The organism is Siccibacter colletis (assembly GCF_025914095.1).
Lineage (GTDB): Bacteria > Pseudomonadota > Gammaproteobacteria > Enterobacterales > Enterobacteriaceae > Siccibacter > Siccibacter colletis.
Genome location: NZ_CP074352.1, coordinates 3,604,565 through 3,662,235, shown reverse-complemented (window position 1 = coordinate 3,662,235; position 57,671 = coordinate 3,604,565). Strand labels below are relative to the sequence as shown.

The window sequence follows — 57,671 nt, the reverse complement described above, 5'->3', positions numbered from 1 at the left end:
TAAAACCCCGAATTTATTCGGGTCAATTAGCCTGAAAATGATATTTGTCCGGTGCCAGGTAAAGTCATGCAAAATAATGTGAAGTTGATCACTTTTTGAAACGCTGGTAGGGTAGTGACCGTCAAATGACCGCGCGGCCGGCCAGAAAGGCACCTTATTACCCCCAGAATTCCCCCGCCCTCTGCGCCATTGCGCGTTATATGACCAGCCAGAGATTGCAAACCTGCTACGCTTGAAGTTAAGCGACATGGCCGCGACTCAGGCCTAAAAAAATAAAATTTCTTCAGTGCGCCAGATCCTTTTGCGCATCGTTATTTCTGGCTTTCCGGCAAGCATGAAGCGACTGATAGAGGATAATAAATGAAATTAAGAAGGAAGAAGGTTCAGCCGATTACGCTCGGCGACGTAACCATCATTGATGATAGCAAACTCCGCAAAGCCATCACCGCCGCCTCGCTGGGTAACGCGATGGAGTGGTTTGACTTCGGCGTATACGGATTCGTAGCCTATGCCCTCGGGAAAGTGTTCTTCCCGGATGCTGACCCCAGCGTGCAGATGATCGCCGCCCTCGGTACGTTCTCCGTTCCATTCCTTATCCGCCCGCTGGGTGGCCTGTTCTTCGGTATGCTCGGCGATAAGTACGGTCGTCAGAAAATACTGTCCATCACCATTATTATCATGTCGGTCAGTACCTTCTGTATCGGCCTGATACCGTCCTACGCCTCTATCGGCATCTGGGCACCCATCCTGCTGCTGCTGTGTAAGATGGCGCAGGGCTTCTCGGTCGGCGGTGAATATACCGGTGCCTCCATCTTTGTGGCGGAGTACTCCCCGGACCGTAAGCGCGGCTTTATGGGTAGCTGGCTCGACTTCGGCTCTATTGCCGGCTTCGTACTGGGTGCGGGCGTGGTGGTGCTGCTTTCCGCAGTCGTCGGCGAGAACAACTTCCTCGACTGGGGCTGGCGTATCCCGTTCTTCCTGGCGCTGCCGCTGGGTATCATCGGGCTTTACCTGCGTCACGCGCTGGAAGAGACTCCGGCGTTCCAGCAGCACGTGGATAAGCTGGAGCAGGGCGATCGCGAAGGCCTGCAGCACGGCCCGAAAGTGTCGTTCAAAGAGATTGCTACTAAGCACTGGCGCAGCCTGCTGACCTGTATCGGTCTGGTGATTGCCACCAACGTCACCTACTACATGCTGCTCACCTACATGCCGAGCTACCTGTCGCATAACCTGCACTACTCGGAAGATCATGGGGTGCTGATTATCATCGCCATCATGATCGGTATGCTGTTTGTACAGCCGATTATGGGTCTGCTGAGCGACCGTTTTGGCCGCCGTCCGTTTGTGATCATCGGCAGTATCGCGCTGCTTATCTTCGCCATCCCGGCGTTCATCATGATCAACAGTGACGTGCTGGGGCTGATTTTCGCCGGTCTGCTGCTGCTGGCGGTGATCCTGAACTCCTTTACCGGGGTGATGGCTTCCACGCTGCCGGCGATGTTCCCGACGCACATCCGCTACAGCGCGCTGGCAAGCGCCTTTAACATCTCGGTACTGATTGCCGGTCTGACCCCGACGCTGGCCGCCTGGCTGGTGGAGAGCAGCGGTAACCTGATGATGCCGGCCTACTATCTGATGGTGATTGCGGTTATCGGTCTCATCACCGGCGTGACCATGAAAGAGACGGCTAACCTGCCGCTGAAAGGCGCGACGCCTGCCGCCTCTGACCTGGCGGAAGCGCGTGAGATCCTGCAGGAGCATCACGACAACATCGAGAACAAAATTGAAGATCTCGACCGCGAAATCGCCGAGCTTCAGGAGAAGCGTACGCGCCTGGTGCAGCAGCACCCGGACATTAAAGAGTAATGTGTCGCGCAACCTACCAGAGCAGCCTGCGGGCTGCTCTTTTTTTTTGCCGTTTTCCGCCACTGAGTGCGCTGCGCACTCGCCACCTCGCCGTCCCACAGGCATAAAAAAAGGGGAGGCGTTAGCCTCCCCTGTTCAACCCGGTGCGCTTACTTGTTGAGATCGATGCGCACGATGTTGTCCGGGCCGTTTGTGGAGTGGTCCTTGTTGAAGGACTGCTTCACGGTGACAAACAGCGTCTGGCCGTCGTCAGAGAGCAGCAGGCTGTTCGGATGCGGCGGCAGGCTCCAGCTGTTTTTCACCGCGTAGGTGGTGGCATCAAGGCTCAGCACTTTCCCGGCATCACGCTGGGTGATGTAGATCTCGTGGCGCTTCGCGTTGAATTTCACCGCCAGCGAGTCGCCGACCGGCAGCTTTTTGATCACGTCCCCGGTGCGAATATCCAGCACCAGCGTGGTTTTCGCTTTCGAGCTGTCGGTAACGAACAGGCGACCGGTAGCCGTATCTTCGGCGAAGTTCAGCAGCAGAGCTTCTTTCTCGCCCAGCGGCTTCCAGCGTTTCTCGATGCGGTTGGTACGCGGGTTAACCACCAGCACTTCACCGCCGCCGTTCGCCACGTACAGGCGCTGGGTTTGCTCAGAGTAGAGCAGACCGGTCACCCACTTGCCGGCGTTCTGAATGGTTTTCGTCAGCTTCATGGTCTTCGCATCTACCACCCAGATGACGCCCGGATCGGCCACGCCGCCGATGTAGAGCTTGCCATCAAGCAGCAGCACCTGACGCGCGCCGTACGGGAAGCCCTCTTTGTTGCGCTCTTTAAACATCACGCGCGCTTTGACTTTACCGTCGGCGGTATTGATGGCGCTCACGCCGCCGTCCAGCGAGTTAGTCACGTACAGCGTGTCACCCGCCGGGCTGATGGCCATGCCGAAGTTTTTCAGGTCGGTGTGGGTCGCGCCGATGGTTTTCAGGGTTTTCGGATCGAGCTTGTAGACCATCCCGCCCTGTACATCCTTGAAGCCTTCTGCGCTGGCAACGTAAAGCGCGTCACCTTTCGGGGCCAGCGCCATTTCGTACAGGCCGTCAGCCAGATCACGCTGCTGGAGATTCGTCGCCTGCGTGGCCGGGGCTTTCTCTGGCGCCGTTGCAGGTTTGGTTTCGGCGCTGTGTGACACACAACCGCTGAGCGTTACCGCAACCAGCAACGCCAGAGCAGATGTTTTTACCTTCATTCCAGAACTCCTTGCCAACCATAGTAAAAGGCGACGATCCGAATTCGACCCGTCGCTGCGGGGTCATGTCAACTGCGCATGCTCTAAGAAAGAGAATGAGAATTGTACGCATTAACTTTTTCATGGCAAGGATTAGCGAAGGAAATCAATGGCCGGGACGGAGGGCCTTAGCATCCCGCCGCGATATAGTCGCCGTTGGCGCTGACGGGAATGACCGTCAGGAACAGGATGAGGGCAAACAGCATCAGCGCCAGACCGCCCGCTACGCGGAGGGCGAGCAGCAGCCACTGTAGCTGGCGCGGTGGCCGGTTATCGGCATAGCGCAGGGCCGCCTGACGCGCATAGCGCACCGCCAGCGACATGCCCATGATCGACAGTCCGGTGCCCAGCGACATGGTCATCACTGCGGCAATCCCCCAGGTGACAATCCCCAGCGCGTTGGAGAACAGCAGGATCATGATTGCCCCGCTGCACGGGCGCGCGCCGATGGCGAGAATAATCCCGAGCCGCGTTTTCCAGTCGCCCGCCTGAGCCTGAGCGTGACCCACGCCGTGATGCCCACAGCCGCAGCTGGCATCATGCTGATGCGGGCGAAAGGCGGTAAAGCGCGGCGCGGGTCGCAGGGCGGGCAGGCTCTCTTTCACCGCGCGCAGCACCAGCCACAGCCCGAAACCGCCGATCAGCACGGCGCTGATCTTCTCTACGTACCAGCGGCTCTGGCTGAGATCGCCTGCCGCCAGGTTGAACCCCACGGCGAGAATAAATACGAACAGGATGGCGCTCACGCCCTGCATCAGGCTGCCGAAGAAGGGGATCAGCCGCGTCGCTTTCAGGGTTTCGCGGTTGGTGGAGAGGTAAGTGGTGGCGATAAATTTGCCGTGGCCGGGGCCAATGGCGTGCAGCACGCCGTAGATAAACGCCCCGGTGAGCAGCCACAGCCCGCCGGTGTACTGATGGTTATTTAGCTGGAGCAGGTAGAGCACCAGATAGCGATGCAGGGCGATCTGCAATGACAGGCACCACTGTAAAAACGCGCCCCAGTGCGCATGCAGCGTAAATGCGCCGACGATGGCCAGCACGGCTATCATCAGCGGGGCGGCAAAGGTAAGGGGAGCGGGGCGGGTACGTGTTGTCATGGGATCACCGGATCGGGGCTGGTGGCTGGAGTATAGATGTTCAGCCCCGGCAAGCAACAGCGTGGGGCGGATCTTTACGTTGTGGCCAGGGGCAGGCGGACCGCGGCGCGACAGCCCGTCGCGCCTTCACGATTCTGCAAAATAAACTGGCCGTGATGCAGCTGGGTAATGCGCGTCACGATGCTTAGCCCGAGGCCAATACCGCCGTAGCGGCTGTCCATGCGCACAAAGGCTTTGCTCAGCTCGCCGCGCTTCGCCTCGTCAATGCCCGGCCCCTGGTCATCGACGATAAGCTCGACGGCACCGTCATGCGGGTGGATAGCCAGCGCAATCACCGCCTGCTCCGGGCTGTAGCGGTGAGCATTCTCCACCAGGTTGCGCAGCAGAACGCGCAGCAGCGTGGCATCGCCCGGCACGGTATCCGCTATGCCTGACGTCGGCAGCGTCAGGGTTTGCCGGCGCGTGCTGAGCATGGTGGTCAGCTCATCGTGCAGCGGCAGGATCACGTCCTCGCGCAGCGACACGTGCTGATAGATACCCGCCGAAAATGACTGGCTGACCCGCGCCATCTGCAACAGCTGCGACACGCTCTGCGTCATCTGATCGATACGCGTCAGCAGCGGCGCAACGTCAATGCCCTGCGCCTTCGACAACAGCTCCAGATGCAGGCGTATGCCCGCCAGCGGCGTGCGCAGCTCGTGCGCCACGTCAGCCGTAAATAAGCGCTCACTTTCCAATGTGGTGTTAAGCCGGGTGACCAGCTGGTTAATAGCGTCAGCCACCGCATCCACCTCGGTAACGTTGCTGGTCAGGGTCACCGGCGTCAGGTTGTCCGCAGTGCGCGTTTCCAGCTCGCGCTGCAAATCCAGCAGCGGGCGGGTGATCCACTTTACCGCCTGGAAACAGATGCACAGCGTCAGGGTGATCATCACCAGGCTTGGCACCAGCAGGCTGGCCACCGCCTCGCGGATCTCATGTTCGATATGGCGATGGTTATTGCGGTTGTGCAGCGCGCCCTGCACCAGCAGCTGGATCTGCTCTTTGCTCTCGTGCCACAGCCAGAAGGCGCTGATGAACTGGCACACCAGCAGGATGCCACCGATAGTGAGCATTAACTTCTGGCGCAGCGTCATGGAACGGGGTAGCAGACGTGTAAACATGGCTCAGCGCGTCTCCGGAGTGGGCACCAGCATATAGCCGAACCCGCGATGGGTGCGGATGCGCGACTTGCCGATCTTCTCGCGCAGGTTGTGGATATGCACCTCCAGCGTGTTGGTCGACGGCTCGTTATCCCAGTTATAGATGTCGTTGAACAGGATCTCGCGGTGCACCGGATTGCCCGCCTTCAGCATCAGGCGCGACAGCAGGGCGTACTCTTTGGGCGTCAGTTCCAGCAGCGCCTCGCCGAGCCAGATCTGACGGCTGGAGATATTCAGCCGCAAATCGCCCACCGTCAGCGCGTTGTCACTCTGATTATGATGCCGACGCAGCAGCGCCCGGATGCGGGCGTGCAGCTCCTCCAGCGCGAAAGGCTTCATCAGGTAGTCGTCCGCCCCGGCATCCAGCCCGGCGACGCGGTCGTGTAGCGTGTCGCGCGTGGTGAGGATCAGCACCGGCTGGCTGTGCTTGCGCTGGCGCAGACGGCGCAGCAGGTGCAAGCCGTCCTCATCGGGCAGCCCGAGATCGAGGATCACCAGGCTGTAAATCCCGCTCTCCAGGCTGGCCTGGGCTTCGCGCGCGCTGGTGACACCATCGCAGGTGTAACCTTCGGTCTGCATCGCCAGCATCAGCCCCTGCAGCAGCAAGGTATCGTCTTCAACAATCAGGATCTTCATTTAGCTCGCTCTCCGGCAGGGTGCCAGCACATCGTCCGCCGCATGGTATTCCCGGGTTTGCACCCCGGTCAGCGCCAGCATGGTAGAGAATAAGTTATCCTGGGAGTACGCGTCGCGGGCAGCGCGCGTCTGCATACAGGCTTCATCAATGGCGTATCGGGTCTGGTAATCCTGCGACAGCCAGATCAGCATCGGCACGTGCTTCTGCGCTTCCGGCGCGATGTGGTAAGGCAGGCCATGCAGATAGACACCGTCTTCGCCCAGCGATTCCCCGTGATCTGAAAGATAAACCAGGCTGGTGGTAAAGCGGTCCTGATGCGCCTTCAGCAGCGCAATGGCCTTATCCACCACGTAATCGACGTACAGCACGCTGTTATCGTAAGTATTGATCAACTGTTGCCGGGTGCAGGTCTGGATCTCGTTGGTGTCGCAGGTCGGCGTAAAGGTGCGGAACTGCGGCGGGTAACGATTGTAATAGGTTGGGCCGTGGCTGCCGATGGTGTGGATCACAATCACGCCGTTCTGCTTCAGGTTGCGAATATAGTCGTCCAGCCCGTGAAACAGCACCTCGTCGTAGCATTCGCCATCGATGCACTGGCCCGGCAGGTTCAGCTGAGTCACGTTCTGGTGCGGCACCCGGTTACACACCCCTTTGCAGCCGCCGTCGTTTTCATTCCACAGCACGCTCAGCCCGGCGCGCTGCAGGATGTCCAGCAGCCCTTCCCGATGACTGGCGAGCTGCTCGTTGTATGCTTTGCGCGGCATCCCGGAGAACATGCACGGCACCGAGATCGCCGTCGCCGTGCCGCAGGAGGTGGTGTGCGGGAAGTAGATCACCGCGTCCTGCGCCAGACGCGGATTGGTCACACGCCCGTACCCACCGAGCGAGAAGTTATCCGCGCGCGATGTTTCGCCCACGATGAGAATGGTGAGGTTCTTCTTCTCGCCAGCCTGAGCCTGCGGGCTCAGGTGCGCATCTTCACCCAACCGCACCAGCGGCAGGTTGTCCATTTGATGATGGCGATACCAGGACCACACCGCCACGATGCTGTTCGACGGATTGATGGCCTTCACCAGCTGTGTGTCGTTGCGAAACAGCGAGGCGTAATCCTTATAAAAGAAGAACGCGATCAGCAGGATAGCCAGCAACGTGACCGCCAGCGCTGCCAGCCGCGGCACCACAGCCTTCGCCAGCGAGGCCGCCGGTTTATATTTCACCCAGCAGACCAGCAAAGCCATCGCCACGCCGGACAGCAGCAGCGTGATGACCAGGCGCGGCGACATCAGCGCAAAGCTCTCCGCCGGGGTGGTATCCACGATGTTGGTGATCATCGAACGATCGATGATGACCCCATAGGTGAGGATAAAGTACTGCGCCGCAGCGGCGAGCAGAATAAACAGCACCGCCAGCGGTCGCTCCAGCCAGACAAACGACGCGAGCAGCAGCAGCACGCTGATAATGCTGAACAGCGCCACCGGCATTGAGGCGACGATCAACCCGTTATGCAGGCTGTTGAGCGGTACCAGCGCCAGCACCTGGCGGTAAAACGGGATATTCAGCAGCAGCGCAATATACGCAGCACAGGCCAGAATCACGCCCAGGCGGGGCCTTTTGATGGTCAACATAGCAACGGCATCCGGAATAATGATGCCGCTATGGTTCCAGAAGTTAATTAAGGGAAGCTTAAGAAGTTAAGGTACGGGTATCGATGGTGGTTTGTCAGAGCCAAAAGAGAAAATCAGCTGCTGGATACAGGCGTGATGAAATTCCTGGCAGGTAAACCGCGCTTTTGTTTGAAGGCGCAGGTTAATTATGCTCGGCAAACAGCGCTTCCATTGCGGTTACCGGATAAAACAGCGCCTGGTGATTATCGCCAGTAAGCGGAATAAACCCGAGGCTCAGATAAAAACGGCGGGCTTTTTCATTCAGCGCATCAACAAACATGCCGTGGATACCCACCGTCAGCGACGCCTGGTAAACGACCTTCATCGCATGGCTGACCAGTGTGGATCCCCAGCCTTCGCCCTGCAGCTTTTGATCTATTGCCAGACGGCCGAGCGTAACGGCGGGCACGTTGCGGTACGGCATTTTCTTTTGCTGCGTTCTGGAGGGCAGCTGCGCTTTCTCGAAACAGCTGCCGGACAGGGTGTAAAACCCACGCACTCTGGCAGCCTCATCGGTTGTTCGCAGAATATAAGCTCGCAAGACCCGGCGGCTGTGCTGCCGTTGCAGATGTTCGGTCAGAAACGTGTTTAACGTCGCATCACCGCAGTCAAATGCGGTGGTGTCGTAGCAGCAGCCCTCCGCCAGAATCTCAATTTTCAGGCCGGGCATCGCTTACTCCAGATCCTTCAGGCGTCTGGCGGCGCGTTTCAGTTTTGCAACGGGCACCGGAGGAGTGCTGATGGCATCCATCACCTGGTCCCACGAGGCGTCATTAAGCACGATACGCCGATGCTGCTCGATAATTTCCGCCGCCCGTTCCGAGGCGCTGTTCAGCATAAACTGGCTCATTGTCTGGTTCGTCATCGCGGCGGCTTCCTCAATCATATTCTTATCCTCCAGACTGAGCCTCAGGTCGATTCGCTGGTTTTTTTGAGCGGGCATATCAAGGCTCTCCGGTGCCGATTTTGTACGGTTTTATTCCGTACAAATAGTACGCCCGCTGCGGTCGCTATTCAATCGCAAAAACCAGAAAGCCGGTAGGGTTTTTGCAGAGTTTTGCGAGGCGGTTTCCTGATTATCATTTTGCCTCGCTTTCGGGCGCGACGTCGCTTGCCGCCGGTAATGCTTAGCGGTATTGTGCGCTCGCACCTGCAAATTCAGGTGCCGGGATTGGAACCCCGGAGTATTGTTACAGGCGACACAGGTTCACTTTGTGTCGTGCGCACGGCTACACCTCAATGGTGGGCTGGGCGAGGGCACCGCAAGGTGCGCCGGTTCCCTGTAACGCCGGTAGTTCCAACCTCGTTCAGTCCGCCACCCAGGAGATTGGAACCTCTGGTGGTGGGTTTATCATCCCGTTACAGGAGGCTGCCGCTATGGCTACGACCCTCACCCTGACTCACCCGTTACTCACCGTTCCTTTCAGCGCGACCACGGATTTCACTCTTCTCGCCGACCACTGCGAGCAGTTTGTCGAAACCCTGATAGAGAGCGACGATCCGGCATTAAAAATGGCGCTCTGCGGCAGGCTCAATGCATGCCTGTCGGTGCTGGAACCCACATTACTCGACCCGGTGCCAGCGCATCTGGTTGACAGCCTGACGGTGGATTCACTGCCCGTGCGAACACCGCGTTTCGATCCGGACTGCACCCAGCTCTGCCGCTACTGCCTTACGCTAACGCATCTGCTGGCAGGGCAGGGGTTATCCCCGGAGACGGAGCGACAGCTGAGCGGGTTGCTGTACGATCTGATCAACTATTTCACCGCAGAAATGAAAGCCCCGCGCTGGATACGCACCGCGGATGGCGTGAGATGTATTGAGGATGAGGCATTATCGCAGGGCGGGTAAGCCTGCGCACCCGCCGCTGCTGCGTTTGTGAAGGTGGGTGCGCTGCGCTTACCCACCCTACGTGCAGCGCAGAAGCAAATCATCGAACCCCAGAAAGCAAAAACCCGCCTTTTGGGCGGGTTCTTTAAATAGTGGTGCCCGGACTCGGAATCGAACCAAGGACACGGGGATTTTCAATCCCCTGCTCTACCGACTGAGCTATCCGGGCAACGGGGCGAATTAAACCTTAATCCGCGAGTGGCGTCAACGGTGTTTTCCCCTCACCCCGTTTGTTTGCTCAACTTTACGGCGATTCTGGCGGGGTTGGCTTTAAAATGCCCAATATTCACGCCTCTTCCGCATCGCTGGCATAGGCTTTCCATCCGTCTTCAATGCCTGTAATACGACGTGTACCAGACAACGTATATCCCGCTGGTGCCGTGTTGTCATTGCGGGGTGAATCGAAGGTGAGAAAGCCTTCAATGCCGTTCTCAGCAGAGTAGTAATACAGATTAATCAACGTGCCGACGTAGCACGCTCCGTCGTGCCAGGCTGGCAGGAGGGCAACCTGTTCAGCATAGATCACCGGGCGCCCAGCGGAATATAAATCTGCCGCGTCGGCGGGGGTGCCGGGTGGAACAGGGCAGACAGGGGCATCTTCGGCGCGGAGCGATTTTCCGCGAGCTATGGCCTTCTGGACACGCTCCAGTTCGTCCATCAGGGATTTTTGCTCGTTCGCCGTCAGCGCCGGGGTTGCATCTTCTGTGGGTGAAAGCCGCAGATCGTAGTGATAACGCACCGTTACCGCCGGAGCCTTCGCGGCATCGCTGAACGGACGCAGCAGCCAGTAGGTGTCTGAGCCAAACACACCGTCGCGCAACAGGGCATAGATCTGGCCATTTATCTCAATCCACTCCGCATGCTGGTCGGCACCGCGCCCGGCAGTAGAGTACAGCACGCCGGACATCGGCCACATAGCAACGTTGGCGTTATACCGCGAGCGCGAATCGACAACCGAGAAGCGATCACCCGTGTTTTTACGCACCCCCGTATAGTTATACAGGCTGGTGCCGCCCACATAGCTGTCAACGATCAGATCGCGCTTACCGTCGTTATCCAGGTCTACCAGCGTATAACTGATGCCTGCTTCGTTACCATCCACCACAATTTTCGAATTTACAAACGCCTGCCACTCGTCGTCGCTGATCGCTGCTGAGGGTTTGCGGTCAGGCGTGTCGGGGTTCAGCGTGAACCGGGTTTGCACGGCCTTCACCGGGAAGCGTTGCGCCAGGGCGGTGACGGCATCTTTGTCCTGAAGGGTGTCCATTGCAGCGCGCAACGTTTTCAGCGCCAGCCGATCGGTATCGACATCCGCTTTCATGCGTACGTTGCTGATCAGTGTCGGCAGGATCCAGACGCCGCCTGCACCCATGCCACTGCACATTCCTGAAGAGATCGCTTCGCTCCTGACGAAGCCTTCGCCATTCCAGTAGCGGCTCTCGGCGGAAAAGCAGTCGCCGAGCCCGCGCCCTTTATGCGATGAAAAAATGAATCCATCGGTAAAGTCGCTGGCGTCACTGGTGACGAACTGAGGCGGCGTGTTAAGCGCGTTGTCGGTAAACCAGACGGCATAACTTTCGTTATAGGCACCGCGCCAGCAGAGGGTGGTGACGGTAACGTGCTTATCGTCGATGGGCGTTTTAACCCACGGCTCCGCACGTTCTTCCTCTCCGATATCGCACTCCGCGGCGAATTTCTCCCGCAGCTGCGGCTCGATTTTTGCCAGCTCGGCAGGCGTCAGCGGTACAGATTTTGCGTCAGAAATGGCGGGATAACGCACTACCAGAGGGATGTCGCGGGGCATTAATACCGTATTGTTGCTGCGTTTTCCCGGGCGTATCAGCGCGCCCGGAGTATTAACGCGCTGCTGAAAGTCGTCCATTTTCAACAGCACCGCGTTGGAGCCAGAAGAGGAGAGCCTCAGGCGGCGCGTTTTGCTGCCAAATTCTATAAGGCGGTCCTCGCGCAACGCCTGGAGTAGCGCATCACGTTGGGTTGCATTGAGTAGCAGATAGCCGTTCTCTCCCCACTCCAGCGAGCCTTCGGAATTACCATCAATAAACAGCGTCTCCGGTGACAGTGACTCAGGATCGTCGATCTCGTTGGCGAAGGTTGCCTGAACATTAACCTGCGCCAGAGGTCCGGCTTTACGGGTCAGCAATACGCTGATTTCGCCATCATTAACGCCATAACCCGCCGCCCGGCAGGTGCCGGTGTTATCGCAGGCGATTTCCCAGTCGTTATGTTGAAACTTGATGCCCTCGAGTGGGGCCGCATGAAGCGAAGCGCTGAACAGGGCGGCAAACAGGGCCGTCGGCAGGAGACGCATATAAAGTCCTTTTTAAGAGTAAAATCGGACAAAGTATATGCGTATCAGGGTGATAACTATACTGCCAGAACCAGCAGGTTCAGGTCAGCGCGCCGCCTTTGCGGCACTGGGAGAAGCGCAGAATATCTTCCGCCAGCTGGCGTGCAGTATCCACATCCGCCTGGCTGCGATTGACCAACATCCGGCTCAGGCAGCCTTCCAGCACCAGCTCCATCTGTTTTGCCACCATCGCCGGGTCGTCCACTTCCAGCTCGGTCAGCAGCTGATGGCTGAAGTCGTACGCATTGCGCTTCTGCTGATCGGCAAGCTGGTGAATCGGGTGCGTCGGGTCGGGGAAAAAGGTGCAGGCAGCGATAAACAGGCAGCCCGGATAACGCTGACGGGTCACGCAGTCGGTCAGCGCCTGATAGCGCGCCAGCAGTTTTTGCTCGTGAGTTTGCGTGTCGTCGTGCAGCAGTTGGCGACGCCAGGCGTCAACCTGCTGGCTGAGATGCCGCAGTGCGTCGTAAAGCAGCGCTTCGCTGTCCGGCCAGAAACGTTCGAGCGCTTCCAGCGGGTAGTCGACGCGGGTGGCTACCATGTCCAGCGTGGTGCTGGAGAGTCCTTGCTGTTCAAGGAGTTGCAGAGCCTGGTCAAGAACCGCTTCGCGTTCCACAGACTGTTCCTCCATTTATTTCGGTGATTTATCCCACATAGAGTGTCGTTTACCGATCCCGATTGTGCAAATGACGGGTAAACGCCTCTGCCTTTGTAAAACCGGTAACCCGGCGGGCCGGTTGTTCGCGCCCGTCGGCGTCAAAGAACAAAATCGTCGGCAGACCGAGCACCTTAAGGTGCGCGAGCAGGGCGCGATTCTGCGCGTTATTGACGGTGACGTCCGCCTGCAGCAGCACGGTATCGCTCAGCGCCTGCTGCACCTGCGGATCGCTGAAAGTGTATTTCTCAAACTCCTTACAGGCGACGCACCAGTCGGCGTACAGATCGAGCATCACCGGCTTGCCCTTCGCCGCCGCCAGCGCGGCATTCAGATCATCAACGCTGGCGATGCGGGTGAAGTTGAGATGGGCCTGGTGCTGGGCTGTAGGCACACCAAACGCCCAGTCCTGCAGCGGGCGCGCGCTGATGACCGCGGCGGCCAGCAGCAGGATCTGCACCACGCGCACCCAGGCGCGGGTAGCGCTCAGGCTGGCGATAAAGGCCCAGGCAGAGAAGGCGACGCCGAGCGCCGACCACATCCGCAGCCCCCAGGGTTCGCCCACCACGCGCTCCAGCAGAAATACCGGCAGGGCGAGGATGACAAACCCGAATGCGACTTTCACTTTCTCCATCCACGGCCCGCTTTTCGGCAGCAGACGGTTGCCGAATACTGTGACCAGCACCAGCGGCAGCCCCATGCCGAGCGCGTAGAGATAGAGCGTGCCGCCGCCAAGCCACAGGTTACCGCTCTGGGCGATGTAGAGCAGAATGGCGCTGAGCGGCGCAGTGGTGCAGGGGGAGCAGATCAACCCGGCAATCGCGCCCATCGCGAATACGCCACCTGGCGAGCCGCCGCGCTGGCGGTTGCTCATCAGGGTTAAGCGCGTCTGAAGCGCAGACGGCAGTTGCAGGGTAAACAGGCCGAACATCGACAGCGCCAGCAGCACGAAAACGATCGACAGGCCGATGAGCACGTAAGGGTGCTGGAGCGCGGCCTGGAACTGAAGCCCGGCGGCGGCGACCACCAGGCCAAGCGCAGTGTAGGTCAGCGCCATGCCCTGGACGTAGATAAACGCCAGCAGCAGCGCGCGTCCGGTAGAGAGGCGTTGCTGGCCGCCCAGCACGATGCCGGAGATCAGCGGGTACATCGGGAGTACGCATGGGGTAAAGGCAATACCAATCCCAATCAGCAGCGCCCACAGCGCCGAAAAGGGCAGCGGGGCGGGCGCGGGGCTGGCTGCTGTGTTCTCCACGGGCGCGGTACTCGCTGCCGGAGCTTGCTCGGCAGGCGTGACGGCGCTCAGCGGCACCACTCGGGTTTCCGGCGGATAGCAGAACCCGGCAGCGGCACAGCCCTGATAGGTCACGGTCAGGGTTGCGCCCGGCCCGGCGCGGCGAATATCGACGGGCAGCTGCAGCTGGCGGGTGTAGATCTCGCTCTTGCCGTAGAACTCATCCTCGTGCGGCGTGCCCGGCGGCAGCGCCAGCGGCTCGGTTTCCGCCTGCGCCGGGGTGACGGCGATCTGCTTGCGGTAGAGGTAGTAACCGTCGCGGATCTGCCAGCTCAGGGTCAGATCGCGATCCTGCTGGATGAAGTCAAAAGCAAAGGCCTGGTCGGCAGGCAGATACTGGCTTTTCGGCTGGGCGTCAAAAAGCCCGGCCAGGGCTGAGGTGCTGCATAACAGCAGGATCAGCGTAAGGATGCGTTGAGCCATGAGAGGTAATCACTATCTCCGTGGAGAACCGGCAGAACCAGCAATTCAGGGGTTTGATACGGGTGAAGGTTTTTCAGGCAGCGCAGCAGCGGCTCCTGACGCGAGGTGTCGCTTTTCAGCACCATCTGTACTTCGTATTCCTGCTCCAGTTTGCCTTCCCAGTAGTAGAGCGAGGTTGCGCCCGGCAGCAGCGTGACGCAGGCGGCGAGCTTTTCCGCCAGCACTTTGGCGGCCAGCTCCTGGGCGGTGGCTTCATCGGGAGCGGTACAGAGAATTACAACAGCATCGGGCTGGGTCATAGCAACCTCGTCTCGGCGAAAAAAGGCACTATATCACGCGGGCGGAAGGGGTTCATGAAACGGGCCGCTGGCGCAGCCCGCTTTTTTGTCACCTGAGGTTACGGCTCTACAGCAGTACGCTGCCCAGCAGGAAGCCAAAGCAGACGGCCAGCACCACGCCGATGGTGCCGGGAATAAAGAACGGGTGGTTAAACACGAAGCGCCCGATGCGCGTGGTGCCGGTATCGTCCATCTGTACGGCGGCGACCAGCGTCGGGTAGGTCGGCAAGATGAACAGTCCGGATACCGCCGCGAAAGAGGCCACGGCAGTCAACGGCGACACGTTCAGCGCCAGCGCCATCGGCATCAGTGCTTTAGCCGTGGCTGCCTGAGAGTAGAGCAGGGCGGAAGCAAAGAAGAAGATCAGCGCCAGCAGCCACGGGTGCCCCTGAATCACGCTCCCGGCGGTGGCTTTGATCCAGTCGATGTTGGCAGAAACAAAGGTATCACCCAGCCAGGCGACGCCGAGAATACAGATACAGGCGCTCATGCCGGCTTTAAAGGTGCTGGAACTCAGGATGGATTCGGTCTCAACGCGACACAGGATGGTCGTCAGGGTCGCGACGCTCAGCATGATAATCAGGATGGCGCTGGTGGTGTTCATCAGCGGCGTGGCGACAATACCGAGACTCGGGCTGTTGACGATGGCGTAGATCACCACGCAGACCACGCCGAGCAGGAACAGGCATACCGAGGTGCGTGCGCGCGGCTTCAGCTCGATTTTCTTGTCGCCGCGCAGGGCAACCAGCCCCTCTTCAAGGCGCTTCTGGTAAACCGGGTCGTCAGAGAGCTTTGAATTAAACAGCACTGACACCAGGAACGACATCACCAGCACCGCCAGCAGCGTGGACGGGATCACCACCGACAGCAGATGAATGTAGCTGACGCCGTGGGTTTCCATCACCGACGACATATACACCACGGCGGCAGAAATGGGGGAGGCGGTAATGGCAATCTGGGCTGCGACCACGGCGGTAGAGAGCGGACGGCACGGTTTGATGCCCTGCTCTTTCGCCACTTCGGCAATCACCGGCAGGGTGGCGAGCGAGATATTGCCGGTGCCGGCGAAGATGGTCAGAAAATACGTGACCACCGGCGCGAGAATGGTGATGTATTTCGGGTTGCGGCGCAGCAGTTTCTCGGTCTGGTGGACGAGATAATCCAGACCGCCAGCCACCTGCATGGCAGAGATAGCCGCGATCACCGCCATGATGATGGAGATAACGTCAAAAGGAATATTCCCCGGTTTGACGCCGATGGCGGCCAGCACCAGCACCCCGAGGCCACCGGCAAAGCCGATGCCTATCCCCCCGAGCCTGGCGCCGATATAGATCGCCAGCAGAACGATGATGAGTTCAACGACTATCATGATTGCTTCCTTGTGAGTTAAGTAATAGATAAACGAATGTTGTGATTTCGTAGCCGTATAAAACGAAAAAGGCACGTCCGGAGGACGTGCCTTGATAAGCGTTTACCCTGTTCTGTTATTGTTCGCTTTCATCGGTATAACGTTTCGCTTTATAAACCGGATGCATCAGATTATGCACTGAGAAAATATCGTCAAGCTCTGCTTCAGAGAGCAGACCTCGTTCCAGTACCACTTCACGCACGCTCTTACCGGTTTCGGCGCAGATTTTACCCACGATGTCGCCATTGTGGTGGCCGATGAACGGATTGAGGTAGGTGACGATACCGATGGAGTTATAAACGTAACCTTCGCACACTTCTTTGTTCGCGGTTATGCCATTGACGCATTTTTCCAGCAGGTTGTAGCAGGCGTTGGTCAGAATGTGAATGGATTCAAACATCGCCTGGCCAATTACCGGCTCCATGACGTTCAGCTGCAGCTGGCCCGCTTCGGACGCCATAGTGACGGTGGTGTCGTTGCCGATCACCTTGAAGCACACCTGGTTCACCACTTCCGGCACTACCGGGTTCACTTTCGCCGGCATGATGGACGAGCCCGCCTGCAGTTCTGGCAGGTTGATTTCGTTCAGGCCAGAGCGCGGGCCTGACGAGAGCAGGCGCAGGTCGTTGCAGATCTTGGAGAGTTTTACCGCCAGACGCTTCAGGGAGCTGTGCACCATCACGTAGGCGCCGCAGTCTGACGTCGCTTCGATCAGATCTTCCGCCGGCACCACCGGCAGGTTGCTCACTTCCGCCAGCTTCTGCACCGCCAACTGCTGGTAGCCGTCCGGGGTGTTGAGGCGCGTACCGATGGCCGTTGCGCCGAGGTTCACTTCCAGCAGCAGTTCCGCGGTGCGCAGCAGATTTTTAGTTTCTTCATTCAGCAGCACGCTAAAGGCATGGAACTCCTGGCCGAGGGTCATCGGCACCGCATCCTGCAGCTGGGTACGGCCCATCTTCAGGATGGTTTCGAACTCTACCGCTTTACGCTGGAAGCCTTCGCCCAGCTGGTTAATCGCATCGACCAGCTTAACGATAGAGGTGTAAACGGCGATACGGAAACCGGTCGGGTAGGCGTCGTTGGTGGACTGGCACTTGTTAACGTGATCGTTCGGGTTGAGGTACTGATACTCACCTTTCTGGTGGCCCAGCAGCTCAAGGCCGATGTTGGCCAGAACCTCGTTAGTATTCATGTTAACGGAAGTGCCCGCGCCGCCCTGGTAAACGTCCACCGGGAACTGATCCATGCACTTGCCGTTGTTCAGGACTTCATCACATGCTGCGATAATCGCGTTGGCCACTTTCTTAGGAATGGTTTGCAGTTCCTTGTTGGCCAGCGCCGCGGCTTTTTTCACCATCACCATGCCACGCACAAACTCAGGGATGTCGCTGATTTTGCTGTTGCTGATGTAGAAATTCTCAATCGCTCTCAGAGTGTGTACACCATAGTAGGCATCCGCTGGAACTTCCCTGGTACCCAACAAATCTTCTTCGATACGAATGTTGTTTAACATGTGAACCTTCTTTTTCAAGCTGCCGATGAAAACACTAAATACGCAGTATTTATGTGGTTATGCTGGTTTTCAGACCGACGATTATTTCCTTAATCGCTCTGATACCCACGATCATATGCTGATAATAGCGAAATGCAGTAATCTGGATCACTTATTATGACAACAATTTCATTACATTTATTAATATGTGAAATGGCTCACCGCAAAAAACTTTACCCATTCCTTACCCGCAGCCCGCATTGAAATCCCGCGTGGTCGCCTCCATTACCTCTGGATGGCGTTTCGCCACCCCATTTTCGCTGAGGCCTTGCGGCGTCAGCTTATCGACAGGAGAACCCAGTGCGCTGGATACCGTTAGTTGCCATATTTCTTTACGTTTATATCGAGATCTCCATCTTCATCCAGGTCGCCCACGTCTTTGGCGTGCTGTTGACGCTGCTGCTGGTGGTATTCACCTCGATTATTGGTATGTCGCTGGTGCGCAACCAGGGCTTTAAAAACCTGATGATCATGCAGCAGAAGCTGGAAGCAGGCGAAAGCCCGGCGGCAGAGATGATCAAAAGCGTGTCGCTGATTATCTCCGGCCTGCTGCTCATCATTCCCGGCTTCTTTACCGACTTCCTCGGCCTGCTGTTGCTTCTGCCGCCGGTGCAGAAACTGCTAACCCTGCGCCTGATGCCGCACCTGCGCTTCAACCGTATGCCGGGCGGCGGCTTTACCACGGGCGACAGCAACGGGCAGACCATCGACGGCGAATATCAACGTAAAGATGAAACGCCGCGACGCCTGGAAGATCGCGATCGCGACGGGCAATAAAAAATTTTTGTTATTCCCCCCTTGAAGGGGGAATTTTCTATCCCCATCTCTCAGGTCACCAGCCGATAACCCGTTAGGGTCGGCGTTACCCCACAACTGATACTGACTTTCTCAAAGGAGAGCTATCAATGAGTATTCGTCCGTTACATGATCGTGTCATCGTCAAGCGTAAAGAGGTTGAGTCCAAATCTGCAGGCGGCATCGTGCTGACCGGTAGCGCAGCAGGTAAATCAACCCGTGGCGAAATCATCGCAGTCGGTAAGGGCCGCATCCTTGATAACGGTAGCGTTCAGCCGCTGGACGTAAAAGTTGGCGATATCGTCATCTTTAACGATGGTTACGGTGTGAAAGCTGAAAAGATCGACAATGAAGAAGTGCTGATCATGTCTGAAAGCGACATTCTGGCGATTGTTGAAGCGTAATCCACGCGCGAACTCACTGAACATACGAATTTAAGGGAAAAGAGAAATGGCAGCTAAAGACGTAAAATTCGGTAACGACGCCCGTGTAAAAATGCTGCGCGGCGTAAACGTACTGGCAGACGCGGTTAAAGTAACCCTGGGCCCGAAAGGCCGTAACGTGGTACTGGATAAATCCTTCGGCGCACCGACCATCACCAAAGACGGCGTATCCGTTGCACGTGAAATCGAGCTGGACGACAAGTTCGAAAACATGGGCGCCCAGATGGTGAAAGAAGTGGCCTCCAAAGCGAACGACGCGGCAGGCGACGGTACCACCACCGCAACCGTACTGGCTCAGGCTATCGTTAACGAAGGCCTGAAAGCCGTTGCGGCCGGCATGAACCCGATGGATCTGAAGCGCGGCATCGACAAAGCGGTTATCGCAGCGGTTGAAGAGCTGAAAACCCTGTCCGTACCGTGCTCTGACTCCCGCGCTATTGCGCAGGTAGGTACTATCTCCGCTAACTCCGACGAAACCGTAGGCAAAATGATTGCCGAAGCGATGGACAAAGTCGGTAAAGAAGGCGTGATCACCGTTGAAGAAGGTACCGGCCTGCAGGACGAGCTGGACGTGGTTGAAGGTATGCAGTTCGACCGTGGCTACCTGTCTCCGTACTTCATCAACAAGCCGGAAACTGGCGCCGTTGAACTGGAAAGCCCGTTCATCCTGCTGGCTGACAAAAAAATCTCCAACATCCGCGAAATGCTGCCGGTACTGGAAGCCGTTGCGAAAGCAGGCAAACCGCTGGTTATCGTGGCTGAAGACGTTGAAGGCGAAGCGCTGGCGACCCTGGTGGTTAACACCATGCGCGGCATCGTGAAAGTTGCTGCGGTGAAAGCACCGGGCTTCGGCGACCGTCGTAAAGCTATGCTGCAGGATATCGCAACCCTGACCGGCGGTACCGTTATCTCTGAAGAGATCGGTATGGAACTGGAAAAAGCCACCCTGGAAGACCTGGGTCAGGCAAAACGCGTTGTGATCAACAAAGACACCACCACCATCATTGATGGCGTGGGTGACGAAGCGGCAATTCAGGGCCGTGTTGCTCAGATCCGCCAGCAGGTTGAAGAAGCCACTTCCGATTACGACCGTGAAAAACTGCAGGAGCGCGTAGCGAAACTGGCAGGCGGCGTTGCGGTAATCAAAGTTGGCGCAGCAACCGAAGTTGAAATGAAAGAGAAAAAAGCACGCGTTGAAGATGCCCTGGCTGCGACCCGCGCCGCGGTAGAAGAAGGCGTGGTTGCTGGTGGTGGCGTGGCGCTGGTTCGCGTTGCCGCTAAACTCTCTGAGCTGACTGGTCAGAACGAAGATCAGAACGTCGGTATCAAAGTTGCACTGCGTGCGATGGAAGCGCCGCTGCGTCAGATCGTTTCTAACGCCGGCGAAGAACCGTCTGTGGTTGCTAACAACGTGAAAGCGGGCGACGGTAACTACGGTTACAACGCAGCGACCGAAGAGTACGGCAACATGATCGACATGGGTATCCTGGACCCAACCAAAGTGACCCGTTCTGCGCTGCAGTACGCCTCTTCCGTGGCTGGCCTGATGATCACCACCGAGTGCATGGTGACCGACCTGCCGAAATCCGACGCGCCTGACTTAGGTGCTGCCGGCGGTATGGGTGGCATGGGCGGTATGGGCGGCATGATGTAATTGCCCTGAGCGCAGCGTCTCGTCTGCACTCTTCCGCACCAGAAAACCGGCTGATGTTTCAGCCGGTTTTTTTATGCGCTGAAAACCTTAACACCCTGCGTTCCGTCTGAAAAATACCCCCAGCTGATTCTGAGTTTCCCGCTCCTGTGGCCGTGTCGCTTGTTACACCCGTTACAAAAGGTCATATAACGCCTGTCGTTGCCATGAGTATCTGCTCCGGCACCGATCTGGCTGGCCAGCGGCGGTACATGACATCCGCTGCGCCATAACCGATAACGGGAAAAAGGAAATCTATATGAATGATAAATGGGATATTTATAAGGATAATAAAAATGAATGGCGCTGGCGCCGCACTGCGCCGAATGGCGTTATTGTGGGGGCATCCTCGCAGGGTTACGTAAACCGGAGCGACTGCGTAGAAAATGCCCGTCGTCACGGTTACACGGGTAGCTGACGTCTCTGCCGCGACGCGCCAGTTTGCTCATTTGAGCCAACAACGCGTTTCAGCACGCAAAACCCCCGGCCAGAAATGGCCGGGGGTTTTTCTTTTCGTCACGTTTTTAGTATAAGGTTGAGTCGGGCAGGGTTTGTCCAGCTTATCGAATATGAGGAATAACATGCGCTTAAAAGTCTCAGCAGGAATGGTTGTGGCAGCGCTGCTGCTGGCCGGTTGTTCGAGCGGCAACGAGCTGTCCGCAGGCGGGCAGGGTGTTCGCTTTGTAGAGGAGCAACCAGGCTCAGAATGCCAGCTGATCGGCACGGCCACCGGCAAACAGAGCAACTGGCTGTCTGGCCAGCACGGCGAAGAAGGCGGCTCAATGCGCGGTGCGGCAAATGCGCTGCGTAACCAGGCGGCGGCGATGGGCGGCAACGTGCTGTACGGCGTCACCAGCCCGAGCCAGAATATGCTGTCCAGCTTTGTGCCAACCGCAAGCGAAATGGCCGGTCAGGTCTACAAATGCCCGAACTGACGGGCTGACGTCGTGGAAGGCAGGCCGTAACGGCTGTCACGGCCAACTGAAGCGGCATAAGGTGGATAAGCGCGACGCCTCCACCTTTTTTATTACTGCTGGCGCAGCTGCAGATCCAGCGGCGTTTTACTTGGCTCGCCGCCAATCTCTCGCGCCAGGCGCGGCACCAGATAACCCGATACCAGCGACAGCAGCTCGCGCACGATGCGACGCGCGTCGTCGTCACTCACCATGAAGTGCGCCGCCCCCTGCACTTTGTCCAGCACGTGCAGGTAATAGGGCATCACCCCGGCATCGAAAAGCGCATTGCTCAGCGCCGCCAGCGCCGGTGCGCTGTCATTGACGCCCTTAAGCAGTACGCTCTGGTTAAGCAGCGTGACGCCAGCGTGGCGCAGCCGCGCCATCGCCGCACGGAAATCGTCGTCGATCTCCCGGGCGTGGTTGATATGGTTAACCAGTAGCACCTGCAAACGCGAACGCGCCAGCCGGGACACCAGCCCGTCGGTAATGCGCGCCGGGATGACAATCGGCAGACGGCTGTGAATGCGCAGGCGCTTAAGATGCTCAATCGCTTCCAGCTCGCCAATCAACCAGTCCAGTTCGTGATCTTTTGCCATCAGCGGGTCGCCGCCGGAAAAAATAATCTCATCCAGCTCCGGATGGGCGGCAATATACGCCAGCGCCGCTTTCCAGTTGCGCTTGTTGCCCTGATTATCGGCATAGGGGAAGTGACGGCGGAAGCAGTAGCGACAGTTCACCGCGCAGCCGCCTTTCACCAGCAGCAGGGCGCGGTTGCGGTACTTATGCAGCAGTCCGGGCACTACGCTGTTCTGTTCTTCCAGCGGATCGGTGGTGAATCCGGGCGCAGCGATAAACTCTTCCTGCGCGGTAAGTACCTGTCTTAGCAGCGGATCGTCTGGGTTTCCTTGTTCCATCCGCGCGACAAACGCGCGCGGCACGCGCAGGGCGAAAAGACGTCGTGCTTCGCGGCCTGCCAGCAGGTCGGGAAAGGTGTCTATCTTTAAAAGATGCAGCAGCTCATCGGGATCGGTTATTACATCTGCAAGTTGCGATAACCAATCTTCTCTGGATGGGGTATTTAGGGTTACAATATGCGCCATTTTGTGGCTTAGCTACCAGTTAACAATTTTCAGAGGGCCTTATGGCGACTTACTATAGCAACGATTTTCGTGCTGGTCTTAAAATCATGATGGACGGCGAACCTTATGCGGTTGAAGCCAGCGAGTTCGTTAAGCCGGGTAAAGGCCAGGCGTTCGCACGCGTTAAGCTGCGTCGTCTGCTGACCGGTACCCGCGTTGAGAAAACCTTCAAATCTACCGACTCCGCAGAAGGCGCAGACGTGGTAGATATGAACCTGACCTACCTCTACAACGACGGTGAGTTCTGGCACTTCATGAACAACCAGACCTTCGAGCAGCTGGCTGCCGATGAGAAAGCCGTGGGTGAAAACGCGAAGTGGCTGCTGGATCAGGCTGAGTGCATCGTGACCCTGTGGAACGGCCAGCCGATTTCCGTGACCCCGCCGAACTTTGTTGAGCTGGAAATCGTTGAAACCGATCCGGGCCTGAAAGGCGACACCGCAGGGACTGGCGGCAAGCCGGCGACCCTGAGCACTGGCGCTGTGGTTAAAGTTCCGCTGTTCGTACAGATCGGCGAAGTTATCAAAGTGGATACCCGCTCTGGTGAATACGTTTCTCGCGTGAAGTAAGCGCGGAAAACCTGCGGCGTGGTGCCCTGCCACGCCGTTGTTCAAGGATGGCAAGGATGATGCACCGCTTTCTCTCTTTCCTGCTTATCGCTCTGGTGTGTGGTGTCGCGCTCAGCGGCTGCAACACGGCGCGTGGTTTCGGCGAAGATGTCCAGCATCTGGGTGGCGCAATCCAGCGCGCAGTACAGTAATTTCTCCTTCTCCTAAAATTATTACCTTTTCCGGCAGCGGTTGCTTTTTTAGCTATGCTTAAGTGGCTATACACAAAACAACTTTGGCAATAAAAGGAAGATATTATGTTGAAGAAAGCAATTGCGACGTTCTTTTCTGTAGTAGTCCTTTCATCTTTACTGACCGCCTGCAATACCACCCGCGGCGTGGGTGAAGATATTCAGGACGGCGGCAGCGCCATCTCTGGTGCAGCGACCAAAGCCTCACAGTAAGCCTGCTCCTCGGTACGGCTGTCTGGCCGTACCGTCATTACCCCTCCGCCATCTCCGGCAGCGCCAGAAACAGCGAAAAACGATTATCCGCGCCCAGCTTCATGCGAATATTGCGCTTGTAGGTGTAGACCGTTTTCACCGTGATACCCATTTTTGTTGCGACCACGTCGTTACTGGCACCCTTAGTCCACAGCGCCAGCACCCGCTCTTCCCGTAGCGTCAGCAGCGGCTGGACCGGCTTCGGTTCACCAAACGGCGGACGCGACACCAGCGCGTCCTGAATCAGCTGACGCAGCGCGCTCAGCGACAGGGATTTGTCCACCGAACGCCAGCTGGTTTGCAGCGCGCAGTAGTCATCCAGCACCGCAGCGCGCCCGCTCTGCAACAGGATTAAACGCGTGGTATTACCGCAGGCGGCAAAAATCGAAGAAAGCTGCTGAATATGGTGTAGTTCACCCATAAAACTGTAGAGATCGGCAATCACCATATTGGGCTGCCATTGCAGGATATGCTCACGGGCATGAAGCAGGTTATCGATACCCGTAATGGAGAATGAGGAGGCAAAGTTGTCGGGATGATTGAGCCACGCTTTCAGGCCGTTGCGGCTGAAGTGACAGCGGTCAATCACTAAAATTTTATACATGGTCTGCTTCGCGTTCGAGAAAGATATGTGCCCCGTTTCCCGGACGAAGGAAACGCATCATCATAGGAAGATCTCTGACCAGTTGAAGGCTTGATCTGAACAGACAAGTGCCGCTATTTCCGGCTTTTACCCGGGAAAGCGCGGTAAAGATGAGAAAAAAGGGTTGAGATAAGCCTTTTTTGACGACATCATTATTCTCGCTTATCACAAGGCCATATGGGACGACCCCTATGCGCATCATCAAATCGGGGACGGCCCCACCGAAAATGGAGCCTGTTATGGCCTGGTTAGTGCTTGTTATCGCTGGTCTGCTGGAAGTTGTTTGGGCGGTCGGCCTGAAATATACCCACGGTTTTACCCGCCTCACGCCGAGTATTATTACGGTGACGGCGATGATCGTCAGTATCGTGCTGCTGTCGTGGTCGATGAAGACGCTGCCAACCGGCACCGCCTACGCCGTCTGGACGGGCATAGGCGCGGTTGGCGCGGCGATTACCGGTATCGTGCTGCTGGGCGAATCCGCGAGCGTTGCGCGTATCGCCAGCCTGCTGCTTATTGTGGCGGGGATTATCGGGCTTAAAATCAGCACCCACTAACGTGGGGTCTGTTTCACCCAGATAAGTTTATTCACTTCAAACCCTTGCCGGGTCGCGACATCCAGCATCCTCTGTTTTACGTCCGGCGTTATCGTCGGGTTACGCGAGAGGATCCACAGATAGTCGCGATTCGGCCCGCAGACCAGCGCATTCTGATAGTCATCATCCAGCGCAATCACGTTATAGCCGCCGTAGAACGGGCCGAAGAACGACACCTTCAGCGAGGCGCGCGTTTTGTCATTGGTGGTGAAATAGGCTTTCCCTTCGCTCTCCTGCCACATCCCGCGTTCCGGGTTGTAGCCGCGGTTGATCACCTTCAGGCCACCGTCATCGCGCAGGCTGTAGGTTGCCGTCACGCGCTCCAGACCGCGTTCGAAGCGGTGATCCAGGCGGGCGATTTCATACCAGGTGCCGAGATAGCGCTGGGTATCAAAATTCTCAATAACCGTGACGCCTTTCGGTGGCGTGGGTGAACTACAGGAAACCACCAGCAACGCAGCGGTGACGGCGGCAACAACAGGTAAGATCCTCATCGCTAATTCCCTCCAGCATTTTTATGCTAAGTGTAGAAGATGCGGGAAATTTTGCGTGCCGGAAAGCGACGTGGCCTGCCGGTGTGGCAGGCCAAAAGCGGAGTCAGAGGGTGAGGACGCCGATCAGCGTCACGATGCTCAGGATCGCCGCGAGACCGTAGAACACCCATTTCCCTGCCGGTACGTGGATTTTCAGGTCGTGCATAGCGTGGTGAATGCGGTGCAGCCCACACCAGAGCGGCAGAACAATCATCAGAAAGAGAAACAGTCGTCCGATAAGCGTTTGTGAGAATGCCAGAATGCGCTCATAGCTGAACGCATCGCCCGGGCCGAGGCCCAGCGGCAGCAGAATACCGACCAGCAAAATCACTACCGGTGCGACAATGGCACTCCACATGCCGCCTGCGCCAAATAGTCCCCAGAACAGCGGTTCGTCAGAACGTTTTGGGTTGGGATTAATCATCGTGGTTTCCTCACCAGAACAGCGCAACGCCGAGAATAACTATCGTCACCACAACAGTGACGCCCCAGAGTCCTTTGATCACCGGTCCTGGCCCCATCTTTTCACCCTTTACGATGACAATGGCGGCCTTCGGAGCCAGCTCAAACCAGGTTTTGGTGTGCAGCAGCGCGGCAGCCAGGCTGAGCAGATTGATCAGCAGCACGATGGGATTTTGCAGGAAGCCGATAAAGCCCTGCCAGCCCTCCGGCCCGTGCTTGAGCGCAAAAAGGCCATAAAGCAGCACGATGCTGAACCAGACCGCCGGCAGCGCCGTGCCTTCACGCAGCATATAAAAGCGGTAGAAGGGCAGGCGTTTCCACCAGGTCGGCGTCATGGGTTGCACGTAAGGTTTACGTTTGGTGGTCATGGTCATGCGCTCCTTGCGTCGGGTTTCAGGGTGGCAATGAGGAAATCTTTCGAACTTTCCACTTTGCCCTGCTGAATGGCGGCCGCCGGGTCAACGTGTTTCGGACAGACTTCAGAACAGTAGCCGACGAAAGTGCAGGTCCAGACGCCGTTCTGGCCGTTCAGCTGCGGCATGCGCTGGGCTTTACCGCGATCGCGGTTGTCGAGATTGTAGCGGTGCGCCAGGGTGATTGCCGCCGGGCCGATGAACTCCGGATTCAGACCAAACTGCGGGCAGGCGGCGTAGCAGAGGCCGCAGTTGATGCAGCCCGAGAACTGATGGTACTTCGCCATCTGCGCCGGGGTCTGAACGTTTGGCCCCTGCTCTGGCGTGCGTGGGTTACCGATGATGTACGGCTTAATCGCCTCCAGGCTCTCGATAAAGTGGGTCATATCCACCACCAGATCGCGCTCTATGGGGAAATTCGCCAGCGCCTCAACCTTCAGGCCGTGCGGATAGTCGCGCAGGAAGGTTTTACAGGCCAGCTTCGGTACGCGATTGACCATCATTCCGCACGAGCCGCAGATCGCCATCCGGCACGACCAGCGGTAGCTCAGATCCGGGGCGAGGTTGTCTTTGATGTACCCCAGCGCATCCAGCAGCGACGTCTGCTCGTCCCAGGGCACGTCATAGAACACGCTGTGGGGCGCGCTGTCCGTTTCCGGGTGATAGCGCACCACCTCAAGCTTCATGATTTTCATCTCAGCCATTCGCCGTCTCCTTCTTCTCGGCTGCTTCAGACTCTGCCCCGTACACGCGTTTCGCTGGCGGCAGGGTCGTGATCTTCACATCGCTGTAGGCCAGGCGCGTGCTGCCGTCGGCCTCGCGGAATGCCAGGGTATGTTTAAGGAAGTTCACGTCGTCACGTTCAGTGCAGCCTTCGTCGAGACGCTGATGCGCGCCGCGCGACTCCTTGCGCGCCATCGCCGAGTGCGCCATGCATTCGGCGACATTCAGCCCGTGCGCCAGCTCGATGGTATAGAGCAACTCGGTATTAAATACGCTGGAGGTGTCGGTGATACGCACGTGCTGCATGCGCTCCTGCAGTTCAGCCAGCTTGTCGATGGTTTTCTGCATCAGCTCCGGGGTACGGTAGATGCCGCAGCCTTCTTCCATTGCGAGGCCCATCTCGTCGCGGATCGCCGACCAGCGCTCGTTGCCTCGCTGACTAACCAGCATTTTCAGACGCTGCTCAACGTCGGCGGCCTGAGCATTAAGCGCCGTATCGTTAGCCGGGGAAGCGGACGCTGCGCGCGCCATTGCCTGCTCGCCCGCCAGGCGACCGAAGACCACCAGTTCCGCCAGCGAGTTAGAGCCGAGGCGGTTGGCTCCGTGCAGGCCAACGGAGGAGCATTCGCCCACGGCAAACAGCCCCTGCAGGCGGGTTTCACATCCGGCGTTGGTTTCAATCCCGCCCATGGTGTAGTGGGCGGTCGGGCGCACCGGGATCGGGTCTTTCACCGGATCGACGCCGACATAGGCTTTCGCCAGCTCGCAGATAAACGGCAGACGTTCCAGCAGCTTTTTCTCACCGAGATGACGCAGATCGAGATACACCACATCCCCGCGTGGCGTCGCGACGGTGCGGCCTTTGCGCCACTCGTGCCAGAACGCCTGGGAGACTTTGTCGCGCGGCCCCAGCTCCATGTACTTGTTTTTCGGCTCGCCGAGCGGGGTTTCCGGCCCCATACCGTAGTCCTGCAAATAGCGGTAGCCATCTTTATTCACCAGAATGCCGCCTTCGCCGCGGCAGCCTTCGGTCATCAGGATGCCGGAGCCGGGCAGGCCGGTGGGGTGATACTGAACGAACTCCATATCGCGCAGCGGTACGCCGTGGCGCAGCGCCATGCCCATGCCGTCGCCGGTGACGATCCCGCCGTTAGTGTTGTAGCGGTAGACGCGACCCGCACCGCCGGTCGCCATCACCACGGCGTTAGCGCGGATCTGCACCAGCTGGCCTTCCATCATGTTCATCGCCACCAGGCCACGGGCATGACCGTCATCCACCAGAATATCGAGCACGAAATGTTCGTCGAAGCGCTGGATCTGCGGGAACTGCAGGGAGGTCTGGAACAGGGTATGCAGCATATGGAAGCCGGTTTTGTCGGCGGCAAACCAGGTGCGTTCGATTTTCATACCGCCGAAGCGGCGCACGTTGACCGAGCCGTCCGGGCGACGACTCCAGGGGCAGCCCCACTGTTCAAGCTGGGTCATTTCGGTCGGACACTGGCGTACAAAATAGTCCACCACGTCCTGCTCGCACAGCCAGTCGCCGCCGGAAACCGTGTCCTGAAAATGGTATGCCAAGCTGTCGTGATCCTGCGTCACCGCCGCAGAACCCCCTTCAGCGGCGACGGTATGGCTACGCATCGGATAGACTTTTGAAATCAGCGCAATTTTAGCGCTCGGGTTGGCCTGCGCCGCCGCGATGGCGGTCCGCAGTCCGGCACCGCCCGCGCCAATAACCGCAATATCGGCTTGATAAGTTTGCACGACACTCCTCCTGGTATATGGGTTACCGCCGCGCCTTCCAGCCAGGCATAAGCACGACGCGATTTCCTGCTCCTTTGTGGGTAGGGCAGTATAACCGCAGGGTTTTCAGGGAAATTTGACGCGTTCGATTTTTTTGCGCTTCTTTGGTGCAATCCGCGGCAGGGAAGAGAAAGGCGAGAAAACAGGCAAAATAATGCGCAAAATTTGTCTCGCTGTCGGGTAACGAGTAGACTTCCTGCCCTTGTTTGACTTCGGAGAATCACCCATGAGCGAGACGGCCACCTGGCAGCCGAGCGCATCCATCCCCAACCTGCTTAAACGCGCCGCCATCATGGCGGAGATCCGCCGCTTCTTTGCGGACCGTGGCGTACTGGAGGTGGAAACCCCCTGCATGAGCCAGGCGACGGTAACAGACATTCACCTGTTCCCGTTCGAAACCCGTTTTGTCGGACCGGGTCACTCCCAGGGGCTGAATCTGTATCTGATGACCAGCCCGGAATACCATATGAAGCGCTTGCTGGCCGCGGGCTGCGGCCCGGTATTCCAGCTGTGCCGCAGCTTCCGTAATGAAGAGATGGGGCGTCACCACAACCCGGAATTCACCATGCTGGAGTGGTATCGCCCGCACTATGACATGTACCGTCTGATGAATGAGGTGGATGACCTGTTACAGCAGGTACTGGAGTGCAGCTCAGCCGATTTCCTCTCTTACCAGCAGGCGTTTCAGCGCCATCTGGAAATCGACCCGCTGTCAGCAGATAAAGCGCAGCTGCGCGAGGTCGCCGCAAAACTCGATCTCAGCAACATCGCCGATACCGAAGAAGACCGCGATACCCTGCTACAGCTCCTGTTCAGCGTCGGTGTTGAGCCGCATATTGGCAAAGAGCGCCCGGCGTTTGTCTATCACTTCCCGGCAAGCCAGGCGTCACTGGCGCAGATCAGTACCGAAGATCACCGCGTGGCGGAGCGTTTCGAGGTCTATTTCAAAGGAATTGAGCTGGCGAACGGTTTCCACGAGCTGACCGATGCCCGCGAGCAGCAGCAGCGGTTCGAACAGGATAACCGCAAGCGCGCCGCGCGCGGCCTGGTACAGCAGCCGGTGGATCACAACCTGCTGGATGCGCTGAAAGCGGGTCTGCCGGACTGCTCCGGCGTGGCGCTGGGGGTTGACCGCCTGATTATGCTGGCGCTGGGCGCTGAGAGCCTCGCCGAGGTGATCGCTTTCCCGGTCGATCGGGCCTGATCTGAGCAGCAAAGAAAAAGGAGCCATGCGGCTCCTTTTTTTATGGCGGTTACATACTGCCCGGCACGCGTTTGCCGCGCCCGGCGCTGTTAAGCGTGGTCGCGGCGGGGCGTTTGGCATCCAGCGTTTCAAGGCGCATCTGGAACGGCGGGAACGGCAGATCGATACCGTGTTCGCGATACCCTGCCAGGATCAGCTGGTGGATCTCATGGCGCAGCGGCATACGGTGGACCATTTCCGCAGCGTAGATACGCAGCTCGAACAGCTGAATACCCTGCTGCAGATCGACCAGGAACACTTCCGGCGGCGGGTTATCGATCACCAGCGAGCAGCGCTCGGCGGCGGTATAGAGGATCTGCGTTACCTCTTCGCTGTTGGCGTTGGTCGGCGCCGGCACGGTTAGCACCACGCGCGTCACGGAATCTGACAGCGACCAGTTGATGAACTGCTCGGTGATAAAGGCCTTGTTCGGCACGATGATCTCTTTGCGGTCCCAGTCGCTGATGGTGGTGGCGCGGGTGTTGATTTTGGTGACGCTCCCGGTCAGATCGCGGATGGTCACGGTATCGCCAATACGAATCGGCTTTTCGAACAGGATAATCAGGCCAGAGATGAAGTTGGCGAAAATTTCCTGCAAGCCAAAGCCCAGCCCGACCCCCAGCGCGGCTACCAGCCACTGCAGTTTTGACCACTCGATACCGATGAGCGAGAAGCCCATCAGCCCGCCGACCAGCATCAGCAGGTATTTGGTGATGGTGGTAATGGCGTAGCCGGTACCCGGCGTCAGATCCAGATGCTGCAACAGCGCCAGCTCCAGCAATGCCGGAAGGTTACGCACCAGCTGCAGCGTGATGATCAGCACCAGAATCGCGATGAATACCGCGCCGAGGGTGATCGGCTCCAGGCTCTCAACGCCCTGCACGGTGGACGAGACATCCCACAGCTTGATGTTTTCCAGGAAGCCAAAGGCGGAGTGGATCTCTGACCACAGCACAATCACCGACAGCAGGGCGATCAGCATCAGGATAGAGCGCACCAGACGCAGCGACTGGGCACTGATGGTATCCAGATCGACCTCCGACACTTCCACTTCCAGCGCCGCACCTTCAGTACTCACCGAATGCGGCGGCTCCTCTTCGCCACGGGCGCGCTGCGCCAGAATTTCGGCGCGGCGGTGTTTGGCACGGTCAAAGGCCAGACGGCGACGCTGGATGAGCATCCAGCGACGGATGATGTGGTAGACCACCAGCAGCAGGAACCAGATGGCGACCGAGGTCTCCAGCCGCGCCAGCAGCGCCTGGGCCGTGGCCAGATAGCCCACCAGCGAGGCGAGGATCGCCAGCAACGGCGCGCTCATCATCAGATTCCACAGCATGCTGTTGACCATGTTGTCGCCGTTGCCCTCTTTATCAAGATAAAGCGGGATGCCGGCGCGTTTCAGACTCAGCGTCACCAGCGCCAGCGCGCCGCAGATGAGGATGAAGCACAGCCGCCCGAGGGTGCCGGAGAACTCACGATCGTTGAGATTATCGAACATGATGAGGGCCATGATCAGCGGCACAATCAGCCCGATGCTCATCAGGTAGTAACGCATGGCGCGCGCCACGCGATCGCGCGGCCAGCCGAAGTGAGCGACAAACAGCCCGTTTGAGCGGGCGAAGGTCGCGCAAATCATCACCACCCACAGCAGCGGTACGGTGGCGGTAATGCCATCGCCCACCGCGACGGCAATAGGCCACGGCCAGGCTGAGCGCAGGCCATAACCTAACGTTGCCCACAGCACCGGCAGCGGGGACGCCACCAGAATCGACCAGAACACGGTGCGGATTGTGAGCCAGAAGTGATCCTGGGTCACCTTGCCAACCTTCTCGCTGGAGCGCTCAAGGAAGGCGGTAAAGTGGCGACGGGAGTAGATGCTGAACCCGACCAGAATCAGCGCCCCGAACAGCGGCAGCAGCGTTTCTTTGCTGGTCAGCATCATCACGCTGGCTTTGCCGAGCTGGCTGAAGGTGTCGAGTGAAATCAGGCGGCGCAGATCCTGCACGATATCCAGAGGCCAGGAGACGGTCAGCGGGCTGACGTCGGACGTCCAGAACAGATAGCGGTGCGTGGCTTCATTCACCTCCTTCAGGGCATCCTCAAGCTGGCTGTTCGAGACTTTCAGCTTGGTCAGCTCAAGGATCAGCGTATCACCACCCTGCAACAGGGAATTCAGCAGCTCGCGCTGGGTGCGCAGCTGGGCTTCGAGAATGCGGTTCTGCTCGGCGGTAAGGTTGCTGCCGTCGGCCTGCCGGATCTGGCGCAGCTGCGGCTGCTTGTTAAGCAGATCCTCGTAGCGCATGCGGTGCACACGCAACTGCGCCATTTCGGTGTCCAGCTGCTGCGGTTTCGGCATTTCCGGCAGGCGGGCCACCTGGGCACGTAACGCTTCGCCCAGCACGTTGGAAACGCCCAGCCACTGCGACTGTTCGCGCAGGGTGTTCAGCGCCTGGCGCACCTGCAGCGTCTGCCCGGACGCCTGACGCTGCTGAGAGGCCACCAGATCCATACGCTGGGCCTGCTGGTTCAGCGCCTGGGACAGCTCGCGGTTCACTTTGAACTGTTCTATCAGGGCAGGGGGCAAATCGGCGCTATTTTCCGCCAGCAGCTCGGTGCTTTCGAGCGCGCGCTCGGCCTCCTGCTGACGTTGATTGTTGACCTGGTTGCGTAGCGCCTGGAGATAGCCGTCCAACTGCTGACTCTGCTTCTGCGCCAGCTCGGCACGCAGGCGCGAGAGTTCCTGACGGTTATTGGCGGAGAGCTGCGCCAGCTCCAGCTCATCGACCAGCGCTTTCAGGCGGGCGGACTCGGCCTGCAGGCCGAAGCTTTGCGCCTGAGCCAGCGGCGTGCTGCCGGCGGGCAGGCTGCCAACGCGGCGCTCGACTTCGTTCAGCTGACGGCGGGCGTCGGTTTGCTGCTGGGGAAGCTGACTCAGGGAGTCGTTGATCTCGCGGGTACGCTCCTGCTCCTGCTGGGCCTGGCGGCTTTTTTCCAGGAGCTGGCTGCTGACCTGCAGGATCTCCTGATTAAGCTGATCGGTAGTCATGCCGGGCGGCACTTTCTTGGGCTCGTCGCGCAGATTATTCAGCTGCACACGCAGGGTTTGCGAGAGCTTAGGGAAGTTATCAATAACCTGTTGATACTGAGCGGCGCGCTCGACGGAGCCTTTTTGCTCTTCAAGCGCGTTAAGGGCGGACTGGAGGGCTTCTACGGTTTCAGCCTGATTAGGCAGATTTTTCGCAGCTTTCGCCTGCTCCAGCTCCTGTGAGATTTGTTTTGCGTCGGGGGCGTTCGCTGCGTGCGCCCCCAGGCTGAGGCACCAGGCCATCAGTACAGTGATAATCAGGCGCACGGAAGAACCCTTTTTGCTGTTACACGTCGTCTTTGTTATCGACCAGAGGATTGGCGTCGCGCTCGGCGTCGATCTCCTCCTGGGAAACTACTGCCGGGGTTACGTCAGCGATAACCGCGTCGGTAGAAACGGCCAGTGGCTCGCCGATTTTGGTGACTGACAGGCTTTGCAGATGCGGTGTCAGTTCCACTTTACCCGGTGCGAACAGGTTGATAACGGTGGAGCCAAGTTTGAAGCGGCCCATCTCCTGACCCTTAAGCAGCGCCACGGCGCCTTCGCTTTCGCCCGCCGGCCAGGTCCAGCGCTTGATGATGCCTTCGCGCGGCGGCGTAACGGTGCCAGCCCAGACGGTTTCGATGCTGCCGACAATGGTCGCGCCCACCAGAATCTGCGCCATCGGGCCAAATTCGGTATCGAACAGGCAGATAACGCGCTCGTTACGCGCAAACAGGTTCGGCACGTTCTGGGCCGTCAGATGGTTTACCGAGAACAGGTCGCCCGGCACGTAGATCATCTCGCGCAGAATACCGTTACACGGCATATGGACGCGGTGATAGTCGCGCGGTGACAGGTAGGTCGTGGCGAAGCTGCCGTTACGGAACAGGTCGGCCATCAGGTAGTTACCCGCCAGCAGGGCTTCGAGGCTGTAATTGTGGCCTTTAGCCTGCAGGATCTTGTCATCGTCAATGCGGCCCAGCTGGCTGATGACGCCATCCGCAGGCATAACCAGCACGTTTGGGTCGGTATTGAGCGGGCGCACGTCGTCACGCAGCGCGCGTACAAAGAAATCGTTGAAGGTGCGATAGCTGGCGGTATCAGGCTTCTGCGCCTCTTTCATATCGACCTTGTAGTATTTTACAAACAGGTCAATCACCAGTTTCGTCAGCCAGCCGGCACGTTTGCTTGCGCCCCAGCCCGCCAGGCGAGTGAGCCACAGTTTCGGCAGAATGTATTGAAGCGAAAGTTTGATGTCGTTTAGCAAGGTAGCCTCCAGGCTAATGGTTTTGCCAGTCCTTGCCCGACGCCGCGGCGTCAGGCAGTACAAAAAAGGGCGCGATAATAGCACAAATCCGCAATACGGCTCGCTATGCTACTCACCGCACGCGAATCAGTCATCGGTTGCGGAGAAGCTTTTACGCGTTTTTACCTCAGCCATGCTTTCCAGGATGCGGTGGTAGTTATCGAAGCGGGTTTCGGCGATGTCGCCGCGCTCGACGGCTTCGCGAATGGCGCAGCCCGGGTCGCTGCCATGCTTGCAGTCGCGGAACTTGCAGTGGCCCAGATAGTCGTGGAATTCGATAAAGCCGCGGGTGATCTGCTCCGGCTCCAGGTGCCACAGGCCGAATTCACGCACGCCGGGGGAGTCGATGACTTCGCCGCCGCCCGGGAAGTGATAAAGGCGTGAGGCGGTGGTGGTGTGCTGCCCGAGGCCGGAGTTGTCGGAGACGTCGTTCACCAGGATGCGATCGTCCTTCAGCCCCAGCAGATTGTTAAGCAGGCTCGATTTGCCTACGCCAGATTGCCCGGCGAAGATGCTGGTACGATCGATCAGCGCCTCTTCGAGCGGCTTCAGGCCTTCGTCCTGATAGCTGGAAACCAGCAGCACGCGGTAGCCAATCTTGCGGTAAATATCCATCTGCTCGTTAACGAACGCCAGACCGGCTTCATCAAGCAGGTCGGTTTTGTTGAGCACCAGCAGCGGTTCAACTTCCAGGGTTTCGCAGGCCACGAGATAGCGGTCGATGATGTTCAGCGACAGCTCGGGCAGAATGGCGGAAACGATAATAATCTGGTCGATATTGGCGGCGATCGGCTTTACGCCGTCGTAGTAGTCCGGACGGGTCAGTACCGAGGTGCGCTCGTGTACCGCATCAACAATCCCTTTACCCTGGACGTTCTCTTTTACCGGACGCCAGACCACGCGATCGCCGGTCACCAGCGAGCGGATAGTGCGGCGAATGTTACAGCGATGCACGGTGCCGTCTGTCGATTCGACGTCGGCGTGCTGACCAAAACGACTGATGACGCGCCCGTCACGCGGCTCGCCAAACTGCGAGTCGTCGGGATCGGCTTTCTCCGTAGTCTGTTTAAGACGGCGCTGGTGATTAGCTGACACGCGGCGCTGCTGACCTTTGGAGAGTTTATTTTTGCTCAATCTTAATGGCTCCTGGTCGCCCCTGGTGGGCAAAACCTCTATGATACCAGCTATTGTAAATGAATTAACTGCCTGTCACCCGAGCGTGACGCGATAACGGATGGAAAATAGCATGAGTGCCAATGAAAACAACCTCATTTGGATCGATCTTGAAATGACCGGCCTCGATCCTGAGCGTGACCGCATCATCGAAATCGCCACCCTTGTCACCGATAAAGATCTTAACATTCTGGCAGAAGGCCCGGTGATGGCGGTGCACCAGTCCGACGCCCAGCTGGCGCTGATGGACGACTGGAACGTGCGCACCCACACGGCAAGCGGCCTGGTGGATCGCGTGAAAGCCAGCGCCTTTGATGACAGCGCCGCCGAGCAGGCGACCCTGGCGTTTCTGCGTGAATGGGTGCCGGCGGGGACGTCACCCATCTGCGGCAACAGTATCGGCCAGGATCGTCGTTTTCTCTTCAAATATATGCCGGAACTGGAAGCCTACTTCCATTATCGCTATCTGGACGTCAGCACCCTCAAAGAGCTGGCGCGTCGCTGGAAGCCGGAAGTGCTGGACGGTTTTAAAAAGCAGGGTACGCACCAGGCGCTGGACGACATCCGCGAGTCGGTGGCGGAGCTGGCGTATTATCGCGAGCATTTCATCAAGCTGTAACCCATAGAAAAAGCCCTCAAATGAGGGCTTTTTGCTGCCGGGATTAGAGCGTTCGCGTGCCGAAGGCGTTCAGCCAGTCCTGCTCAAACTTGCCCGTCGCGGCGCTGACCGCCGGTGCCGAAATAAACTGCTCTGCCACGTCCACCGGAAGCGTAATGGCCTCACAGCCCGCCAGTAAACAGGCCAGCGCCTGACGCGGGGTTTTGAAGCTCGCCGCCAGCACTTTTGCGCCAGGGGCATGCAGAGTCAGCAACTGCTGTAGTTCAGTGACGGTCTGAATGCCATCTCCGCCCTGAGCGTCCACACGGTTGACATAAGGGGCGACGTACTCTGCGCCCGCGAGTGCGGAAAACAGGCCCTGGGCAGCGCCATAAACCGCGGTGCCAAGCGTAGGGACCCCTTCTGCTTTCAGCAGCTTCAGCGCTGCCAGCCCTTCTGCGGTGACCGGCACTTTTACCACCAAATCGCTGATAATGCCGCGCAGCTTGTGGGCTTCCTCAACCATCTCCTCTGCACGGTTTGCCATCACCTGAGCGAACAGTCTTCCACCGCCGCCGAGCGCGTCGCGCAGCGCCGGAAGCACGCTCTGCACCGGCTGCTTCGCGCTGGCAATAATGCTTGGGTTGGTGGTCACGCCCGCGAGAGGGAAGATGCGCGCCAGTCGTTTTACGGCATCGACATCAGCGGTATCCAGATAGAGTTCCATCGATCGCTCCTCAAAATGTGAGATTTAACAATTTTTGAGCAGTATAGGGACGCGCCCACGCCTGGCTTTGATCGCCATCAACGTTATTTCAAATGAAAGTCATTTAATTTTCATTCGAAATTAACAGGGCAAAGGCGATGATTTTCAATATCCAGCGTTATTCCACGCATGACGGTCCCGGTATTCGTACCGTTGTCTTCCTTAAAGGCTGCTCGCTGGGCTGCCGCTGGTGCCAGAATCCGGAAAGCCGTGCGTCGGCGGCGGAGCTGCTCTATGACGCGCGGCTGTGTCTTGCCGACTGTAGGTTATGTCAGGAAGCCGCACCGCAGCTCATTGAACATCAACAGCACGGCTTACTGATTCACCACGAGCGTATCCAGCCTGGTGATATCGACGTGCTGCGCGACTGCTGCCCAACCCAGGCGCTGACGGTGTGCGGTAACCGCGCGACCGCAGATGAGATCATGGCGACGGTGCTGCGCGATAAACCCTTCTATGACCGCAGCGGTGGCGGGCTGACACTGTCCGGCGGCGAACCCTTTATGAACCCAGAGCTGGCCCACGCGCTGCTCAAGGCGAGCCGCCAGCAGGAAATTCATACTGCGGTGGAAACCTGCCTGCATGTGCCGTGGCGCTATATCGAACCGGCGTTGCCGTATACCGATCTTTTTCTCGCTGACCTGAAGCATGTCGACAGCGTTGCGTTCAAAACCTGGACCGACGGGTCGGCGAAGCGGGTGCTTGCTAACCTCAAACGCATCGCTGAAAGCGGAAAAGCGCTTACCGTGCGCGTGCCGCTGATCCCCGGCTTCAATGCCGATCCTGCGTCAATACGGGCCATCACCGATTTTGCTGCTGACGAGCTGCACGTCAGCGACATTCATTTCCTGCCATACCACACGCTGGGAATGAACAAATACCTGCTGCTCAACCAACCTTACCTGGCACCGGACAAACCGCTGAACGATCCGGCGCTGCTCGATTTCGCCGTGGACTACGCGCACCGCAAAGGTCTGACGGCCACCCTGAGAGGATAATGCTATGACTATGCTGAAACTGGACGTTCTGAGTCCCCGCATTAAGGCGCATAAAAATGCGCTGGTAAATATCGTCAAACCCCCGGTTTGTACCGAGCGCGCGCAGCACTATACCGAGGCGTACCGGGAGAATATGGATAAGCCGGTACCGGTTCGCCGCGCCATGGCGCTGGCTCACCATCTTGCGGCTCGCACGGTCTGGATCAAGCACGACGAGCTGATCGTCGGCAATCAGGCAAGCCAGGTGCGCGCTGCGCCGATTTTCCCGGAATACACCGTCTCGTGGATCGAAAAAGAGATCGACGATCTGGCGGATCGGCCGGGGGCGGGTTTCGCCGTCAGCGAGGATAATAAACGGGTGCTGCATGACGTCTGCCCGTGGTGGCGCGGGCAGACGGTGCAGGATCGCTGCTACGGCATGTTTACCACTGAGCAAAAAGCGCTGCTGGACACCGGCATCATCAAAGCCGAAGGCAATATGACTTCAGGCGATGCGCACCTGGCGGTGAACTTCCCGCTGCTGCTGGAAAAGGGCCTCGACGGGTTGCGTGACATCGTCGCGGCGCGACGCGCGCGCATCAATCTTACGGTGCTGGAAGACCTGCACGGCGAGCAGTTCCTGAAGGCCATCGATATCGTGCTGCAGGCGGTTAGCGAACACATCATGCGCTTTGCGGATGAAGCGCGTCAGATGGCGCGCAGCGAGCCGCGGGAAGGGCGGCGCGACGAACTGTTGCAGATTGCGGAAAACTGCGACGTTATCGCCCATGAGCCGCCGAAAACCTTCTGGCAGGCGCTGCAGCTGTGCTACTTCATTCAGCTGATCCTGCAGATCGAATCCAATGGCCATTCGGTCTCCTTCGGGCGCATGGACCAGTATCTTTACCCCTGGTACCGCCGCGATGTCGAACTGGAACAGTCACTATCCCGCGAACAGGCGCTGGAGCTGCTGCACGGCTGCTGGCTGAAGCTGCTGGAAGTGAACAAAATCCGCTCTGGCTCGCACTCTAAAGCCTCGGCGGGCAGCCCGCTGTACCAGAACGTGACGATTGGCGGTCAGAACCTGGTGGACGGCGTGGCGACGGATGCGGTCAACCCGCTCTCGTATGCCATTCTTGAGTCCTGCGGACGGCTGCGCTCCACCCAGCCAAACCTGAGCGTGCGCTATCACGCCGGGATGAGCGATGACTTCCTGGATGCCTGCGTGCAGGTGATTCGCTGCGGCTTCGGCATGCCGGCATTCAACAACGACGAAATCGTCATTCCCGAATTCATCAAGCTTGGCATTACGCCGGAAGATGCTTATCAGTATGCCGCAATCGGCTGTATCGAAACCGCAGTCGGCGGCAAATGGGGCTACCGCTGCACTGGCATGAGCTTTATCAACTTTGCACGCGTGATGCTGGCTGCGATGGAAGGCGGGCGTGACGCCACCAGCGGCAAGGTATTTTTGCCGCAGGAGCAGGCGCTGTCGAAAGGCAACTTCCGGCATTTCGATGAAGTGATGGCCGCCTGGGATCGCCAGATTCGCTACTACACCCGCAAATCCATCGAAATCGAATACGTGGTAGATACCATGCTGGAGGAGAACGTGCCGGACATTCTCTGCTCGGCGCTGGTGGATGACTGCATTGAACGGGCGAAAAGCATCAAGCAGGGCGGTGCAAAGTACGACTGGGTATCCGGCCTGCAGGTCGGCATCGCCAACCTTGGCAACAGCCTGGCGGCGGTGAAAACGCTGGTATTCGATCAGGGCGTGATTGGTCAGCAGCAGCTGGCGCAGGCGCTGGCGGATGATTTCGAAGGGCTGACTCACGAGCAGCTACGGCAGCGGTTGATCAACGGCGCGCCGAAGTACGGCAACGACGACGACACCGTAGACACCCTGTTAACCCGCGCGTACCAGACCTATATCGACGAAATTAAGCAGTACCATAATCCGCGCTACGGTCGCGGCCCTGTTGGCGGCAACTACTATGCGGGCACGTCCTCCATCTCCGCGAATGTGCCTTTTGGCGCCGCGACGATGGCGACCCCGGACGGGCGTAAAGCGACCACGCCGCTGGCAGAAGGCGCCAGCCCGTCTTCCGGCACCGATCATCTCGGGCCAACGGCGGTCATCAGCTCGGTCGGCAAGTTGCCTGTCGGGTCGATTCTCGGCGGGGTACTGCTCAACCAGAAGCTTAATCCTGCCACGCTCGATAACGACAGCGATCGTCAGAAGCTAATGCTGCTGCTGCGCACCTTCTTTGAGGTGCATAAGGGATGGCATATTCAGTACAACATTGTGTCGCGTGAGACGTTGCTGGAAGCGAAAAAGCACCCTGACCAGTATCGCGACCTGGTGGTGCGCGTGGCGGGCTACAGCGCGTTCTTTACCGCCCTGTCGCCGGATGCCCAGGATGACATCATTGCCCGCACCGAGCACTCGCTCTGAATCTGGTATAAGCTTACAGGCCGGTTCGCCGGCCTTTTTTCATGGCAATAACCCACGGTTACCTGTTGCCAGGCCAGAAGAAGCAGAATTGTGCTTTCATTTTAGTCAGATTGTTGATTAAATCGGCAGTCGGAACAAAATCGCAAAAAAGTGACGCCAAACTATTGCGGCAGGAAGGAATTCTCGTATAATGCGCCTCCCGTGACGGTACAGAAATGTTTGTCACGCAGAGCGGGAATAGCTCAGTTGGTAGAGCACGACCTTGCCAAGGTCGGGGTCGCGAGTTCGAGTCTCGTTTCCCGCTCCAAAATTTAAAAATGCCGTCAGGCACGCATCAAGCACCACCCAAGCGGGAATAGCTCAGTTGGTAGAGCACGACCTTGCCAAGGTCGGGGTCGCGAGTTCGAGTCTCGTTTCCCGCTCCAAAATTTGAAAATGCCGTCAGGCATGCATCAAGCACCACCCAAGCGGGAATAGCTCAGTTGGTAGAGCACGACCTTGCCAAGGTCGGGGTCGCGAGTTCGAGTCTCGTTTCCCGCTCCAAATCTTCTTCACCATTTATGATTATCCACAGCGGAAACATCGTGCTGCGGGCGATATTCATTTAAATGTCACACAGTTTTAAACAGAGTTATCCACAGGCGCGTGAATTTTGATCGGCCACTAGTCGGATTATTATTATCTGGCAAGTTTCTATAAGTTATTGTTATTTATAATCTTATAATTTAACAAAAACGCCGCCTGGCTTGTTTGACGCTTTTATGGCCGTTGAATGACAAGGTGTTTTTAATTTTATACACAATTATTCAGGCGCTCAGGCGTCACGCGGCAATCCCTTTTCCACTACCCGCACCAGACGCTGCTTCTGCGGCAGCTGTACCTCCACGATATTCGCGTTTCGCTTAGCCAGCTGCTGTTCGATTGCCCACTCAATATGCTCATCCAGAAGCGGATGCTCGCCCTGACGCTGCTGCAGCGCCTGCAACACGGCTTCATCCCAGGACGCGTTGCCCAGCGCGACCGCAATATTGCGCAGCCAGCGCAGATGACCGATACGGCGAATCGCCGACCCTTCCGTAACCTTCAGAAACCGTGCTTCGTTCCAGGCAAACAGTTCGATCAGTGCCGGGGCGTGAAGCGCCTGGCGTGGGCTGAAGTCCGGCTCGTCCGTAAGCTGCGAGAAGCGGTTCCACGGGCAGATAAGCTGACAGTCGTCGCAGCCGTAGATGCGGTTGCCGATGAGCGGGCGAAATTCTTCCGGGATCGCGCCTTCTAATTCAATCGTGAGATAGGAGATGCAGCGGCGGGCATCCACCGTGTATGGCTCGACGATGGCGCCGGTGGGGCAGATGGTCATGCAGGCCACGCAGCGCCCACAGCCCTCCTCGACGGGGGAATCAATTGGCAGAGGGAGATCGATCAGCAGCTCACCGAGGAAAAAGAACGAACCGGCATCGCGGCTGAGAATAAGTGAATGCTTACCTGTCCATCCGAGGCCGGCTTTTTCCGCCAGCGGACGCTCCAGAATGGGCGCGGAGTCGACAAAGGGTCTAAAATTCAGCGTGGAACAGTGCTGCTGGATCATCTCGCCCAGCTTTTTCAGGCGGTTACGTAACAGTTTATGGTAATCGCGCCCAAGCGCGTAGCGGCTTACATAGCCCAGCGTCGGGTTTTTTAGCGTACTGGCAAACGCCGCGTTGGCGGGCAGATAATTCATGCGCACGCTGATGACGCGCAGTGTACCGGGCAGCAGTTCGTGAGGGCGAGCGCGCATCATACCGTGACGCGCCATCCACTCCATTTCGCCGTGATACTGTTTATCGAGCCACGCCTGCAGCTTTGGCTCGCTGGCGCTGAGATCGGTATCGGTGATACCCACCTGCTGGAAACCCAGTTCGGTACCCCACTGTTTAATATTTTGCGCTAACTGATTGAGATCGAGGGGCTGAGACATGACGGACCATAAGATTAAAACTCACCCGGCCAGTATACCACACTCGGTCTGGCCGGCGGACTGGCTGCGCGCGGCGGAACGCGAGGCGGCGGACAGCCTGGGCATCACGCTTTTCGAGCTTATGCAGCGCGCCGGCGAGGCGGCGTTTCGCCTCACGCGTGAATGCTATCCCGATGCGCAGCACTGGCTGGTGCTGTGCGGGCACGGCAATAACGGCGGCGACGGCTATGTGGTGGCCCGTCTGGCGCAGAGTGCGGGCGTCACGGTCACGTTGATGGCACTGGAAAGCGATAAGCCGCTGCCGGAAGAGGTGCAGGCCGCGCGTCAGGCGTGGCTTGATGCGGGTGGCGAGATCCACGCTGCTGACGCAATCTGGCCGGAAACGGTCGAGGTCATCATTGATGGGCTGTTGGGTACCGGCATCCACGATGCGCCGCGCGAGGCGGTCAGTGCGCTGATTGATAACGCTAACGCCCATCCTGCGCCGGTCATCGCGCTGGATATTCCCTCCGGACTGCTGGCAAATACCGGCGCCACCCCCGGCGCGGTGATAAACGCTGCGCATACCCTGACGTTTATCGCCCTGAAACCGGGGCTGCTGACCGGCAAAGCGCGGGATGTTACCGGACGTCTGCATCATCATGCCCTCGGGCTGGAGAGCTGGCTTGCCGGGCATCAGGCACCGATTATGCGCTTCGCTGCCCCGGATCTCGGCCGCTGGCTGACACCTCGCTGCCCCACCTCCCACAAGGGCGATAACGGCAGGCTACTGATTATCGGCGGCGACAGCGGCACCGCCGGGGCGATCCGCATGGCGGGTGAGGCGGCGCTGCGAGCCGGTGCCGGGCTGGTGCGGGTATTGACGCGTGCGGAAAATATTGGCCCGCTGCTGACCGCCCGCCCGGAACTGATGGTGCAGGAGCTGACGGACGCTACGCTGGAGCAGGGTCTTGAGTGGGCTGACGTGCTGGTGATTGGTCCCGGACTGGGTCAGGAGAAGTGGGGCAAACGCGCCCTGCAAAAAGCCGGGAACTTCCGCAAGCCCATGCTGTGGGATGCGGATGCGCTCAACCTTCTGGCAATCCACCCCGATAAACGTCACAATCGCGTCATTACGCCGCATCCAGGCGAGGCGGCGCGGCTGCTGCACTGTAGCGTGGCAGAAGTGGAGAGCGACCGCTTACTTTCAGCACGACGTCTGGTACAACAGTACGGCGGCATCGTGGTGCTGAAAGGCGCAGGAACCGTGGTGGCGGATGAATCCCACCTGGCGCTGATCGATGCGGGCAATGCCGGTATGGGCAGCGGCGGCATGGGTGACGTGCTTTCTGGTATCGCAGGTGCGATGTTGAGCCAGAAGCTGGAAGCCTACGAAGCGGCCTGCGCGGCCTGTGTGGCGCACGGCGCGGCGGCAGATGAAGTTGCCAGCCGAACCGGCACCCGAGGAATGCTGGCGACGGATCTCTTTTCGACGCTGCACTATTTTGTTAACCCGGAAATGAACTGACCTGAACCATGATGAATCGTGTTATTCCCCTATCCGACGAACAGGCGACTTTAACTCTTGGCACGCGCGTGGCGCAGGCCTGTGAAGGGGCCACGATAATTTACCTTTATGGCGATCTGGGGGCGGGAAAAACTACCTTCAGCCGCGGTTTCTTGCAGGCGTTGGGCCATGCGGGCAACGTGAAAAGCCCGACCTACACGCTGGTGGAGCCGTATACCCTCGATAATTTGATGGTGTACCACTTCGATCTCTATCGTCTGGCCGACCCCGAAGAGCTGGAGTTTATGGGTATCCGCGACTACTTCACTAACGACGCTATCTGCCTCGTTGAATGGCCGCAGCAGGGCGCGGGCGTGCTGCCGGAACCGGATATTAAGATCCATATTGATTATCAGGCCCAGGGACGCGAAGCCCGCGTTGAGGCGGTTTCCGCATCGGGCGAAGCGTTACTGGCGCGGCTTGCCGCTTCACAAGGATGACAGCATGAGAATTCGCGTAAAAGAGTGGTTGATGGCCGCACTGCTGTTGCTGTGTGCACCGGCTTTTGCGGCGAGTTTATCTGATATTCAGGTGTCGAACGGCGACAGCCAGGCACGTATCACGTTTAGTTTTGTCGGTGAGCCTTACTACGCCTTCAGCCAGCAGGGTAAGCGCAGCGTCGCCCTCGACATCAAACAGACAGGGGTGATTCAGGGGCTGCCGCTCAACTTCAGCGGCGATAACCTGGTAAAAAGCATTCGCTCCGGTACGCCGAAAGATAACCAGTCGCTGCGGCTGGTGGTGGATCTCACCCAGAACGGGAAAACCCGGGCGGTAAAGCAGAAGAACGGTGCTAACTATACGGTGGTGTTTACCATCAATGCTGATGCGCCGCCTCCGCCGCCAGCCCCGGTCGTGGCGCAGCGCAGCGCGCCGCAGCCCGTCGCGCGTCCGTCACAGCCCGCGCAGCCGGTTAAAAACCCCTTCAATGACAGCAGCGACCGCACAACCAGCGTAGTCAGCAGCAACACCACGACGCGCCCGGTTGCACAGGCCCGCGCACCCGCAGGATCGGGGCAGGTGGTGGTGGCGATTGACGCCGGTCACGGCGGTCAGGACCCGGGTGCCATTGGACAGGGCGGCACGCGTGAGAAAAATGTCACCATCGCTATCGCCCGTAAACTGCGCACGCTGCTCAATGCTGACCCAATGTTCAAAGGCGTGCTCACCCGCGACGGCGACTACTTTATTTCAGTGATGGGCCGCTCGGACGTGGCGCGTAAGCAGAACGCCAATGTGCTGGTATCTATCCATGCTGACGCCGCGCCAAACCGTCAGGCGAAAGGAGCCTCGGTGTGGGTGCTTTCCAACCGTCGCGCTAACAGCGAGATGGCGGGCTGGCTTGAGCAGCACGAGAAGCAGTCGGAACTGCTGGGCGGCGCGGGCGACGTGCTGGCCAACAGCGACGCCGATAAGTATCTCAGCCAGGCGGTACTGGATTTGCAGTTCGGACATTCCCAGCGCGTCGGGTATGATGTGGCGACCAAAGTGCTGAGCGAAATGCAGCGTGTCGGTTCCCTGCACAAGCGCCGCCCGGAACACGCCAGTCTGGGCGTGCTGCGCTCCCCGGATATTCCTTCTCTGCTGGTGGAAACCGGGTTTATCAGCAACAGCAGCGAAGAGCGTCTGCTGGCGAGCGACGATTACCAGCAGCAGATCGCCGACGCCATCTATAAGGGGTTGCGCAACTATTTCCTGGCGCACCCGCTACAGTCCGCGCCCGATAGCCAGAGCAGCCAGACCGTGCGTTCTGGCCAGGCGGGTAGCGGAATGTTGACCAACTAAGGAGTAGCCATGCCGATTCAGATCCTGCCGCCACAGCTTGCGAACCAGATTGCCGCTGGCGAAGTGGTGGAGCGCCCTGCGTCGGTGGTGAAAGAGCTTATCGAGAACAGTCTCGATGCGGGCGCAACGCGCATCGATATTGATATTGAACGCGGCGGCGCGAAGCTTATCCGCATCCGCGACAACGGCGTGGGCATCGGCAAAGACGAGCTGGCGCTGGCGCTGGCGCGTCACGCGACCAGCAAAATTGCCTCGCTCGACGACCTTGAGGCCATCATCAGTCTTGGTTTTCGCGGTGAAGCACTGGCCAGTATCAGCTCGGTGTCGCGCCTCACGCTCACTTCCCGCACTCAGGAGCAGCAGGAGGCCTGGCAGGCCTATGCCGAAGGGCGCGATATGGACGTGACGGTGAAACCTGCCGCGCATCCGGTTGGCACCACGCTGGAAGTCCTCGATCTCTTCTACAACACCCCGGCGCGCCGCAAGTTTATGCGCACCGAGAAAACCGAGTTTACGCATATTGATGAAGTGGTTCGCCGCATCGCGCTGGCGCGGTTTGATGTCACCATTAACCTGAGCCACAACGGCAAAATGGTGCGTCAGTATCGCGCCGTGCCGCAGGGCGCACCGCGCGAGCGTCGGCTGGGCGCAATTTGCGGCACGCCGTTCCTGGAAAAAGCGCTGGCGATTGAGTGGCAGCATGGCGATCTGGCGCTGCGTGGCTGGGTCGCTGAGCCAACCAGCACCAGCGCCGCGCTGGGTGATATTCAGTATTGCTACGTCAATGGGCGTATGATGCGCGATCGGTTAATTAACCACGCGATTCGCCAGGCCTGCGAAGACAAACTCGGCGCGGGCGATCAGCCGGCGTACGTGCTCTATCTGGAGATTGACCCGCATCAGGTAGACGTCAACGTCCATCCGGCCAAGCATGAAGTGCGGTTCCATCAGTCGCGGCTGGTGCATGATTTCATCTACCAGGGCGTGGTTACCGTGCTGCAACCCCAGGCCGAGCCCACGCTGCCCCTGAGCGCCGCGCCGGAACCGGAAGCGCCGCGCTGGCAGCCGGAAAACCGCGTAGCGGCGGGGAAAAATCACTTTTCCGATCCTGCAAAGGCGCGGGACAGCGCTCCGCGCTCCGATGTCGGGGAGCGCCAGGCGGCAACCGGTGCTTCTTCCGCACCGCGCCAGAGCGCGGGTGTCAGCTGGCCCAACGCTCAGCCTGGCTATCAGAAACAGCAGGGTGCGCTCTATCAAAAGCTGATGGAAACCCCGGCGGCGGATAATCGCACGCCAACCGTCACACCGCCGCCAGCGCTGAAGCATGATGCGCACTCCCACAGCTTTGGACGTGTACTCACCATTATTGAACCGCATTTTGCGCTGATGGAACGTGAGTCCACGCTGGCACTGCTGGCGCTACCGGTGGCAGAGCGCTGGCTCAGACAAGCGCAGCTGGTGCCGGGCAGCGAAAAGCTCTGCGCGCAGCCGCTGCTGATTCCGGTTCGTCTGAAAGTGGGGCCGCAAGAGCTGAAAACGGTGGCGCAGACCCAGGCGCTGCTGGCAAAAATGGGTATCGAACTGTTAACTGACTCGCAACATGTGACGATTCGGGCGGTGCCTTTACCCTTACGCCAACAAAATTTACAAATCTTGATTCCTGAACTGATAGGCTACCTGGCGCAGCAGACAGAGTCGCGAGAAGAGGACGTAGCCCAATGGCTGGCACGTCATCTGGCAAGTGAACACCAGCAGTGGAACATGGCCCAGGCCATCTCCTTACTGGCTGAACTTGAGCGACTGTGTCCGCAACTGGTGAAGTCACCGCCTGGTGGTTTGTTACAACCTGTTGATTTACATCCGGCGATGAAAGCCCTGAACCATGACTGAAGTAAGCAAGACTGGCCTGCCACAGGCAATTTTTTTAATGGGGCCGACGGCCTCGGGTAAGACAGCGCTGGCAATAAACCTGCGGAAAACATTACCGGTAGAGTTGATTAGCGTAGACTCCGCCCTTATCTACAAGGGAATGGACGTCGGCACTGCGAAACCGACCGCCGAGGAGCAGGCGCAGGCGCCGCACCGGCTGTTGGATATCCTCGACCCGGCGCAGGCCTATTCCGCCGCTGACTTCCGCCGCGATGCACTGGCTGAAATGGCGGAGATCACCGCAGCCGGGAGAATCCCACTGCTGGTGGGCGGAACCATGTTGTACTTCAAAGCGTTACTCGAAGGACTGTCGCCGTTGCCGTCGGCAGATCCGGAGATCAGGGCAAAAATCGAGCAACAGGCAGCAGAGCAGGGATGGGACGTACTGCACCAGCAACTCCAGTCAATTGACCCGGTTGCGGCAGCACGGATTCATCCAAATGATCCGCAAAGGCTTTCCCGGGCACTGGAAGTTTTTTTCATTTCGGGTAAAACTTTAACGGATCTGACGCAAACGTCAGGAGACGCTCTGCCTTACCAGGTGCATCAGTTCGCCATCGCCCCGGCGAGCCGTGAACTGCTCCATCAACGAATTGAGCAGCGTTTTCATCAGATGTTAGCTTCAGATTTTGAAGCTGAAGTGCGGGCGCTTTTTGCTCGCGGAGATTTGCATACGGAGATGCCTTCCGTTCGTTGTGTGGGTTACCGACAGATGTGGTCATATCTGGAGGGTGAAATATCACACGATGAAATGGTTTATCGAGGTATTTGCGCCACGAGGCAGTTGGCGAAGCGCCAGATGACCTGGCTGCGAGGCTGGAAAGAGGTGCACTGGTTAGACAGTGAACAGCCTCAGCAGGCTCTCGACAGCGTTCTCCAGGTTGTTGGCGCCGGGCAACACTAAATGTGTACAATCAACTCGTATTGCGCGGATTTTAGGTAGTTTTCAGGACCACATGGTTCTAAGTACAAAACAAGCATATAAGGAAAAGATAGAATGGCTAAGGGGCAATCTTTACAAGATCCGTTCTTGAACGCACTGCGTCGCGAACGTGTTCCAGTTTCTATTTATTTGGTGAATGGTATTAAGCTGCAAGGTCAGATTGAGTCTTTCGATCAGTTTGTGATCCTGTTGAAAAACACAGTGAGCCAGATGGTCTATAAGCACGCCATTTCTACTGTTGTTCCGTCTCGTCCGGTCTCTCATCACAGCAATAACACCGGCGGCGGTTCCAACAATAACTACCATCACGGTAGCAACGCGCAGGGTAGTGCTGCGCCGCAGCAAGACAGCGAAGACGCCGAGTAAGGCTGACGGCTGTTGTTCCATGTCGGGGAACCAGTTCAGCTGTGTTCCCCGCTGGTATTTTATGAGGGTTTACGCTTGTTTGACCGTTATGATGCCGGTGAGCAGGCGGTGCTGGTACACATCTATTTTACGCAAGATAAAGACATGGAAGACCTCCAGGAGTTTGAATCTCTGGTCTCTTCCGCTGGTGTCGAAACGTTGCAGGTGGTTACCGGTAGCCGCAAAGCACCGCACCCCAAGTATTTTGTTGGTGAAGGTAAGGCAGTCGAAATTGCCGATGCAGTAAAAGCCACTGGGGCATCAGTCGTGCTTTTTGACCATGCGTTGACACCTGCTCAGGAACGTAACCTTGAGCGTTTATGCGAGTGCCGCGTTATCGACCGCACTGGCCTGATCCTTGATATTTTTGCTCAGCGTGCCCGCACCCATGAAGGGAAGCTGCAGGTTGAGCTTGCGCAGCTGCGCCATCTCGCCACTCGCCTTGTGCGTGGCTGGACTCACCTTGAGCGTCAGAAAGGCGGGATTGGTCTGCGCGGCCCCGGTGAAACCCAGCTGGAAACCGACCGTCGCCTGCTGCGCAACCGAATCATGCAAATCCTCTCGCGCCTTGAGAAGGTAGAAAAACAACGAGAACAGGGGCGCCGGTCACGAACCAAAGCCGATGTGCCAACCGTCTCGCTGGTGGGCTACACCAACGCCGGTAAATCCACCCTGTTTAACCAGATAACCGAAGCCCGCGTCTATGCGGCGGACCAGCTGTTCGCCACGCTCGACCCGACGCTTCGCCGCATCGACGTCGCCGACGTCGGTGAAACGGTGCTTGCCGATACCGTAGGGTTTATCCGCCATCTGCCGCACGACCTGGTTGCGGCATTTAAAGCGACCCTGCAGGAGACGCGTCAGGCGACGCTGCTGCTGCACGTCATCGACGCGGCGGACGTTCGCATGCAGGAAAACATAGACGCGGTGAATATCGTGCTCGAAGAGATCGATGCTAACGAGATCCCGACGTTACTGGTGATGAACAAGATCGACGCGCTGGAGGATTTCCAGCCGCGCATCGACCGTGATGAAGAGAACAAGCCCATACGCGTCTGGCTTTCTGCGCAGACGGGTGAGGGAGTGCCACTGCTTTTCCAGGCTCTGACGGAACGGCTGTCAGGTGAAATTGCGCAGCACACGCTGCGCCTGCCACCAGATGCCGGGCGTCTGCGGAGCCGTTTTTATCAGCTTCAGGCGATAGAAAAAGAGTGGATGGAAGAGGACGGCAGCGTTGGCATACAGATCCGTATGCCGGTAGTTGACTGGCGTCGTCTCTGTAAACAAGAACCAGCCCTGGTGGATTACGTTATCTGACCGGCTGGCTGCCTGAAGAATTTTCCCCTCTCTGGGGGGTACCCAAAAGATGTCGGGTATATCACCGCACAACAATTATGGAGCATAAACATGGCGTGGAATCAGCCCGGTAATAACGGACAGGACCGCGACCCGTGGGGAAGCAGCAAACCAGGCGGCAACTCTGGGGGAAATAAGGGTGGACGTGAACAAGGGCCGCCCGATCTGGATGATATCTTCCGTAAGCTGAGCAAAAAGCTCGGTGGTTTCGGCGGTGGTAAAGGTTCAGGCGACAATAACGGTAGCGCACCGCAGGGGCCGCGTAACCATATGGGCGGGCGTATTGTCACTATCGCTGCCGCCGCTGCTGTGATTATCTGGGCGGCCAGCGGATTTTATACCATTAAAGAAGCCGAGCGCGGTGTGGTTACCCGATTCGGCGAGTTCAACCGTCTGGTTGAGCCGGGTCTGAACTGGAAGCCGACGTTTATCGACGATGTGGTTGCGGTGAACGTTGAGTCCGTACGCGAGCTGGCCGCCTCTGGCGTGATGCTGACCTCGGACGAAAACGTGGTGCGCGTGGAGATGAACGTACAGTACCGCGTTACCGATCCGCGTCATTATCTGTTCAGCGTAACCAGCGCCGACGACAGCCTGCGTCAGGCTACCGACAGCGCGCTGCGTGGCGTTATCGGTAAATACACCATGGATCGCATCCTGACCGAAGGCCGTACCGTTATTCGTAGCGATACCCAGCGTGAACTGGAAGAGACCATTAAGCCGTACAACATGGGTATCACCCTGCTGGACGTCAACTTCCAGGCAGCCCGTCCGCCGGAAGAGGTGAAGGCCGCATTTGATGACGCCATTGCCGCCCGTGAAAACGAGCAGCAGTACATCCGTGAGGCAGAAGCTTACAGCAACGAAGTTCAGCCGCGGGCTAACGGTCAGGCGCAGCGTATTCTTGAAGAAGCGCGCGCGTATAAGACCCAGACCGTGCTGGAAGCGCAGGGTGAAGTTGCACGCTTCGCTAAAATCCTGCCGGAGTATAAAGCGGCACCGGAAATCACCCGCGAGCGTCTCTACATCGAGACCATGGAGCGCGTGCTGAGCCATACCCGTAAAGTGCTGGTCAACGATAAAGGCGGCAACCTGATGGTGCTTCCGCTCGACCAGATGCTGAAAGGCAATGCGGCTCCGGCTGCAAAAAATGATAACAGCGGTGATAACTCTCTGCTGCGTCTGCCGCCGGCGTCATCCAATACCGGCAGCAACCGCGCCAGCAGCGCATCGTCGTCATCATCGAATGCCGATATCATGGACCAACGCCGCGCCAACGCGCAGCGTAACGACTACCAACGCCCAGGGGAATAAACGATGAGGAAGTCAGTTATTGCGATAATTATCATCGTGCTGGTCGTGCTCTATAGCTCGATTTTCGTGGTGAAAGAGGGCGAGCGCGGTATTACCCTGCAGTTCAGCAAGGTGGTGCGTGATGAAGACAACAAGCCGCAGGTGTACGAGCCGGGCCTGCACTTCAAGATCCCGCTGATTGAATCAGTGAAGACCCTTGATGCGCGTATCCAGACCATGGATAACCAGGCCGACCGCTTTGTGACCAAAGAGAAGAAAGACCTGATCGTCGATTCCTACATCAAGTGGCGCATCAGCGACTTCAGCCGTTACTACCTGGCAACCGGCGGGGGCGACATCTCCCAGGCCGAAGTGCTGCTGAAGCGTAAGTTCTCTGACCGTCTGCGTTCAGAAATCGGGCGTCTGGATGTGAAAGACATCGTTACCGACTCCCGTGGTCGTCTGACCTCTGAAGTGCGCGAGGCGCTGAACTCCGGTTCTGCCGGCACCGAAGACGAAGTGGAAACCCCGGCAGCGGACGACGCTATTGCTAAAGCCGCCGAGCGCGTAGCGGCGGAAACCAACGGTAAAATCCCGGTGGTTAACCCGAACAGCATGGCAGCGTTAGGTATTGAAGTGGTGGATGTGCGTATCAAGCAGATCAACCTGCCGACCGAAGTATCCGAGGCGATCTTCAGCCGTATGCGCGCCGAGCGTGAAGCGGTAGCGCGTCGTCATCGTTCACAGGGTCAGGAAGAGGCCGAGAAACTGCGCGCGGCGGCGGACTATGAAGTTACCCGTACGCTGGCAGAATCCGAGCGTCAGGCACTGATCCTGCGCGGTGAAGGTGATGCCGAAGCGGCGAAACTGTTTGCTGACGCGTTCAGCCAGGATCCGGACTTCTACGCCTTTATCCGTAGCCTGCGTGCTTACGAAGGTAGCTTCCAGAGCAATCAGGACGTGATGGTACTCAGCCCGGACAGCGATTTCTTCCGCTTTATGAAGTCGCCGGGCAACAGCACTCGCTGATCCCGCGTCAGGCATAATGAAACCACCCGCTCCGGTTTACCGGCGGGTGGTTTTCTTTTTCTGGCCTCCGGTAAAGCGCTTCAGGTATGCTGCGCAGCAACCTGATATAAAGGAACACCCAATGAATTCAACGATCTGGCTGGCGCTCGCCCTGGTTCTGGTGCTTGAAGGCCTTGGGCCGCTGCTGTTTCCGCGGCTGTGGAAACGAATGGTGCTCAGCATTAGCCAGCAACCGGATACGCTTTTGCGTCGCTTTGGCGGCGGTCTTGTGGTTGCAGGCGTGGTAATCTACTACATGTTGACGAAAACGATTAACTGAGCACAAGTCTGGGTTTATCGCCGATTTTAGTTGTCTAAAAGTGCTGATCATCATGAAAACCGATGGTAGAATCCTTTTTTAAGCAAACGGTGATTTTGAAAAATGGGTAACAACGTCGTCGTACTGGGCACCCAATGGGGTGACGAAGGTAAAGGGAAGATCGTCGATCTCCTGACTGAAAGGGCTAAATATGTTGTGCGCTACCAGGGTGGTCACAACGCAGGCCATACTCTCGTAATCAACGGTGAAAAGACCGTTCTCCATCTTATCCCCTCAGGTATTCTTCGCGATAACGTCACCAGCATCATTGGTAATGGTGTAGTGCTGTCGCCGGCTGCGCTGATGAAAGAGATGAAGGAACTGGAAGACCGCGGTATCCCGGTTCGTGAACGCCTGCTGTTATCTGAAGCCTGCCCGCTGATCCTTGATTATCACGTCGCCCTCGACGTGGCGCGTGAAAAAGCACGCGGCGCGAAAGCGATTGGTACCACCGGTCGTGGTATCGGTCCGGCTTATGAAGATAAAGTGGCCCGTCGCGGCCTGCGCGTTGGCGACCTGTTCGACAAAGCCACCTTCGCTGACAAGCTGAAAGAAGTGATGGAATACCATAACTTCCAGCTGGTGAACTTCTATAAAGTTGACGCCGTTGACTACCAGAAAGTGCTGGATGACGTGATGGCTATCGCTGACATCCTGACCGCGATGGTGGTGGACGTATCTGACCTGCTGGATCAGGCACGTCAGCGCGGCGACTTCATCATGTTCGAAGGTGCGCAGGGTACGCTGCTCGACATCGACCACGGTACCTATCCGTACGTGACCTCCTCTAACACCACCGCCGGTGGCGTGGCGACCGGTTCCGGTATTGGTCCGCGCTATGTGGATTACGTGCTGGGCATCATCAAGGCTTACTCTACCCGCGTTGGCGCCGGTCCGTTCCCGACCGAGCTGTTCGACGATATCGGTGAGTTCCTGTGCAAGCAGGGCAACGAGTTCGGCGCCACTACCGGTCGTCGTCGTCGTACCGGCTGGCTGGATGCGGTTGCGGTGCGTCGTGCGGTGCAGATCAACTCCCTGTCAGGCTTCTGCCTTACCAAGCTGGACGTGCTGGACGGCCTGAAAGAGGTGAAAATCTGCGTCGGTTACCGTATGCCGGATGGCCGTGAAGTGACTACCACCCCGATGGCGGCGGACGACTGGGAAGGCATCGAGCCGATCTACGAAACCATGCCGGGCTGGTCTGAAACCACCTTCGGCGTGAAAACGCGCAGTGGCCTGCCGCAGGCAGCGCTGAACTACATCACGCGTATCGAAGAGCTGACCGGCGTGCCAGTTGATATTATTTCAACCGGCCCGGACCGTTCAGAAACCATGATCCTGCGCGACCCGTTCGACGCATAATCATTGAGGGGCGCGCTATGCGCCCCTTGTTACTTTTATGCTATCCTGCTTTGCCTCTTCCACTGATTTCACGCCGTTTTCTCACCCCGACGAAGCGCAAATAAATTAGCGGCTCCATAGCTGGCTGGTTTATCATCAATATGATACATACCCTTTATCCATCCGGGTTCAGACCGTATCGCAGGCGATGATAGAAATGGTCACCTTAAGCGCGGCGGTGTCATTTTCCTGTAATCCAAATCATTAAGGGTATGTCGCCCGATGGCGACCGCGTTATTTCCCATAGTCTGAGGTTGATGTGCAGTTAACGAGTTTTACCGATTTCGGTTTGCGAGCACTGATTTACATGGCATCGCTGCCCGAGGGGCGCATGACCAGCATTTCCGAAGTGACCAGCGTGTACGGTGTGTCACGCAATCACATGGTGAAAATAATCAATCAACTGAGCCGTTCAGGCTATGTGGCCGCAGTACGCGGAAAAAACGGCGGTATCCGGCTGGGTAAACCAGCACATGAAATCTGTATCGGCGATGTGGTTCGTGAACTCGAACCGCTGGCGCTGGTGAATTGTAGTAGCGAGTTTTGTCACATCACGCCCGCCTGCCGTCTTAAGCAGGTGCTGGCAAAAGCAGTACAAAGCTTCCTCCAGGAACTGGACAACTACACGCTTGCGGACATGGTTGATCATAACCAGCCGCTTTATAAATTACTGCTGGTGGAATAAATATCCGCGGATTTCAGGCTGCGTCACAGCATTGACTGGACGATCCTTGCGGCATAGATAACTATGTCAGAAGGTAAACACATAAGCCAACAGCCTGAAACGACGGGTAATTCCACCAGAAATGACAACGGAGGAACCGATATGTCACAAGATCCTTTTCAGGAACGAGAAGCCGAAAAGTATTCCAACCCTATCCCGAGCCGGGAATTCATCCTTGAACACTTAACCCGGCGTGAAAAACCCGCCAGTCGTGATGAACTGGCTGTTGAGCTGGGCATTGAAGGCGAAGAGCAGCAGGAAGCGCTGCGCCGCCGCTTACGCGCGATGGAGCGTGACGGTCAGCTCGTCTTTACCCGCCGCCAGTGCTATGCCCTGCCGGAGCGCCTTGATCTGCTCAAGGGGACTGTCATTGGTCACCGCGATGGCTTTGGCTTTCTGCGCGTGGAAGGCCGCAAGGACGACCTGTATCTCTCCAGCGAACAGATGAAAACCTGCATTCACGGCGACGTGGTGCTGGCGCAGCCGCTGGGCGCGGATCGTAAAGGCCGCCGCGAAGGGCGCGTGGTACGCGTGCTCGAACCGAAAATGAGCCAGATCGTTGGCCGCTACTTCACCGATGCGGGCGTCGGCTTTGTGGTACCGGACGACAGCCGCCTGAGCTTCGACATCCTGATCCCGCCAGAAGAGATTAACGGCGCGCGCATGGGCTTCGTGGTGGTGGTCGAGCTGACCCAGCGTCCGACCCGCCGCACCAAAGCGGTGGGTAAGATTGTGGAAGTGCTGGGCGACAACATGGGCACCGGCATGGCGGTCGATATGGCGCTGCGCACCCATGAAATCCCGTACGTCTGGCCGGAAGCGGTCGAACAGCAGATTGCCTCCCTGAAAGAAGAAGTGCCGGAAGAGGCGAAGATTGGCCGTGTTGACCTGCGCAAACTGCCGCTGGTCACCATCGACGGCGAAGACGCCCGTGACTTCGATGACGCGGTCTACTGTGAGAAGAAACGCGGCGGCGGCTGGCGCCTGTGGGTGGCGATTGCCGACGTGAGCTACTACGTGCGTCCGCCAACCCCGCTGGACAACGAAGCGCGCAACCGCGGTACTTCGGTCTACTTCCCGTCGCAGGTGATCCCGATGCTGCCGGAAGTGCTCTCCAACGGTCTGTGCTCGCTCAACCCGCAGGTTGACCGTCTGTGTATGGTCTGTGAAATGACCATCTCCGTCGGTGGACGTCTGACCGGCTCTCGCTTCTACGAAGCGGTGATGAGCTCCCACGCGCGTCTGACCTATAACAAAGTCTGGCAGATGCTGCTGGGCGACCAGGATCTGCGTCAGCAGTACGCGCCGCTGGTGAAGCCTATCGAAGAGCTGCACAGCCTGTATAAAGCGCTGGAGCAGGCGCGTACCCAGCGCGGCGGCATCTCCTTCGAAAGTGAAGAAGCGAAGTTTATCTTCAACGCCGAGCGCCGCATTGAGCGTATTGAGCAGACCCAGCGTAACGATGCGCATAAGCTCATCGAAGAGTGCATGATCCTGGCGAACATCTCCGCCGCACGCTTCGTTGAAAAAGCAGAAGAGCCGGCGCTGTTCCGTATTCACGACCGTCCGACTAACGAAGCGATTACCTCGTTCCGCACCGTCCTGGCAGAGCTGGGCCTGGAGCTGCCAGGTGGCAACAAGCCGGAGCCGCGCGACTACGCGCAGCTGCTGGAGTCCATCGCCGGGCGTCCGGACCATGAAATGCTGCAAACCATGCTGCTGCGCTCCATGAAACAGGCGATCTACGATCCGGAAAACCGCGGTCACTTCGGCCTTGCGCTCCAGCACTACGCGCACTTCACGTCGCCGATCCGCCGTTACCCGGACCTGCTGCTGCACCGCGCCATCAAATATCTGCTGGCGAAAGAGCAGGGCCACAAGGGCAACAGCACCGAGAGCGGCGGCTGGCACTACAGCATGGAAGAGATGCTTCAGCTGGGGCAGCACTGCTCCCTGACCGAGCGTCGCGCCGACGAAGCGACCCGCGACGTCGCCGACTGGCTGAAGTGCGACTTTATGCAGGACCAGGTGGGCCAGGTGTTTAACGGCGTTATCGCCAGTGTCACCGGCTTCGGGTTCTTTGTGCGTCTCAACGAGCTGTTTATCGACGGCCTGGTGCACGTCTCCTCGCTCGACAACGACTACTACCGTTTCGACCAGGTAGGCCAGCGTCTGATTGGCGAATCCGGCGGCCAGACCTACCGCCTCGGCGACCGCGTGGAAGTGCGCGTTGAAGCCGTCAACATGGACGAGCGTAAGATCGACTTCACGCTCATCTCCAGCCAGCGCGCGCCGCGCAACGTCGGTAAAACCGAACGTGAACGCGGGAAAAAAGCGCCCGGTGGCAAAAGCGGTGGCCGTCGTCAGGCAGGCAAAAAAACCAACTTTGAGCCGGACAGCGCATTTCGCAGCGAGAAGGGCAGAGGCAAGGTGAAGAAAGAGAGCGCTGCC

Annotated in this window: 51 protein-coding genes, 4 tRNA genes and 2 pseudogenes (1 of these 57 cut by a window edge); 31 read left to right on the top strand and 26 right to left on the bottom strand. The window is 58.2% G+C overall.

Going from position 1 to position 57,671, the window contains the following annotated elements:
• Positions 1–360 precede the first annotated feature (360 nt).
• Positions 361–1,866 (top strand): glycine betaine/L-proline transporter ProP, encoded by a 1,506-nt coding sequence (proP, locus tag KFZ77_RS17550; RefSeq protein WP_031521449.1) that lies wholly within the window; start codon positions 361–363, stop codon positions 1,864–1,866.
• A gap of 149 nt (positions 1,867–2,015) precedes the next feature.
• Here the strand turns inward: proP and KFZ77_RS17545 are convergent, their stop codons facing one another.
• The 7 genes from KFZ77_RS17545 to KFZ77_RS17515 all read right to left on the bottom strand — a co-directional run bounded on the left by KFZ77_RS17545 (position 2,016) and on the right by KFZ77_RS17515 (position 8,677).
• Positions 2,016–3,098, bottom strand: a complete 1,083-nt coding sequence (locus KFZ77_RS17545; RefSeq protein WP_264384923.1) for a YncE family protein — start codon at positions 3,096–3,098, stop codon at positions 2,016–2,018.
• Between the two features lie 167 nt (positions 3,099–3,265).
• Positions 3,266–4,186 (bottom strand): nickel/cobalt transporter, encoded by a 921-nt coding sequence (locus KFZ77_RS17540; RefSeq protein ID WP_236633838.1) that lies wholly within the window; start codon positions 4,184–4,186, stop codon positions 3,266–3,268.
• Positions 4,187–4,308: 122 nt separating this feature from the next.
• Positions 4,309–5,394, bottom strand: a complete 1,086-nt coding sequence (gene pmrB, locus KFZ77_RS17535; RefSeq protein WP_264384922.1) for a two-component system sensor histidine kinase PmrB — start codon at positions 5,392–5,394, stop codon at positions 4,309–4,311.
• Between the two features lie 3 nt (positions 5,395–5,397).
• Positions 5,398–6,069 carry a two-component system response regulator PmrA gene (gene pmrA, locus KFZ77_RS17530; RefSeq protein ID WP_264384921.1) on the bottom strand — a complete coding sequence of 224 codons (672 nt, stop codon included), beginning with the start codon at positions 6,067–6,069 and terminating at the stop codon, positions 5,398–5,400.
• Positions 6,070–7,695 (bottom strand): phosphoethanolamine transferase EptA, encoded by a 1,626-nt coding sequence (gene eptA, locus KFZ77_RS17525; protein WP_264384920.1) that lies wholly within the window; start codon positions 7,693–7,695, stop codon positions 6,070–6,072.
• A gap of 181 nt (positions 7,696–7,876) precedes the next feature.
• Positions 7,877–8,404 carry a GNAT family N-acetyltransferase gene (locus KFZ77_RS17520; RefSeq protein ID WP_264384919.1) on the bottom strand — a complete coding sequence of 176 codons (528 nt, stop codon included), beginning with the start codon at positions 8,402–8,404 and terminating at the stop codon, positions 7,877–7,879.
• Between the two features lie 3 nt (positions 8,405–8,407).
• On the bottom strand, positions 8,408–8,677 hold the full coding sequence (locus tag KFZ77_RS17515) for a type II toxin-antitoxin system TacA family antitoxin (RefSeq protein WP_031521460.1): 270 nt from the start codon (positions 8,675–8,677) through the stop codon (positions 8,408–8,410).
• A 203-nt stretch (positions 8,678–8,880) separates the two neighbouring features.
• Here KFZ77_RS17515 and KFZ77_RS17510 point away from each other — a divergent pair.
• Positions 8,881–9,585: pseudogene (locus tag KFZ77_RS17510) on the top strand (ash family protein); the annotation flags it as partial.
• A 132-nt stretch (positions 9,586–9,717) separates the two neighbouring features.
• Here KFZ77_RS17510 and KFZ77_RS17505 read toward each other — a convergent pair.
• From KFZ77_RS17505 to aspA, 7 genes are all read right to left on the bottom strand, one after another.
• Positions 9,718–9,793, bottom strand: a tRNA-Phe gene (locus tag KFZ77_RS17505).
• A 117-nt stretch (positions 9,794–9,910) separates the two neighbouring features.
• A complete protein-coding gene (locus KFZ77_RS17500) occupies positions 9,911–11,953 on the bottom strand; it encodes a DUF1176 domain-containing protein (RefSeq protein ID WP_264384918.1) in 2,043 nt (680 codons plus the stop codon).
• Between the two features lie 79 nt (positions 11,954–12,032).
• Complete coding sequence (locus tag KFZ77_RS17495; RefSeq protein ID WP_031521500.1) at positions 12,033–12,608, bottom strand: transcriptional regulator; 576 nt, start codon at positions 12,606–12,608, stop codon at positions 12,033–12,035.
• Positions 12,609–12,657: 49 nt separating this feature from the next.
• Positions 12,658–14,364, bottom strand: coding sequence for a protein-disulfide reductase DsbD (locus tag KFZ77_RS17490; protein WP_264384917.1), 1,707 nt, complete (start codon positions 14,362–14,364; stop codon positions 12,658–12,660).
• Positions 14,340–14,663: a divalent cation tolerance protein CutA gene (gene cutA, locus KFZ77_RS17485; protein WP_031521505.1), complete on the bottom strand. Its 324-nt coding sequence runs from the start codon at positions 14,661–14,663 to the stop codon at positions 14,340–14,342. The genes KFZ77_RS17490 and cutA overlap by 25 nt, the downstream gene beginning before the upstream one ends.
• Before the next feature lie 106 nt (positions 14,664–14,769).
• Entirely contained in the window at positions 14,770–16,071 is a 1,302-nt protein-coding gene (locus tag KFZ77_RS17480) for an anaerobic C4-dicarboxylate transporter (protein ID WP_031521507.1), read from the bottom strand.
• 115 nt (positions 16,072–16,186) lie between these two features.
• A complete protein-coding gene (gene aspA, locus KFZ77_RS17475) occupies positions 16,187–17,623 on the bottom strand; it encodes an aspartate ammonia-lyase (RefSeq protein ID WP_031521509.1) in 1,437 nt (478 codons plus the stop codon).
• A gap of 339 nt (positions 17,624–17,962) precedes the next feature.
• Between aspA and KFZ77_RS17470 the strand changes: the two genes are divergently transcribed.
• From KFZ77_RS17470 to KFZ77_RS17450, 5 genes are all read left to right on the top strand, one after another.
• Positions 17,963–18,439: an FxsA family protein gene (locus KFZ77_RS17470; RefSeq protein ID WP_031521511.1), complete on the top strand. Its 477-nt coding sequence runs from the start codon at positions 17,963–17,965 to the stop codon at positions 18,437–18,439.
• Positions 18,440–18,567: 128 nt separating this feature from the next.
• On the top strand, positions 18,568–18,861 hold the full coding sequence (locus KFZ77_RS17465; protein ID WP_031521512.1) for a co-chaperone GroES: 294 nt from the start codon (positions 18,568–18,570) through the stop codon (positions 18,859–18,861).
• Positions 18,862–18,907: 46 nt separating this feature from the next.
• On the top strand, positions 18,908–20,554 hold the full coding sequence (gene groL / locus KFZ77_RS17460) for a chaperonin GroEL (RefSeq protein WP_031521514.1): 1,647 nt from the start codon (positions 18,908–18,910) through the stop codon (positions 20,552–20,554).
• Between the two features lie 295 nt (positions 20,555–20,849).
• Positions 20,850–21,008: a YegP family protein gene (locus KFZ77_RS17455; RefSeq protein ID WP_264384916.1), complete on the top strand. Its 159-nt coding sequence runs from the start codon at positions 20,850–20,852 to the stop codon at positions 21,006–21,008.
• 163 nt (positions 21,009–21,171) lie between these two features.
• Complete coding sequence (locus KFZ77_RS17450) at positions 21,172–21,525, top strand: DUF4156 domain-containing protein (protein ID WP_035891111.1); 354 nt, start codon at positions 21,172–21,174, stop codon at positions 21,523–21,525.
• Between the two features lie 92 nt (positions 21,526–21,617).
• Here the strand turns inward: KFZ77_RS17450 and epmB are convergent, their stop codons facing one another.
• Entirely contained in the window at positions 21,618–22,646 is a 1,029-nt protein-coding gene (epmB, locus tag KFZ77_RS17445; RefSeq protein ID WP_264384915.1) for an EF-P beta-lysylation protein EpmB, read from the bottom strand.
• 41 nt (positions 22,647–22,687) lie between these two features.
• On the opposite strand from epmB, the gene efp reads away from it, so the two are divergent.
• The 3 genes from efp (at position 22,688) to ecnB (ending at position 23,697) form a co-directional block, all read left to right on the top strand.
• Complete coding sequence (gene efp, locus KFZ77_RS17440) at positions 22,688–23,254, top strand: elongation factor P (protein ID WP_031521520.1); 567 nt, start codon at positions 22,688–22,690, stop codon at positions 23,252–23,254.
• Positions 23,255–23,310: 56 nt separating this feature from the next.
• Positions 23,311–23,445 carry an entericidin A/B family lipoprotein gene (locus tag KFZ77_RS17435; protein WP_072002004.1) on the top strand — a complete coding sequence of 45 codons (135 nt, stop codon included), beginning with the start codon at positions 23,311–23,313 and terminating at the stop codon, positions 23,443–23,445.
• A gap of 105 nt (positions 23,446–23,550) precedes the next feature.
• Positions 23,551–23,697: a lipoprotein toxin entericidin B gene (gene ecnB, locus KFZ77_RS17430; RefSeq protein WP_031521522.1), complete on the top strand. Its 147-nt coding sequence runs from the start codon at positions 23,551–23,553 to the stop codon at positions 23,695–23,697.
• A gap of 37 nt (positions 23,698–23,734) precedes the next feature.
• Here the strand turns inward: ecnB and KFZ77_RS17425 are convergent, their stop codons facing one another.
• Positions 23,735–24,340, bottom strand: coding sequence for a helix-turn-helix transcriptional regulator (locus tag KFZ77_RS17425; RefSeq protein ID WP_264384914.1), 606 nt, complete (start codon positions 24,338–24,340; stop codon positions 23,735–23,737).
• A gap of 278 nt (positions 24,341–24,618) precedes the next feature.
• On the opposite strand from KFZ77_RS17425, the gene sugE reads away from it, so the two are divergent.
• Positions 24,619–24,936, top strand: a complete 318-nt coding sequence (gene sugE, locus KFZ77_RS17420; protein ID WP_031521526.1) for a quaternary ammonium compound efflux SMR transporter SugE — start codon at positions 24,619–24,621, stop codon at positions 24,934–24,936.
• Here the strand turns inward: sugE and KFZ77_RS17415 are convergent.
• The 5 genes from KFZ77_RS17415 to frdA form a co-directional block, all read right to left on the bottom strand.
• Entirely contained in the window at positions 24,933–25,469 is a 537-nt protein-coding gene (locus KFZ77_RS17415) for a lipocalin family protein (protein ID WP_264384913.1), read from the bottom strand. The two genes, sugE and KFZ77_RS17415, sit on opposite strands and share 4 nt — an antisense overlap.
• Positions 25,470–25,572: 103 nt before the next feature.
• Positions 25,573–25,932, bottom strand: a complete 360-nt coding sequence (frdD, locus tag KFZ77_RS17410) for a fumarate reductase subunit FrdD (RefSeq protein WP_031521529.1) — start codon at positions 25,930–25,932, stop codon at positions 25,573–25,575.
• 10 nt (positions 25,933–25,942) lie between these two features.
• Positions 25,943–26,338 (bottom strand): fumarate reductase subunit FrdC, encoded by a 396-nt coding sequence (frdC, locus tag KFZ77_RS17405; RefSeq protein WP_264384912.1) that lies wholly within the window; start codon positions 26,336–26,338, stop codon positions 25,943–25,945.
• 2 nt (positions 26,339–26,340) lie between these two features.
• Positions 26,341–27,087 carry a succinate dehydrogenase/fumarate reductase iron-sulfur subunit gene (locus KFZ77_RS17400; RefSeq protein ID WP_264384911.1) on the bottom strand — a complete coding sequence of 249 codons (747 nt, stop codon included), beginning with the start codon at positions 27,085–27,087 and terminating at the stop codon, positions 26,341–26,343.
• Positions 27,080–28,870: a fumarate reductase (quinol) flavoprotein subunit gene (gene frdA, locus KFZ77_RS17395; RefSeq protein ID WP_264384910.1), complete on the bottom strand. Its 1,791-nt coding sequence runs from the start codon at positions 28,868–28,870 to the stop codon at positions 27,080–27,082. The genes KFZ77_RS17400 and frdA overlap by 8 nt, the downstream gene beginning before the upstream one ends.
• A gap of 265 nt (positions 28,871–29,135) precedes the next feature.
• Here frdA and epmA point away from each other — a divergent pair, with 265 nt between their 5' ends.
• On the top strand, positions 29,136–30,113 hold the full coding sequence (gene epmA, locus KFZ77_RS17390) for an elongation factor P--(R)-beta-lysine ligase (protein ID WP_264384909.1): 978 nt from the start codon (positions 29,136–29,138) through the stop codon (positions 30,111–30,113).
• A 49-nt stretch (positions 30,114–30,162) separates the two neighbouring features.
• Here epmA and mscM read toward each other — a convergent pair whose 3' ends face one another.
• The 3 genes from mscM to rsgA all read right to left on the bottom strand — a co-directional run bounded on the left by mscM (position 30,163) and on the right by rsgA (position 35,659).
• Positions 30,163–33,504, bottom strand: coding sequence for a miniconductance mechanosensitive channel MscM (mscM, locus tag KFZ77_RS17385; protein ID WP_031521539.1), 3,342 nt, complete (start codon positions 33,502–33,504; stop codon positions 30,163–30,165).
• 19 nt (positions 33,505–33,523) lie between these two features.
• Positions 33,524–34,486: an archaetidylserine decarboxylase gene (gene asd, locus KFZ77_RS17380; RefSeq protein ID WP_264384908.1), complete on the bottom strand. Its 963-nt coding sequence runs from the start codon at positions 34,484–34,486 to the stop codon at positions 33,524–33,526.
• Positions 34,487–34,612: 126 nt separating this feature from the next.
• On the bottom strand, positions 34,613–35,659 hold the full coding sequence (rsgA, locus tag KFZ77_RS17375; protein ID WP_264384907.1) for a small ribosomal subunit biogenesis GTPase RsgA: 1,047 nt from the start codon (positions 35,657–35,659) through the stop codon (positions 34,613–34,615).
• Between the two features lie 112 nt (positions 35,660–35,771).
• Between rsgA and orn the strand changes: the two genes are divergently transcribed.
• Positions 35,772–36,317 carry an oligoribonuclease gene (gene orn, locus KFZ77_RS17370; RefSeq protein ID WP_031521546.1) on the top strand — a complete coding sequence of 182 codons (546 nt, stop codon included), beginning with the start codon at positions 35,772–35,774 and terminating at the stop codon, positions 36,315–36,317.
• A gap of 43 nt (positions 36,318–36,360) precedes the next feature.
• Here the strand turns inward: orn and fsa are convergent, their stop codons facing one another.
• A complete protein-coding gene (gene fsa / locus KFZ77_RS17365) occupies positions 36,361–37,023 on the bottom strand; it encodes a fructose-6-phosphate aldolase (RefSeq protein ID WP_264384906.1) in 663 nt (220 codons plus the stop codon).
• Positions 37,024–37,160: 137 nt separating this feature from the next.
• On the opposite strand from fsa, the gene KFZ77_RS17360 reads away from it, so the two are divergent.
• The 5 genes from KFZ77_RS17360 to KFZ77_RS17340 all read left to right on the top strand — a co-directional run bounded on the left by KFZ77_RS17360 (position 37,161) and on the right by KFZ77_RS17340 (position 41,040).
• On the top strand, positions 37,161–38,060 hold the full coding sequence (locus KFZ77_RS17360) for a glycyl-radical enzyme activating protein (RefSeq protein ID WP_264384905.1): 900 nt from the start codon (positions 37,161–37,163) through the stop codon (positions 38,058–38,060).
• Between the two features lie 4 nt (positions 38,061–38,064).
• Positions 38,065–40,497 carry a formate C-acetyltransferase/glycerol dehydratase family glycyl radical enzyme gene (locus KFZ77_RS17355; protein WP_264384904.1) on the top strand — a complete coding sequence of 811 codons (2,433 nt, stop codon included), beginning with the start codon at positions 38,065–38,067 and terminating at the stop codon, positions 40,495–40,497.
• A gap of 231 nt (positions 40,498–40,728) precedes the next feature.
• Positions 40,729–40,804, top strand: a tRNA-Gly gene (locus KFZ77_RS17350).
• A 42-nt stretch (positions 40,805–40,846) separates the two neighbouring features.
• A tRNA-Gly gene (locus KFZ77_RS17345) sits at positions 40,847–40,922 on the top strand.
• A gap of 42 nt (positions 40,923–40,964) precedes the next feature.
• Positions 40,965–41,040 (top strand) — tRNA-Gly (locus KFZ77_RS17340).
• 271 nt (positions 41,041–41,311) lie between these two features.
• Here KFZ77_RS17340 and queG read toward each other — a convergent pair.
• Entirely contained in the window at positions 41,312–42,451 is a 1,140-nt protein-coding gene (gene queG / locus KFZ77_RS17335) for a tRNA epoxyqueuosine(34) reductase QueG (RefSeq protein ID WP_264384903.1), read from the bottom strand.
• Here queG and nnr point away from each other — a divergent pair.
• The 13 genes and pseudogenes from nnr to rnr form a co-directional block, all read left to right on the top strand.
• Positions 42,450–44,043 (top strand): annotated as a pseudogene (gene nnr / locus KFZ77_RS17330) (bifunctional ADP-dependent NAD(P)H-hydrate dehydratase/NAD(P)H-hydrate epimerase). The gene queG and the pseudogene nnr overlap by 2 nt on opposite strands.
• Positions 43,967–44,437 carry a tRNA (adenosine(37)-N6)-threonylcarbamoyltransferase complex ATPase subunit type 1 TsaE gene (gene tsaE, locus KFZ77_RS17325; protein ID WP_264384902.1) on the top strand — a complete coding sequence of 157 codons (471 nt, stop codon included), beginning with the start codon at positions 43,967–43,969 and terminating at the stop codon, positions 44,435–44,437. The pseudogene nnr and the gene tsaE overlap by 77 nt, the downstream one beginning before the upstream one ends.
• A 4-nt stretch (positions 44,438–44,441) precedes the next feature.
• Positions 44,442–45,782 (top strand): N-acetylmuramoyl-L-alanine amidase AmiB, encoded by a 1,341-nt coding sequence (gene amiB, locus KFZ77_RS17320; protein ID WP_264384901.1) that lies wholly within the window; start codon positions 44,442–44,444, stop codon positions 45,780–45,782.
• 9 nt (positions 45,783–45,791) lie between these two features.
• A complete protein-coding gene (gene mutL / locus KFZ77_RS17315; protein ID WP_264384900.1) occupies positions 45,792–47,672 on the top strand; it encodes a DNA mismatch repair endonuclease MutL in 1,881 nt (626 codons plus the stop codon).
• Entirely contained in the window at positions 47,665–48,615 is a 951-nt protein-coding gene (gene miaA / locus KFZ77_RS17310) for a tRNA (adenosine(37)-N6)-dimethylallyltransferase MiaA (RefSeq protein WP_264384899.1), read from the top strand. Before mutL ends, miaA begins: the two co-directional genes overlap by 8 nt.
• 93 nt (positions 48,616–48,708) lie before the next feature.
• Positions 48,709–49,020: an RNA chaperone Hfq gene (hfq, locus tag KFZ77_RS17305; RefSeq protein WP_031521563.1), complete on the top strand. Its 312-nt coding sequence runs from the start codon at positions 48,709–48,711 to the stop codon at positions 49,018–49,020.
• 75 nt (positions 49,021–49,095) lie between these two features.
• Positions 49,096–50,376: a ribosome rescue GTPase HflX gene (gene hflX, locus KFZ77_RS17300; RefSeq protein WP_031521564.1), complete on the top strand. Its 1,281-nt coding sequence runs from the start codon at positions 49,096–49,098 to the stop codon at positions 50,374–50,376.
• A 90-nt stretch (positions 50,377–50,466) separates the two neighbouring features.
• Entirely contained in the window at positions 50,467–51,729 is a 1,263-nt protein-coding gene (gene hflK / locus KFZ77_RS17295) for an FtsH protease activity modulator HflK (RefSeq protein WP_031521566.1), read from the top strand.
• A gap of 3 nt (positions 51,730–51,732) precedes the next feature.
• Complete coding sequence (gene hflC / locus KFZ77_RS17290) at positions 51,733–52,737, top strand: protease modulator HflC (protein ID WP_031521568.1); 1,005 nt, start codon at positions 51,733–51,735, stop codon at positions 52,735–52,737.
• Between the two features lie 121 nt (positions 52,738–52,858).
• Positions 52,859–53,056: a DUF2065 domain-containing protein gene (locus KFZ77_RS17285; RefSeq protein ID WP_031521570.1), complete on the top strand. Its 198-nt coding sequence runs from the start codon at positions 52,859–52,861 to the stop codon at positions 53,054–53,056.
• Positions 53,057–53,158: 102 nt separating this feature from the next.
• Positions 53,159–54,457 carry an adenylosuccinate synthase gene (locus KFZ77_RS17280; RefSeq protein WP_031521572.1) on the top strand — a complete coding sequence of 433 codons (1,299 nt, stop codon included), beginning with the start codon at positions 53,159–53,161 and terminating at the stop codon, positions 54,455–54,457.
• Between the two features lie 298 nt (positions 54,458–54,755).
• A complete protein-coding gene (gene nsrR / locus KFZ77_RS17275) occupies positions 54,756–55,181 on the top strand; it encodes a nitric oxide-sensing transcriptional repressor NsrR (protein WP_264384898.1) in 426 nt (141 codons plus the stop codon).
• A gap of 141 nt (positions 55,182–55,322) precedes the next feature.
• Positions 55,323–57,671: the 5' portion of a ribonuclease R gene (gene rnr, locus KFZ77_RS17270; protein ID WP_264384897.1), read on the top strand. It continues 117 nt past the right edge of the window; the window shows 2,349 of its 2,466 coding nt (coding positions 1–2,349); its start codon is at positions 55,323–55,325; its stop codon lies beyond the right edge, outside the window.

Coding starts and splice junctions, on each gene's coding strand:
- proP (WP_031521449.1), top strand. CDS start 361: ATGAAATTAAGAAGGAAGAAGGTTCAGCCGATTACGCTCGGCGACGTA.
- KFZ77_RS17545 (WP_264384923.1), bottom strand. CDS start 3,098: ATGAAGGTAAAAACATCTGCTCTGGCGTTGCTGGTTGCGGTAACGCTC.
- KFZ77_RS17540 (WP_236633838.1), bottom strand. CDS start 4,186: ATGATAGCCGTGCTGGCCATCGTCGGCGCATTTACGCTGCATGCGCAC.
- pmrB (WP_264384922.1), bottom strand. CDS start 5,394: ATGTTTACACGTCTGCTACCCCGTTCCATGACGCTGCGCCAGAAGTTA.
- pmrA (WP_264384921.1), bottom strand. CDS start 6,069: ATGAAGATCCTGATTGTTGAAGACGATACCTTGCTGCTGCAGGGGCTG.
- eptA (WP_264384920.1), bottom strand. CDS start 7,695: ATGTTGACCATCAAAAGGCCCCGCCTGGGCGTGATTCTGGCCTGTGCT.
- KFZ77_RS17520 (WP_264384919.1), bottom strand. CDS start 8,404: ATGCCCGGCCTGAAAATTGAGATTCTGGCGGAGGGCTGCTGCTACGAC.
- KFZ77_RS17515 (WP_031521460.1), bottom strand. CDS start 8,677: ATGCCCGCTCAAAAAAACCAGCGAATCGACCTGAGGCTCAGTCTGGAG.
- KFZ77_RS17500 (WP_264384918.1), bottom strand. CDS start 11,953: ATGCGTCTCCTGCCGACGGCCCTGTTTGCCGCCCTGTTCAGCGCTTCG.
- KFZ77_RS17490 (WP_264384917.1), bottom strand. CDS start 14,364: ATGGCTCAACGCATCCTTACGCTGATCCTGCTGTTATGCAGCACCTCA.
- cutA (WP_031521505.1), bottom strand. CDS start 14,663: ATGACCCAGCCCGATGCTGTTGTAATTCTCTGTACCGCTCCCGATGAA.
- KFZ77_RS17480 (WP_031521507.1), bottom strand. CDS start 16,071: ATGATAGTCGTTGAACTCATCATCGTTCTGCTGGCGATCTATATCGGC.
- aspA (WP_031521509.1), bottom strand. CDS start 17,623: ATGTTAAACAACATTCGTATCGAAGAAGATTTGTTGGGTACCAGGGAA.
- KFZ77_RS17465 (WP_031521512.1), top strand. CDS start 18,568: ATGAGTATTCGTCCGTTACATGATCGTGTCATCGTCAAGCGTAAAGAG.
- groL (WP_031521514.1), top strand. CDS start 18,908: ATGGCAGCTAAAGACGTAAAATTCGGTAACGACGCCCGTGTAAAAATG.
- KFZ77_RS17455 (WP_264384916.1), top strand. CDS start 20,850: ATGAATGATAAATGGGATATTTATAAGGATAATAAAAATGAATGGCGC.
- KFZ77_RS17450 (WP_035891111.1), top strand. CDS start 21,172: ATGCGCTTAAAAGTCTCAGCAGGAATGGTTGTGGCAGCGCTGCTGCTG.
- epmB (WP_264384915.1), bottom strand. CDS start 22,646: ATGGCGCATATTGTAACCCTAAATACCCCATCCAGAGAAGATTGGTTA.
- efp (WP_031521520.1), top strand. CDS start 22,688: ATGGCGACTTACTATAGCAACGATTTTCGTGCTGGTCTTAAAATCATG.
- KFZ77_RS17435 (WP_072002004.1), top strand. CDS start 23,311: ATGATGCACCGCTTTCTCTCTTTCCTGCTTATCGCTCTGGTGTGTGGT.
- ecnB (WP_031521522.1), top strand. CDS start 23,551: ATGTTGAAGAAAGCAATTGCGACGTTCTTTTCTGTAGTAGTCCTTTCA.
- KFZ77_RS17425 (WP_264384914.1), bottom strand. CDS start 24,340: ATGTATAAAATTTTAGTGATTGACCGCTGTCACTTCAGCCGCAACGGC.
- sugE (WP_031521526.1), top strand. CDS start 24,619: ATGGCCTGGTTAGTGCTTGTTATCGCTGGTCTGCTGGAAGTTGTTTGG.
- KFZ77_RS17415 (WP_264384913.1), bottom strand. CDS start 25,469: ATGAGGATCTTACCTGTTGTTGCCGCCGTCACCGCTGCGTTGCTGGTG.
- frdD (WP_031521529.1), bottom strand. CDS start 25,932: ATGATTAATCCCAACCCAAAACGTTCTGACGAACCGCTGTTCTGGGGA.
- frdC (WP_264384912.1), bottom strand. CDS start 26,338: ATGACCACCAAACGTAAACCTTACGTGCAACCCATGACGCCGACCTGG.
- KFZ77_RS17400 (WP_264384911.1), bottom strand. CDS start 27,087: ATGGCTGAGATGAAAATCATGAAGCTTGAGGTGGTGCGCTATCACCCG.
- epmA (WP_264384909.1), top strand. CDS start 29,136: ATGAGCGAGACGGCCACCTGGCAGCCGAGCGCATCCATCCCCAACCTG.
- orn (WP_031521546.1), top strand. CDS start 35,772: ATGAGTGCCAATGAAAACAACCTCATTTGGATCGATCTTGAAATGACC.
- fsa (WP_264384906.1), bottom strand. CDS start 37,023: ATGGAACTCTATCTGGATACCGCTGATGTCGATGCCGTAAAACGACTG.
- KFZ77_RS17360 (WP_264384905.1), top strand. CDS start 37,161: ATGATTTTCAATATCCAGCGTTATTCCACGCATGACGGTCCCGGTATT.
- KFZ77_RS17355 (WP_264384904.1), top strand. CDS start 38,065: ATGACTATGCTGAAACTGGACGTTCTGAGTCCCCGCATTAAGGCGCAT.
- queG (WP_264384903.1), bottom strand. CDS start 42,451: ATGTCTCAGCCCCTCGATCTCAATCAGTTAGCGCAAAATATTAAACAG.
- tsaE (WP_264384902.1), top strand. CDS start 43,967: ATGATGAATCGTGTTATTCCCCTATCCGACGAACAGGCGACTTTAACT.
- amiB (WP_264384901.1), top strand. CDS start 44,442: ATGAGAATTCGCGTAAAAGAGTGGTTGATGGCCGCACTGCTGTTGCTG.
- mutL (WP_264384900.1), top strand. CDS start 45,792: ATGCCGATTCAGATCCTGCCGCCACAGCTTGCGAACCAGATTGCCGCT.
- miaA (WP_264384899.1), top strand. CDS start 47,665: ATGACTGAAGTAAGCAAGACTGGCCTGCCACAGGCAATTTTTTTAATG.
- hfq (WP_031521563.1), top strand. CDS start 48,709: ATGGCTAAGGGGCAATCTTTACAAGATCCGTTCTTGAACGCACTGCGT.
- hflK (WP_031521566.1), top strand. CDS start 50,467: ATGGCGTGGAATCAGCCCGGTAATAACGGACAGGACCGCGACCCGTGG.
- hflC (WP_031521568.1), top strand. CDS start 51,733: ATGAGGAAGTCAGTTATTGCGATAATTATCATCGTGCTGGTCGTGCTC.
- KFZ77_RS17285 (WP_031521570.1), top strand. CDS start 52,859: ATGAATTCAACGATCTGGCTGGCGCTCGCCCTGGTTCTGGTGCTTGAA.
- KFZ77_RS17280 (WP_031521572.1), top strand. CDS start 53,159: ATGGGTAACAACGTCGTCGTACTGGGCACCCAATGGGGTGACGAAGGT.